We start from the raw sequence: 57,671 nt of genomic DNA on the forward strand, positions 1-57,671 counted from the left end.
GAACCCCTCCACTGGCGAGAAGTCCCGTAAAATAATCACTCCACGATATCGCAACGGTTATATTTCCAACGGAGTATTCCATGATCAAAGCCCAGCCAATTACCCAGGCTATAATTTCACCAAATGCCACATAAGAATAGGTATAAGCACTTCCTGAAACAGGTACCATTGAGGCAAATTCTGCATAGGCAAAAGCGGCAAAACTACAAGCTACCGCTGTAAATAAAAACAAAAATATAACGGCTGGTCCGCCATCTGCACTGGCTTTTCCGATCGTACTAAAAATTCCGGCACCCACTATAGCAGCAATTCCGAAGGCAGTTAAATCTCTGGCAGTTAAGTGTTTTCCTAATGCATTATGACCGTCTGCATCGTTTTTTGCAACCTGCTTCAGAATATCTTGTACCGTTTTTTTTCGGAATAAACCTGATAATGCCATATGTAATTATGCTTTTAAAATTAATTTAATTCGGTCTTTGTGGTTTTATTTTGCAAATAATGCAAAAATTATCCTGATTTCAAATATATAAAACGATTTTGTTTTGCATCGCTTTTTGTGATGAATTATTTTCACCCACGGATTATTGCGGATTCACGCCGATTTTTTTTTCCGCCACAACCCGAGCGATAGCGAACAGGCGAAGCAATTGCACGAATTAGCACAAATTTTGCAAAATCTGCGGGAAAACTTTTTAGCATTTCAAATACTTGACTATTTTTTCTCTCGCAGATTCTGCAGATTTAGCAGATTAACGCCAATTTCTTTTATTCTAAATCATTTTAATCCTCATAATCTGTGGCAAAAAGAATAGAATCTATTTTTTTTTACAAAGATTAGAAACAAAAAAATTTGCGTCAATTCGTGAAATTCGTGGCTAACAACATTCTACTTCAAACAGTTTCTCAAAATACTCACCGGATGCTCTGCTTCCCTGCTCGTTCCGTCATAAATTTGATGACGGCAACTAGTTCCTGCTGCGGCGATTTTTACGTCCTGAGCGGTCGCTCTTACTTTCGGAAACAATGTATCTTCCCCCATTTGCATGCTTACCTGGTAATGCTCTTTTTCGTAACCGAATGATCCCGCCATTCCACAACAACCTGAATTGTAAATGGTAACCACATTATTCGTTGGTAAATTCAGCATAGCAAATGTCGCCTCAACAGAACTCAGGGATTTCTGATGACAGTGTCCGTGAATTTTAATTTCTTTCTTTTCTGCCGAAAAAGAATCGGCCGTGATCTTACCATCGACAATTTCTCTTTTAAAAAATTCTTCTATCGTAAAAGCATTTTTAGCTACTTTTTCAGCTGCTTCTTTGTTCGTTGCCAAACGTAAATATTCGTCCCTGAACGTTAAAATTGCCGAAGGTTCTATTCCGATTAAAGGTGCTTTTGCTGAAACTAAATCCTTAAAAATAGTCACATTGATATCTGCAATTTTCTTCGCTTCTTCCAAAAATCCTTTCGACAAATACGTTCTTCCGCTTTCTTCATGATTGACGATTAAAACTTCGTAACCTAATTTTGTCAATAGTTCAAAAGCATCTATACCGATATTAACATCGTAATAATTGGTAAATTCATCATTAAACAAATACACTTGTCCGTTGGGGAAATTATTTTGCTGTGGCCTATTATTTTCGTACCATTTTCTGAACGTTTTTTTCGCCAATAACGGAACCTGTCTTTCCGGAGCAATTCCCATGCTTTTTTTCACGAGAGACTGATTGGAAATAAAATTCGTAATCGACGGAAACAAACTTCCCATTTTATTCAGTTTGGCATTGTGTGCAAAGATTTTGTTTCGGGTCGAAAAGCCGTTTGCTTTTTGATATTGGTATAAAAATTCTGCTTTCAGCGTGGCTACGTCTACATTACTCGGACATTCGCTGGCACAGGCTTTACAGCTCACACACAATTCAAAAACTTCGTAAAGTTCTTTCTGGTCGAATTTATTTTCTTTCTCTGAATAGGTCAAATATTCTCGTAAGGCATTCGCCCTGGCACGCGTGGTTTCTTTTTCATTTTTCGTCGCGCGGTAACTTGGACACATGGCTCCTCCTGCCGACGGTAACTTTCTGCAATCACCGGAACCGTTACATTTTTCGGCAGCACGCAAAATCCCCAAACTATCCGAGAAATCCTGAAACGTCTTAATATCCGGTTCAACTCTGCCCGAAACCACACGATGGTTTTCGTCCATTTTTAAGGCATTCACAATCTTACCAATATTCAAAGCCGAGTTGGGATCAAACGCCAGCTTAATTCTTTTTAGCAATTCATAATTGGATTCGCCAATCATATATGGGATAAATTCACCACGCACGATTCCGTCACCATGTTCTCCACTCAGAGATCCTCTGTACTTTTTAACCAAAACAGCCACATCGGTTGCAATGGTTCTGAAAAGTTTTAAATCGGATGTTTTTTTCAAATTCAACACCGGACGCAAATGCAGCTCACCCGCTCCGGCATGTGCATAATAAATTGCCTCTTGTCCGTGACGCTTCATCATGGCTGAAAATTCAGCAATATAAGCCGGCAAATCGCTCAATTCAACCGCAGTATCTTCTATTGAATCGGCTGCTTTATCATCACCAACAATACTTCCTAAAAGTCCCAGACCGGCTTTTCTCAGTTCATTCGCTTTGTCAATATCCTTCCCATAAATCTTTACTCGTGCATAACCAAAATTGTTTTTTTCCAAATCAGCAATCAAAGTATCCGCTTGTTTTTCAGCATCTTCTAAAGTATTCGACGCGACTTCAAACAACATAATAGCTTTGGGCTCCCCCACCAAAAAGAAACGATTTTTAATATGTTCCCGATTCGTTTTGGTACAATCTAAAATGGTATCATCAATCATTTCTGCCGTGTACAAATGATGCTTCATTGCTACAACAACAGATTCTAATGATTCCTGAATCGTGTGATAATGTCCCACAACCATAATGCTGTGAGGCGGAGGCAGGTCGTCTACTTTCAGCGTCACTTCAGTTGTAAAAGCCAGTGTTCCTTCGCTCCCGCAAAGCAGTTTGCCTAAATTGACAGTGGGTTCAGTTCCGCCAAACAAATCCGATTTCAGCAAAATATCAACAGCATAACCTGTATTTCTTCGGTGAATCTCGGGTTTCGGAAACTCTTTTACAATTTCTTCCTGAGTGGCAACAACAGAAAGCTCGTCGTAAATGGTTTTGTATATTTTATTTTCTAAGTTATCCCCTTTGGTTTTTTCGATAAATTCAGCAGAAGTCAGATCCTTAAAAACCACTTCCGAACCGTCGCTTAAAAGAGCTTTTACCTCAGCAATTTTATCACGTGTCACTCCATATCGAATCGAAGTGGTTCCTGAAGAGTTATTCCCCACCATACCGCCAATCATTGCGCGATTTGAAGTTGATGTAATTGGGGCAAAAAATACGCCGTGCGGTTTTAAAAACAAATTGAGCTCGTCGCGAATTACACCAGGCTCAACTGTTACGGTTTTCTTTTCGGCATTGTACGAAATAATTTTAGTAAAATGCTTCGACACATCAACAACCAATCCGTCTCCTACTGCCTGTCCTGCCAACGAAGTTCCGGCCGTTCTTGGCGTAATCGACATCTGATGCTGTCCTGCAAATTTTATCAGCTTGGCAATATCTTCAATTGTTTTGGGAATCGCTACCGCATTGGGTTTAATTCGATACACAGAAGCATCGGTCGAATAAAGCGTTTTATGAAGATCATCATATAAAAGGGTTCCTTCTAATGATGCTGATAATTGTTCTAACTCTTTAATTATTGACATTATAACTTGGTTTATAAACTAAAACGGATTCCGTGAATTACAAAAATAGTTTTTTTTGAGGTTCTGAGGTGCAAAGGCGCTAAGGTTCTGAGATTTTCTTTTGATTGTGTTTTACAAGCTTTCTTTAATTTCACAACTTTTTTAACCTCTATCTATTCTCTAAAAGGCATCTAAAACAAATACTGCACAATCATGCAATTCCATTAAACCATCCGTACTCCTGCTTCTATAAAACCTTTGATTTTGGGACTTTTAGAATTGAGCTCAGTAACGATAGCATCTACTTTATCGAGACCACAAACCTGATGTGGCATTTTGCCATTAATTTTATCGGAAGTTGCAAGGACAATTACCTTATCAGAAGCTTTAATCATTTCTTTTTTGATGATCGAAACTTCGTAACCCATTTCGGTAAGTCCCTGATTAACATCTAAACTACTCACTCCCAGAAAACAAACATCGGCTTTGATTTTAGACAGTACCTGTACCACATCGATACCCACGGTTACCATGGCTTTTTTCTGCAGTTTTCCACCAATAAAAATCAGTTCTATATTAGGATGCTGCGACAATTGCATGGCTATAGGAAGACTATACGTATATATGGTAGCCGAAAAATCAATTGGAATGAGTTTGCAAAAAGACAAATTGGTAGTTCCTCCGGTCATGATAATCACCTGACCTTCATTCAGAAACGATAAGGCTTTCTGCCCTACTATTCTCTTTTTATCTTCATTGATTATATATATATCAAAAACGTTACTGGATTTCTCCTTTACGGGAAAAGCCGCACCGTATACCTTATTGATCAGGCCTTTGTTGTGCAATTCGTTAAAATCTCTGCGTATGGTATCCTCAGAGATACTGAGCTCTGTGGCAAGATCGATCGTGTTTATCTTTTCGACACTCTTGAATTTATCCATGATAAACTGATGTCTCTCTTTCTTAAGCATTTTAACTTTTTTGAACAAATATAAAAATATATTGCATGATCATGCATGATTATTAAACAATTATTTCAAAAACACCCCATAAAAACCTCACAGCATTTACAAAATCATAATTATATGCGTTTTTATGCGTTTTTTAATATTTTAATTAAATATGTTGCAAAAATTTGCATTTATAAAAAATAATTCTCTACATTTAAAATCTCTAACCAAACAAATATTTTAAAAATGAAAAAACTATTCTTTTTATTTGGAATTATTTTGTTTGCGCAGCCCATTTTTGCGCAGTCAAAAACCGTAACCGGTACGATTATCAGTACTACCGACGGACTTTCTCTTCCAGGAGTATCCGTTTTGATCGAAGGTACTTCTAAAAGCACTACAACTGATCTGGACGGAAAATTCAGCATCACTGCAAATGAAAACGAAACGCTCGTTTTTAGTTTTGTAGGATTTGCTTCGGAGAAAATCAAGGTCACAGCAAACATGACTACAATCAACCTTAAAATGACCGAAGAAACGAACGCTCTCTCTGAAGTTGTTGTACTGGGTTCCACCGTACGCGCTACCCGTAAAGAACTCGGAAATGCAGTAACCAGTTTAAAAGGAGAAGATTTAGTTAAAGCACAGCCCGGAGGTCTCTCTACGGCGCTGCAGGGAAAAATTGCTGGTGCTCAGGTTTCTCAAAACTCGGGTGATCCAGCCGGGGGTTTCAGTATCAAGCTTAGAGGAACTTCTTCTATATTAGGTTCTTCAGATCCTTTATATGTTATTGATGGTGTGGTTTTAAACAACGCCACTACCAACGTAACCAACCTAAACGTGACTACTGGAAACTCTAACATGCAAATTGGTCAGAACAGATCTGCGGACATTAATCCTAACGATATTCAAAGCGTTGAAGTCTTAAACGGAGGTGCTGCCGCAGCCATTTACGGATCAAGAGCGGCCAATGGTGTGGTTTTAATTACAACTAAAAAAGGAGTCGCAGGAGAAACCAGATATACCTTTTCAACCAGCGTGACTTCTAACCAAATTCGCAAAAAACTGGACATGAATATGTCTGACAAGCAGTTTGTAAGTACTTCACCAGCCCTGTTCCCAATTCAGGGAAATCCTGCGAGTCCAACTACAGTAACGGTTTTAGGCAGAAACCTTGAAACCAGAACAACTAATGTACAGCGACATGACTATCAGGATGATATTTTTACTACGGGTGTCGGAACTGATACCTATTTCTCCCTACAAGGCGGAGACGAGAAAACCAAATATTTTGCTTCTCTTGGTTATCTGGTAAACGAAGGAATTATAAAAAATACCGATTTTAAAAGAGCGGGTGCCAAAGTGAGATTGAAACATGACTTCAACTCAAAACTATCCGCTACAGTGGGATTAAATTATGTAAACTCCAGTTCGAATGAAAAACCGGACGGAAACGTCTTCTGGAGTCCGATTAACGCGATCAACATCACCAATAATATCTACGACATCAATCAAAGAGACGTAAATGGCAATCTTTTAGCTGTTGATCCAAACAGGGTGAATCCACTTTCGATTATCGAAACTTTCAAAATCAAACAAAATACGGATCGTATTATTTCGGATTTGCAATTGAACTACACACCGTTTAAAAATTTCAATGCCGATTTGATTTTTGGTATCGACAACTACAATCAGAGAGGAAATGTATTCATCCCTAGATATCCATATGTTGTGAATCCTGCTTACTACAATGACGGGTATGTTTCTGAGGCTACTAACAGAGTAGTACAATTCAATAACGATTTGAATTTAAGATATCTTTGGAATATTAACGACAAATGGAAAGCTACTACTTACGGAGGTTACAATGTGCAGACGTATCGCGATAATTTTGCAGCAGTTGAAGGACGTAACTTAAAACCTTTTATCGAAACTATCAATGCTTTTAATACTTTGATTCCGGGTTCACCAAGTTCCAGTCAGTCCAAATATAATTTATGGGGATATTACCTTCAGGAAACTGTTGGTTACAAAGACAAATTATACCTTACAGTTGCAGGAAGACAGGATGCTTCGACTATTTTTTCGAGTGCTAACCGCTCTCAGTTTTATCCAAAAGCAAGTGTGAGTTATGTATTTTCAGACGAACCTTTTATGCAAAATATTCACGATGCTGTAAGTTCTGTACGTTTTAGAGCTTCATGGGGAAAATCAGGAAGTTTAACCGCGATTAAACCTTATGCCCGTTTTACCAATTATTCTACGGGAACGCTTTTAGGAAACAGTGCTTTTACGATCGAAGGATTCAAACAAGGAAATCTGGATTTAAGACCGGAACAAAGTGTTACGTATGAAATTGGAGGTGATTTTGGTTTCATCAAAGACCGTCTTAATTTATCTTTCAGCTATTACAATGCCGATATTGATGACTTGTTATTGCCGGTTCAGTTGGCAGCTTCTGAAGGCGCAACAAATACGATTAAAAACATCGGACAAATGAACAACAAAGGGTTCGAAATCAATTTGAAATACGATCTGATCAAAAAAGAAAACCTGCACCTTGATGTTTTTGTAAACTACAGCAGCAACCGAAACAAAGTGACAGGATTACCACAAACTCGTTTCAAACTGGACAGTAACTTAGCAGGAGCTCCAGTTTTTGTAGAGATGGACAAACCTATCGGAATTTTCTACGGAACTTATTTTGCCCGAAATCCTGATGGCAGTTTGTTGTTAACTCCAAGCGGATATCCACAAACCGAAAAAGGAGATGTCAATACCGGAGCACCACAAAGAGATGCTTCAGGACAGCCAACCGGAACTATTCTGAACAAACAAATTGGGAATCCAAACCCGGATTATATTATAGCTTTCGGAGCCAATCTGAATTACAAAAAATTCGGTCTTTCTGTATTGTTTGACGGTGTTCAGGGCGTAGACGTTTTTGATGCCGATTACAGAACCCGACAAGGTGTAGGATCAGGAAAAATTGTGACTCAGGAACTTAACGGTGAATTACCACGTGGGTACATCTGGTCGGTTTATAATGTGGAAGAATTTAGAGTGGTAGACGGAAGTTATCTGAAATTAAGAGAAGTTTCACTGAATTATTCTTTCGGAAAATTAAACAAATTCTTTGACGATCTGACGGTTACAGCCAGTGGAAGAAACCTGATTTCGTGGGATCACTTTACCAGTTTCGATCCGGAAACCAACTCAGGCGGACAGTCTTCGGTTGCGAGATACAATTTTGGAACCGTGCCAATTCCAAGTTCTTATTCCTTGGCGGTAAAAGTTCAATTCTAACCAAATTAAAACATCATGAAAAAAATATTCATCCCTATAGTAGCCCTTACAATGCTTTTAACAAGCTGTAACGAAGATTATCTAGACCCTACCAAGCCCTCTCAGGAATTAGTTTTTGGAACCCGAGAGGGAGTTATTGGTGCTGCCAACGGACTACAGCTTCTTTGGAGCGTTGACCGAACAAGCCCCGTTTACAACACCATTACCGGAAACGGATTTACCACAAAAGAACTGCGATTGCTAAACGCCGGAAATGTTGACGAAGGTGAACTTTCTGTGGGCGGCGGCGTACTTTCGACCAAAAATCAGGTCGTAAACAATCTGTGGTCACAATGTTTAGTAATTAAATCTGAATCGCAAAAAGTGATCGATAATGTCAACGTATTAACTTCAGATACCGAAAAAGCCAGTGTTATGGTTCATGCTTCTATTTTTAAGGCAATGGCAATTACCACTCTGGTACAGTATTTTCAAAGCGTACCGCTAAAAACAGGTAAAAACGCCACATTTGATTCCAGAGCAGATGTATTAACCGAAGCCATCAAAATTTTAAAAGTAGCAGAACCACTGCTGGACAAAGCGACCGGAGCAACAGGATTGGTTACTAGCATTAATTACAAAAATACCGTTTATGCCTTATTAGCCAGAACGTATCTGATGGCAGGAGATTACGACAACGCCATTACCTATGCCGGTATGGTTGACCTGTCTGTAAAATCGGTTTTTGCTTTTGATCAGATTAGCGCCAACCCTATTGCTTATATCTCGATTACGACCAACAATGTTTTTCAGCCTGTTGATCTGACTTTGGGATTACCTCCTGCTTTAGCTCCTTCAAACTCAGACGGAAGACTGAATTTTTACATCAAACCGGGTTCAAATCCAACTGTTGCCACAGGGTTCTTTGATTCGAATACCAAATCGATTCCACTGTATTTACCAGGCGAAATGATACTAATTAAAGCCGAAAGTTATGCCCGAAAAGACAATTTACCGCAAGCACTTATCGAACTCAATAAGGTTTTAACCAAAACAGCCGGAGCAGATACTTATGGCATTGGTGCCAATCTTCCTCCATATGCAGGAGCCGCAACCAAACCGGCTATCTTAACCGAAATTTACCGCAACCGCTGTATCGAAATGTACATGTCGAGCCTAAAACTGGAAGACAGCAGAAGATTTGACCGTCCGGGAGCAGGAACAGCCAGTGCCGAAAGAAATCGCAACTGGTATCCTTATCCGGATTCTGAACGAAACAACAATACAAATACTCCTGCTGATCCGGCTATTTAAAAATTGTCGGTCTTCGACTTCGCTCAGACTGACAATTTTAATTTCGCTCAGACTAACATTCTCTGATTATTATTTTTTGATTTATAAATCGAGTCTGTCAGTCTGAGCGAAGTCGAAGCATTGTCCGGCCGAGCGAAGTCGAGGCATTGTCAGTCTGAGCGAAGTCGAAGACTGACATTCTGTGATTATTGTTTTTTGATTTCCAAACAATAAACAATAAACAATAAACCATAAACAGCTTAACGGTTAAACAAATAAACGATTAAACAATACTACAGCTATGTATTATGAAAAATAAAAACCCCGAAACCGAACAAGAGTCCCTTTATAAAAATCTGGATCAGATGAGCACCAAAGAACTGCTGATCAACATGAATACAGAAGATCAAAAGGTACCTCATATTGTTGAAAAGCAAATTCCGAAAATTGAAAAACTGGTCAAAGCCATCGTGAAAAAAATGCAGTTGGGCGGACGATTATTTTATATTGGTGCCGGAACTTCAGGGCGTATTGGAATTTTAGATGCTTCTGAATGCCCTCCTACTTTTGGAGTATCCCATGATATGATTATCGGAATTATTGCCGGAGGCGATACCGCCATTCGAAAAGCCGTAGAAAATGCCGAAGACGATACCGAGCAGGCCTGGAAAGATTTATCGAAACATCAGATCTCGAGTCTGGATTTTGTTATCGGAATAGCTGCTTCCGGGAACACTCCGTATGTATTGGGCGGACTTAAAAAAGCCAAAGAAAACAATATTAAAACCGGAAGCATTTCCTGTATCAGTAAAGGACTGATTGCCGAAGTTGCCGATTATCCGATTGAAGTTGTGGTTGGCCCCGAATTCCTGACCGGAAGTACCCGCATGAAAGCAGGAACAGCACAAAAACTAACTTTAAATATGATTTCAACTTCGGTTATGATCAAATTGGGAAGAATCAAAGGCAACAAAATGGTCGACATGCAATTGTCTAACGAAAAATTAGTTAAAAGAGCTATTAAAATGATCGTGGAAGAACTTCAAATTGAACACGATCTGGCAGCTGAACTGTTAGAGAAACACAAAAGTGTGAGGGCTGTTTTACAGGCAAACAACGCTAAGAAATAAACTCTTTACTACTATGGTGAATAAATTTCCTGCAAAGTTTACGTCATTTCGACCAAAGGGAGAAATCACACTAGTAATTCGACAAAGATTGGCGACTTTCTATGCGGAGTTTCGCGTGTGATTTCTCCTACGTAGAAATAACAATGTTGTGTTTAACAGATCTTTTATCAAGCTCATGAACAACTTAAAAAAATAATCTCATCACTAATTCAAAACCAAAATGTCTTCAAGCACCATCTTAATCTTCATCATCGTATATTTTGGCATACTATTACTGATTTCTCAAATCATCAGCAAAAAAGGACAGGACAACGATTCGTTTTTCAAAGCCAATAAAAACTCCAAATGGTATTTAGTAGCTTTTGGAATGATTGGCACTTCGCTGTCCGGACTAACGTTTATCTCCGTTCCGGGCGAGGTAGGATCTCCAAACGGAGAGCAGTTCAAATATTTTCAGTTTATATTGGGACAGGCCGTAGGGCTTATTGTAATTGCAAAAGTATTACTCCCTTTGTATTACAGAATGAATCTTACCTCGATATACAGCTATATCGAAAAAAGAATGGGAACAAACAGTTACAAAACGGCTGCCTCTATTTTTCTGGTAAGCCGTACCATAGGTTCTGCCTTGCGCTTTTATTTGGTTGTACTTGTACTGCAGCGTTATGTTTTTGACTACTATCACATTCCGTTTCCGCTCACCGTATTTTTAGGTCTAACCTTTGTTTTTTTATATACTTACCGAAGCGGCTTAAAAGCCATTATTATCACAGATACTTTACAGACTTTCTTTTTGGTGTCCTCCGTTTTTATCACCATCTATTTCGTGTTAAACAGTTTAGACTTAACCATTTTCGAATCGGTTTCAGCAATTCGAAACAGTAAGTACTCTAAAACTTTTTTCTTTGATGATTTCCTGACCAATAAATACCATTTTGCCAAGCAATTTTTAGGAGGGTTACTAATCATGATTGCGATGGTAGGACTGGATCAGGATTTAATGCAAAAAAACATCAGTTGCAAAAACATTAAAGAAGCACAAAAAAACATGTACACTTTTACCGTTATTTTTGTCACAATCAGTCTTCTTTTTTTAAGTCTTGGAGCTTTACTGTATATGTATGCTGCAAAAAACAACATTTCCGTACCGCTGGATTTGGTAACCAACAAACCCAGAACGGATCTTCTTTTTCCGGAGATTGCACTGAATCATTTGGCTACTGTTCCCGCTCTGGTATTTTTGTTAGGAATCATTGCAGCCACTTTTGCTACAACCGACTCTGCTTTAACAGCTCTGACCACTTCTTTTTGTGTTGATTTTCTGGGAATGGATAAAACCGAAAACATTTCAAATCCTAAAAATGTAAAACGAAGACATGTAGTGCACCTCGCCTTTTCGTTTCTGTTCTTTTTGGTCATTATAGTTCTTAATTCTTTTAATGACAGTTCTGTTGTGGCACTGGTTTTCAAGGCCGCTTCGTATACTTATGGGCCGCTGCTGGGCTTGTATGCTTTTGGATTACTTCAGAAAAACAGAATTGTAACCGACAAACTGGTACCTTGGTTTTGTATCGTAGCCCCTATTTTAACTTATGTACTAAGCGAAAATTCGAAAGCTCTTTTCGGTTATGTCTTTGACAATGAATTGATCCTTATAAATGCACTAATTACCTATACAGGCCTTTATTTTACCAGCAAAAAAACCGACGAAAAAATATACTTTTAAGCCGATTAATGCCAAAATACTCTAATTTTAACCCATTGGATGTAAAGAAAAAAATATTTCAACACACTGGACTATAACTCTAATTTAAATCTGCTAAATCTGCTAAATTTGCGGGCTAACTTTTTTCACGCTGATTTAGCAGATCAGGCAGATAAAATGAGAATAAAAAGATTTACGCACATTATTTTACTTAAATATCAATGAGTCTAAATGTTTTTTTTAACATTCAGTTATGTGTACTGATGCAAGTGAAACGCCTTTTACACAACAAGTAATACTATGTTTCTATGTGTTAAAAACAATTATACCCAAAGAGTTCATTTTCTCACTTTTATTATTCAAATCGTCTTTATAAAATTCAATTTTCATGAATAAAAATATAAACGCACTGTACCAAATTGCTCAAAAAGAAACCCGCAGCATTATTGGGTTAATGTCCGGCACTTCGCTTGACGGGCTCGATATTGCCTTATGCGAAATTTCAGGTTCTGGGCAAAATAGCACTGTCAGAATAGCTCAATTTGAAACCATTGATTATTCGGAAGACATTAAATTTGAAATCCGTAAAGTTTTCGCGAAGAAAGAAATTGATTTTCAACATTTGGTGATGCTCAACGAATGGATTGGTTTACTGCATGCCGAAATGATCAATAATTTTCTCAAAAAACGAAATATTCCCTCCGCCGAAATCGATTTGATTGCTTCACATGGACAAACGGTTTTGCACGCTCCTAAGTTTTTACACCAACAGGAAAAATTTCCAAACGCCACTTTACAAATTGGCGATGGCGATCATATTGCCGTAAAAACAGGTATCATTACCCTTTCCGATTTCAGACAAAAACACATTGCAGCAGGTGGTGAAGGCGCTCCGTTAGCTGTTTACGGAGATTATTTTTTATTTGGAAAAAAGGGCGAAAATCGCATCATGCTCAATATGGGTGGTATTGCTAATTTTACCTTCTTACCTGCTTCATTAAATCCCGAAGAAACTTTCGTAACCGATACCGGAACCGGAAATACCCTGATCGATCTTTTTACAAAACAGTATTACCCTGAAAAAAGTTACGACAAAGATGCCGAAATAGCCCGAAAAGGAACTGTAAATCAGTTATTGCTCGATCATTTAAAAGACGATGCTTTTTTCCGTCAGGAATTTCCAAAAACAATAGGTCCGGAGCTTTTTAGTGCCGAATACGTAAAAACAGCCTTGACCAGAAGTTCCTCTGAAACCATTTCTGCTCCCGATTTACTGGCCACTTTAACCCGTTTTAGCGCCGAAACGATTGCCGAAGCCATTCATTATGCCGTAAACAACTCCACCGACAAACTCGAAGATTTCAAAATTTACCTGTCCGGCGGAGGCATGCACAATCCCTTACTAGTGCAATGGCTTAAAGAATTGTTGCCTTGCGATTTTCACAAAACAGATGAACTGGGTATTTCAGGCGATGCCAAAGAAGCCGTTTTGTTTGCTATTTTGGCTAATGAAACTATAGCTGGCGAAGATTTTAATTTTGGCTCACACAAAGGAATTCCATCCGTAACCATGGGGAAAATTTCGTTACCTGATTAAATAATACACCAAAAAATGAAAGACCGTATCATTTCAGTTGATGTTTTAAGAGGCCTTACCGTCTTATTAATGACCGTTGTAAACAATCCGGGAAGCTGGGATTATGTTTACCCCATTCTAGATCACGCAAAGTGGAACGGCTGTACCTTAGCCGATCTCGTTTTTCCGTTTTTTATTCTGGTTGTCGGAATTGCAATTCCTTTGGCCATGCCCATTAAACAGGACAAGCCCGAAAACATCTTAAAAATAATCACCCGTTCTCTGCGCATCATTTGCCTGGGATTTTTTCTGTATTTTTTCAACAGCATTTATTTTCTGGGACTTGACGGATTCCCTCTTCTTCTTGTCCGTTTAGTGCTCACCGCTTTAGTTGGATATGCTTTAATTGGAAACTTCAACCTTAAAATTAAAACTATTTTAGCGGTTGGTCTTTTCATTATTTTTCTCGTTTTAGCTTATGGCGGACACGAAAATTTCAGCGATGTCAGACTTCCCGGTGTACTACAGCGCATCGGAATTGTTTATCTCCTGGTTTCACTCGTCTATTTAAAAACAAACGTAAAAACCCAAATCATTCTGAGTGCTCTTATTTTATTGGGCTATTGGGTGATCATGACACTGGTTCCGGTTCCCGGAATTGGTCCCGCAAACCTGGAACCGGGTACCAATTTAGCGTCATGGCTCGATAGTATTTTACTCAAAGATCACATGTACATCGCTACCAAAACCTGGGATCCGGAAGGAATTTTGAGCACCGTACCCACTATAGCAAACGGATTGATCGGACTATTAATAGGACAATTGCTTCTAAAACCCATACCCAAAACCGAAATTGCAAAAAAAATGGGAATCCTTAGTGTTGCGCTGATTATCTCAGGATCATTGTGGTCTCTATTTTTCCCTATAAATAAAGCACTTTGGAGCAGCTCATATGTTTTATTTACTGCCGGGATTGGTTTGTTTATCCTCACCTTGATCTATTATGTAGTAGATATCCTCAATCACAAAAAATGGACAACTTTTTTACTCAGCTGGGGCGTAAATCCAATGATTGTATTTTTTGTTTCCGGCATACTGCCTCGTGCACTTGCGATGATTAAAATTCAGAATCCTCAAAATATTTCCGAGACTATAAACGTTAGAGACTATGCGTACCAGTACTGGATCAGTCCTCTTTTTGAAAATCAATTGTTATCGTCTCTTACTTATTCTGTACTTTATGTACTATTATGGAGTTGTATTTTAGGGTATTTTTATAAGAAGAAGCTCATTTTTAAGGTATAAATCCTTTTGATTTTAGGATTTATGATAAACGATTATTGATTTACAAAACTAAAACTAATGTCCGGCTGAGCGAAATCGAAGCCCCCACGTTCTCGTTGACCTGTCTTCGACTCCGCTCAGACGGACAGTTTCGATTTACAAACTATAAACAACATATTATAAACCCTTTAGATTTAAAAATTCTGATAAACGATTATTGATTTACAAAACTAAAACTAATGTCCGGCTGAGCGAAGTCGAAGCCCTTCTCGTTCTCGTTGACCTGTCTTCGACTCCGCTCAGACAGACAACTTTAATTTACAAACTATAAACAATAAACCATAAACAATAAACCATAAACAACAAACTAAAAACCATAAACAGTAAACAATTTCATTCCGTTTATCAACCCTCAATTAAACGAATAAACGATGAAACAATTAAACATTCCCCTTAAATTACTATTCTAAAATTATAATTTCTTATACTCATCTAAAAAAACTATTTTTGGTTTCTGTTAAAAAAGATTGAAATGCATAAAAATCAGCAACTATTATTCTCTATTCTATTTTTATTTTTATTCGGATGGAAATCCGATGCACAGGAAAAAACACTTTACCCTAAAAACGAATTTAGAGGGGTCTGGATTGCAACTGTGGTCAACATCGACTGGCCTAAAACGGCTAAAGACAGCGTAGAAAAAGAAAAAGCGGACTATCTTGAGATTTTAGAAGCTTATAAAAAATTAAACTACAACGCCGTAATAGTTCAAATTCGAAGCGTTGGAGATGCTTTATATCCAACAGAACTCGCACCATGGTCCCGTTTCCTGACAGGGAAAGAAGGACAGGCACCCAATCCATATTACGATACCTTGGCCTGGATGATCGAAGAAGCCCATAAAAGAGGGTTTGAATTTCACGCATGGCTGAATCCTTATCGCGCTACTTTCGACCTGAACAAACAGCAGTTAAGTCCCGATCACGACATTTTTAAACATCCGGAATGGATGGTTGAATACGCCGGAAAAATATATTACGATCCCGCATTACCTGAGGTTCAGGAACATCTAACCAAGGTGGTAAAAGAAGTAGTTGACAAATACGATATCGATGCCATTCATTTTGACGATTATTTTTATCCGTACACTGTTCCGGGAAAAACCTTTAACGATACCGCTTCCTACAAAAAATACGGAGCCGGGTTAAGTCTTGGTGATTGGCGTCGTGCAAATGTGAGCAACTTTGTACACACCATTTCAACCATGATCAAAACCAGTAAACCATGGGTACAATTCGGAATCAGTCCGTTTGGGGTGTGGCGCAATAAATCTCAGGATCCAAAGGGTTCCGAAACCCAATCGACTTCCAATTATGACGATTTGTACGCAGATCCTGTTTTATGGATGGACCAAAAATGGATCGATTACATCCTGCCTCAATTGTATTGGAGTATGAACAACCCAAGAGCTTCTTATTCAAAATTGGTCAAATGGTGGTCAGAGAACTCTAATAATACTGCGCTTTATATCGGACATGCCTCTTATAAAATCAGAGGAGACAATGACAAAAGCTGGAATTTTGCCAGCGAGATTCCAAATCAGATTGATTATGCAAGAAGCTTCAAAAAAGTAAGTGGAAGTGCTTATTTCAGTTCCAAATGGTTCATGAACAAAAACTTTGACATCGTTCGTCTTTTAGAAGAAAATCAATATAAATATCCGGCACTTCCGGCTGCAGTTCCTAATTTAAAGCACATTATAATCGATACACCGGTTTTCAATGAGTATTCAAAAGACAGCAGTAAATACACGTTCACGATCAAAAGTCCGTTGAATACAAAGGTGCGCTACATCGTAATTTATGGCGGAGATCATATTTCGAAAGTCGACATTAATGACGCTACAAAAATTATCGATAAAATTACCGTGTACGAAGTAAACGGAGTAATTTCATTCAGCATTCCTGCCGAAAAAATAAATCAGTACAAAGCCTGCGCCGTAACCTTTATTGATTATTATGCCAATGAAAGTACGCCCGCAGCTATCGATCTAAAAAAACCATTTAAACCTTATACCCCTGCCCAGCCAAATGAAAATAGATAATAAACCATGGTTCTGGATTCCGTTTCTAAATTTCGCATCTGGATTACCCTATGCTATAATTATCTCCGTTTCGGTAATTATGTACAAAAATCTGGGAATATCAAACGAAGATATTGGCATCTACACCAGTTTATTATACCTGCCTTGGGTGATAAAACCACTTTGGAGCCCTTTTATTGAGTTGACAGGAACTAAGAGAAAATGGTTTTTATCGATGCAATTGCTCATCTCCATTGCTTTTTTAATCGTTGGATTCACCATTCCAACAAGTGGTTTTTTCATGATGACTTTAGCCATTTTCTGGGTTGCTGCTTTTGCATCAGCCTCCAATGATATTGCCAGTGATGGTTTTTATCTATTGGTTTTACCCAAAGAGCAGCAATCTTTTTTCTTAGGAATCAGAAGTACCTTTTACAGACTTTCGATGCTTGCCGGAAATGGATTAATTGTTTTACTTGCCGGTTATTTAGAACATAAATATGGCGACAATACCAAAGCCTGGTCCTATACCATGATTATTGTTGGTTTATTAATGACATTTATTACCCTTTATAATTTCATTTTTACGCCAAAAGAAGAAATAAACACCTTAGAAAGTACTGATAAAACACATCATCAAAACTTTGCAACCATATTTACCAGTTTCTTTCAAAAAAAACAAATTGGAATAATTCTCGCTTTTATCCTTGTTTTCAGACTTGGTGAATCTCAATTACTTAAAATGTTGAGCCCTTTTTTATTGGACGGAAAGGAATTAGGCGGAATGGGATTAGATACGGAAGCTGTAGGAATAATCTATGGAACTCTGGGGATTTTTGCTTTAACCGTTGGAGGAATTTTAGGCGGAATCGCACTTTCTAAACATGGTCTTACCAAATGGATGCTTCCTATGTTTTTGACCATGCATCTCCCTATTCTTGGTTTTATCGGATTGGCCCATTTTCAACCACAGGATATTTTCCATCTTCATATCAATTTATATTTTTTTGAAATTAACTCTCCTTTAAATCTCTATACCTGTATTACTGTTATTCTGGAACAATTTGGATACGGTTTTGGTTTCACAGGTTTTATGATGTATTTAATTCATGTTGCAGAAGGAGAATCAAAAACCGCACATTATGCACTTGCGACCGGTTTTATGGCATTAGGAATGATGCTTCCGGGAATGCTTAGTGGCTTTATACAAAAATATTTAGGTTATGAAAACTTCTTTATCTGGGTCGTAATCGCCACAATCCCGGGTCTTATTTTATCTCGTTTTTTAATATTCCCAAAAGATTTTGGAAAAAAGTCTGAAGAAGTTTAACCCCAAATCGAACATCTTACCTATGGAGATCAATGAAAATTTACAGGCCGAACGAAACCTGAAAGCAATTGAATTGGAAAAAGCAGGAGAAACGGAAAAAGCAATTGTCTTATACGAACAAAATATTAGCGAAGGTTTTAAAGGAAATCATCCTTACGACCGATTGGCAACCTTCTACAAAAACCAAATCGATCTCGATAATGAGATTCGGGTTTTAGAAAAAGCCATTGTTGTTTTTGAAAAAATTACACTCGAAGACCGACTCGAAGGTTTACCGAAACTCTTCCGTTTCAAAAACCGACTCGAGAAAGCAATTGAAACTAAGAAGCAATTGGCAAAACAAAAGAAGGCAAAACTGAAATAAACAAATATTTTAAAATTAAGCGTAATTTTCTTTTCACCATTAAGAGATTAAGATAATAAAGCTCAGCTTGGCTTAATTTACTTAATATCTTAATGGTAAAAAATAAAAGCAACTTGGTTTTATTTTACTCAACTTTTTGAATCATGATCAAACTAAAACGAACAAACTCTGACGACACTGATTTTAGAAACCTCGTAGTTTTACTGGATCAGGATTTAAAAATCAGAGATGGAGACGACCATGCCTTTTACAATCAGTTTAACAAGACCGATCTCATCAAACATGTTGTCGTTTTTTATGAAAATGATATAGCAGTTGGTTGTGGTGCTTTCAGAGAAAAAGAAAAAGATACGGTCGAAATCAAACGCATGTTTGTACATCCGGATTTCCGCAAAAGAGGAATTGCTTCTCAGGTTTTGGCAGAACTGGAACAATGGGCTAAGGAAATTGAATACCGTTATACGATTTTAGAAACCGGTAAAAATCAACCGGAAGCCATCAGCTTATACCAAAAATTAGGCTACACTATCATTCCAAACTATCCTCCTTACGAGAAAATGGACAATAGTGTTTGTATGAAAATGACTTTATAACAATGAAAATGACAGCACAAGCATTAAGACAAAAAGTGGGACAATTCTTTTTTCCTGCAGTTTTTATAAACGATACCGAAGAAAACATTCAGGAAACTGAACGTTTAATAAAAGAACACAACATTGGCGGACTTACCTTTTTCCACAGCCGTGCCAGTGCTGCAACAAACTACGAGAGCAAGAAAAAAGTTGTTTTTAACGACGACAGCTATCAAAAAATAAAAGCCCTGATTGTCCGTTATCAAAACGCTGCCACTAACCCTCTCCTAATTAGCATTGATGCCGAATGGGGCCTGGCCATGCGCATTGAAAAAACACCGCAGTACCCGTATGCCATTACGTTAGGCGCCTTACCGGAAGATAAATCGAATCTGGTTTATGAAGTGGGTAAACAAATTGGTTTAGATTTAAAAGCTGCCGGGATTCACTACAATCTTTCTCCTTTAGCCGACATCAACAATAACCCGAACAACCCCGTAATTGGCTATCGTTCTTTTGGTGAAAACAAAGGAAAAGTAGCCCATTTTGCTGTGGAATATCTTAAAGGAATGTCTGAAGTCGGAATTTTAGGCTGCCTGAAACACTTCCCCGGACATGGTAATACCAATGTCGATTCGCATTTGGGGTTACCGGTTTTAAACGAGACTTTAGAAGAATTACTTGAAAACGAGCTGTACCCTTTTATTAAAGGAATTGAACACAATGTCGATTCGATTATGATCGGACATTTAGCTGTTCCAAGTTTAAATGAAGGAAAAAATACTTCAGCAACTTTATCAAAACCTATTATTGAAACACTTTTACGAGAAAAACTAGGTTACGATGGTCTGGTCATTTCTGACGCGCTGAACATGCATAGTGTTTCTAAATTATACGAAACCAAAGGAGAATTGGAATGGGAAGCCTTTAATGCGGGGAATGATGTTTTATGTTTCGCCGAAAATGTACCCGAAGGAATCGAAGCCATTCTTAAAAATGCTTCTCCGGAACGTATTGAAGAAAGTTTCAACCGAATCATCAAAGCCAAGCAAAAAGTTGGAATTCTAGCCGAAAATCACTTTACTTCAGGTGAACTAAATTTCGAAAGAGCATCAGCTTTAAACCTTGAAATTGCTCAAAATTCCATCACAAAAATCATTGATAATTTCAGTATCGAACAGGTTTTTGAAGCACAAAAAAACAACCAGTTAGCCAAATTAAGTTTATACAAAAACACTAAAAATCCATTTTTTCAGACTTTAAATACCGTACTAAATTCAGCAGAATTTGCTTTTGAGAATGCCGAAGATTCATCCATTTCAGAAATCAAAAAAGGTCTGGAACCATTCGGAACAGTTATTATTTCTTTGTTTGTTCCTAAAGCAAAACCAATGAATAATTTCGAAATCGATGATGAAGTTTTAGAATTGCTTTCTGACCTTCTTGAAACCAGAAAGTGCCTGCTTTACGTTTTCGGAAATCCTTATGTTTTGCCAATAATTCCGAATCTTTCTAAAGCTTCCCGAATTATTCAGGTGTATCAGGATTTCGAAGAATTTCAAAAAAAATGCAGGAATTCAATTTCTTGAAAATAATATTTGTAGAGGAAGCTTACCCGTAAATATTGACATCCAATAACTTACACAAACCAAACAACAACACATAATCAAAAACTATCAGCTAATAAATATTAATAATTACTTCTTATTGTAAGAATACGCACTTATGCCCTACTTTTGCACCAGAAATAAATTTTTAACTTTAAAACGAAAAATATGTCTTTAGTAGGAAAAAAATTCCCAAGTATTGCAGTTGATGCTATCTCTGAAATGGGTGATAATTTAAAAATCAACATTTTTGAAGAAGCAGTAAACAACAACAAAAAAGTATTATTGTTTTGGTATCCAAAAGATTTCACTTTTGTTTGCCCAACTGAATTACACGCCTTCCAAGCTGCTTTACCAGAATTTGAAAAAAGAAATACTATCGTAATCGGAGCTTCATGTGATACAAACGAAGTACACTTTGCATGGTTAAACACACCAAAAAACAACGGTGGAATCGAAGGTGTTACTTACCCAATCTTAGCAGATACAAACCGTAACTTAGCTAACATTTTAGGTATTCTTGACATCGAAGCTACAAGCTACAGCGAAGAAACTGATTCAGTTATCATCGAAGGTTCAAACGTACCATACAGAGCTACTTACTTAATTGACGAAACTGGAAAAATCTTCCACGAAAGTGTTAACGATATGCCATTAGGACGTAACGTAAACGAATATTTAAGAATGGTGGATGCTTACACTCACATTCAAACTAAAGGTGAAGTTTGTCCTGCAAACTGGGAAGCCGGAAAAGAAGCAATGTCTGCTGACAGAATCAGTACTGCTGAGTATTTGAGCGCAAACTAATTTTTTTTTATAAAGGTACAAAGGTTCATAGGTACAGAGTAGCAAAGGTTTCGCTACTTTATAAAATTTAAATTTTTATCCCTTTGAACCTTTGTTTCTTTAATACTCCTCTTAAAAAACACAAAGAATCTTATTGATCTCAAACAACAAATCTAATTTGTTGTATTCTTCTATACATTTAAAAAGAACTTTGAGCCTTTGAACCTTAAAAATATAAACAGATGTTAATCGACTTAAACGAAGATACGTTAGCAGATTTAGTTGCTAAAAACGAAAAAGTAGTAGTGCAATATTCAGCTTCATGGTGTGGAAATTGCCGTATTATGAAACCAAAATTCAAAAAATTAGCCACAGAAAACGAAGCTATCACTTTTGTTTTGGTTGATGCTGAAAATTCACCGGAATCAAGAAAGTTAGCCAATGTAAGCAACCTGCCTACATTCGCAACCTTTGTAAACGGACAATTGGTTGGGGAAACTCAAACCAACAAACAAGAAGTTTTAATCGACTTGGTAAACGCGATCGCATAATAATAGATTGTTAGATTGTTAGATTTTTGGAAAGTTAGATTGTTATACCTTATCTAAAAATCCAATAATCCAATAATCCAATAATCGAGTAATCTAAAAATCTAAAAAAATGAAATTACCCGTAATAAAGCAGTTAACCCAATTTATCGAAGAAAACGATCAGGATTATATCATTGAAACTATCGAAGTTTTAGAAGCGATGACTGAAATTCCGTCTTTAAAAGATGAAGAATTAGATGTAATTGGCGAATTAATTTCGAATATGTATGGTGCGCTTGAAGTACACAAAATGGTAGTTCAGGGCACTGATAAAAAAGAAGCTCTAAATGCGTTTATGAAACGTGTTTTAGGTTCCATCGATAAATAATCGAGCATACAAATAAAAAAAACATGACAAGGGAAAGCGTTTCAATTTTGAGGCGCTTTTTTTAGTTTTCAGTTTTTGATCGTAGTCTCGGTTTGCAGTCCCGGTTTGCAGTCTCACTTTACAGTCACACTCTCAATTTAATCCACGAGTGTCCTCCTGAGCGAAGTCGAAGGAGACCCAAGCGATAGCGAATAGGCGAAGCAGATCACACAAGAAACTCCACAATTAAAATCGCCACTCTTTATCGATTCCCTAGTGCGATTTATCCTTCGTCGAAATGATATACTTTGTGATACATCCAAAATAATTCGTGAATTCGTGGCTATTAGCCCCACCTTAATCTCTCCTTAAACCCATCAACAAATACTTTTAGATTCGAATATTAATCCTTACTTTTGAACCTCATTAATTTAAATAAAAATCATGGCTTCAATAACATTGGGAGGAAATCCTATTCATACTTCAGGCGAATTACCAACAGTTGGATCACAACTAGCTGATTTCAAATTAGTACAAAACGATTTATCAGTTGTTTCTTTAAGCAATTTTGCAGGAAAAAAACTGGTTTTAAATATTTTTCCAAGTATCGATACCGGAACTTGTGCTACATCTGTTAGAAAATTCAACGAAAGTGCCAGCAACTTAGAAAACACAACTGTATTGTGCATTTCAAGAGATTTACCATTTGCACAAAAACGTTTTTGTGGTGCTGAAGGATTAGAAAATGTAGTTAACTTATCCGATTTTCAGGCGGGAGATTTTGGAAAAACAAACGGTTTAGAAATTGTTGACGGACCTTTGGCTGGTTTACATTCAAGAGTAATCATTGTAGTTGATGCTAATGGAAAAGTAACACACACTGAACAAGTAGCTGAAATTGCAAACGAACCAAATTACGAAGCAGCTTTAGCAGCATTATAATATCTTTAAATGGAATTTCAAAAAGACAATACCTTTGTTACCGGCCGTCTAAAAAGTATGACCTATGCTTTTAACGGAGCGGTAAAATTAATCAAAACAGAACACAGCATTATGGTTCAATTCTCTCTGGGAATTATCATGACCATTGCCGGGTTTTACTTTCATATTTCACAAACCGAATGGTTGTGTCAAACATTAGCCATAGGCCTCGTTTTAAGCGTTGAGGGTTTGAATACGGCAGTAGAAAAAATTGCCGATTTTATTCACCCTGATTACAGCAAACGAATCGGTTTTATTAAAGATATTGCAGCCGGAGCGGTATTTTTTGCCGCGATGACAGCAATCGCAATAGGCTTAATCATTTACATCCCAAAATTTATATAGGCAACAGGAAACGCAAGAATGGCAAAAACAACCAAAAAGGAAACTTTAGACAAAAAAAACGAATCAAAGACTGAAAAGATAAAGTACGGAAACCTATCCAAACAACAAAAATTTGTTTTGGGATGTCTTCTGATACTCTTTTCTGTGGCACTATTAGTTGCCTTTATTTCTTTTTATGTCAACGGACAATGGCAATCTGACCAAAGTGCGGTAAGCCAGCTTGGCGATCGTACCGAAATTGTAGAAAACTGGCTCGGAAAATTCGGGGCATTCCTCGCCGATCTAATTGTATACAGAGGTTTTGGTATTGCCTCTTTTATATTCGTCCGTTTATTTTTCCTTACCGGAATGTTTCTCGCTTTGGAACTTTCTACCAAAAAATTAAAAAACACTTGGTTTTGGGATCTTTTTGCCCTTATTATTGTCTCTGTACTGTTTGGATTTTTCGCCACTTCAGCACCTGAATTGGGCGGAACGATTGGATATGAACTTAATCTGTTTTTACAAGATTACATCGGAAAAACCGGAACTTTACTTACACTACTTTTCGGATTAATCGTATACCTTATTTTTAAAATCAAACTATCTCCTGAAAAAATTCAGTCCTATTTTGATTCTACTAAAAAAGAATTCAATTCTGAATTGGCTTCTATAAAAAAACCTCAGGAAGCCGAAAGTGCTTATAACTTAGAAGAATTTGCCATCGAGGAAGAAGATCCGGAATTAGACAACATTCATCTAAAATCTAATATCAGCCAGTTCGAAATCAACAAAGAAGCTTTAAAACCAACTATTTCAAACGCCTCAGAAATTGATTTGAATCCGATTTTAAAACCAGTTCAAATGGATATCAATCCGGTAACTGTAAAAACACCTGTTCATACGGAAGAATTTGTAATCGAAAAAGCGGAAGAAGAAGATATTATCGAAGAGAATCTGGCTTCCCGTCTGGTAGCCGATTTTGGTTTATTCGACCCTACTTTAGACCTATCCAATTATAAATTCCCTACGCTTGATATATTGAAAGAATACTCAACTGGGGGAATTACAATCAATCAGGAAGAATTAGAAGAAAATAAAAATAAAATTGTTGATACACTTCGCAATTATAAAATTGAAATTGCGCAGATCAAAGCAACCGTTGGTCCATCGGTAACCTTATACGAAATTGTACCGGAAGCGGGGATCAGAATTTCTAAAATTAAAAGTTTAGAGGATGATATCGCATTATCACTTTCGGCATTAGGAATCCGTATTATAGCTCCTATTCCGGGAAAAGGAACTATTGGTATCGAGGTTCCGAACAAAAACCCTACAATGGTTTCGATGAAAAGCGTTATTGGATCTGCTAAATTTCAGGAAGCTGAAATGGAACTGCCAATTGCTTTAGGAAAAACAATCTCAAACGAAACTTTCGTGGTCGATCTGGCCAAAATGCCTCACTTACTGATGGCTGGGGCAACCGGGCAAGGAAAATCGGTAGGTTTGAATGCTGTTTTAACCTCTCTTTTATACAAGAAACATCCGGCCGAAGTTAAATTTGTACTGGTAGATCCGAAAAAAGTAGAGCTTACGCTTTTTAATAAAATTGAAAGACATTACTTAGCCAAACTTCCTGATACAGAAGATGCTATCATCACTGACAATGCAAAAGTAGTGAATACACTGAACTCACTTTGTGTTGAAATGGACAATCGCTACTCTTTACTAAAAGACGCGATGGTACGTAACATTAAAGAATATAACGAAAAATTCAGAGCACGAAAACTAAATCCTGAAGCAGGCCACCGATTTTTACCTTACATTGTTCTGGTAGTCGACGAGTTTGCTGATTTAATTATGACTGCCGGTAAAGAAGTTGAAGTTCCTATTGCCCGTTTGGCTCAATTGGCCCGTGCTATTGGTATTCACCTGATTATTGCCACACAAAGACCATCGGTGAATGTTATTACGGGTTTAATTAAAGCCAATTTCCCTGCGAGAATTGCTTTCAGAGTAACTTCTAAAATTGATTCCCGAACCATTCTGGACACACAGGGAGCCGATCAGTTGATTGGACGAGGAGACTTATTATACACCAACGGAAATGATGTGATACGTGTACAATGCGCCTTCATAGACACTCCTGAGGTGGAAAAAATTACGGATTTTATCGGTTCGCAAAAAGCTTATGCCACAGCTTATTTGCTTCCGGAGTTTGTTGGAGAAGAAAATGGCATCAATCTTGATGTGGATATTTCCGAAAGAGATACTTTATTCAGAGAAGCTGCAGAGATTATTGTCAATGCGCAACAAGGTTCGGCTTCATTACTGCAAAGAAAATTAAAATTAGGGTACAACAGAGCCGGTCGCCTGATCGATCAGCTGGAAGCAGCAGGTATTGTTGGTCCGTTTGAAGGCAGTAAAGCAAGAACCGTAAACATCACTGACTTAAGTGCTCTTGACCAATTTTTTAATAATGAACAAAATTAATCCCATCATGAAAACAAAAATTCAGGAAATCCAAAACAATTCTATTACTAAGATGACTAAAAAGTGCATTCAAATGGCAGTTTTATTGCTTTTGAGCTTCACTTCTATTCAGGCTCAGGATAAAAAAGCCAAAGATTTATTGAATGAAGTAACTTCAAAAATAAAAAGCTACAACAATATTGTTATTGACTTTAAGTACACCCTGAATAACGCTAAAGAGAACATCAATCAGGACAGTAAAGGAAATGTTACCATGAAAGGCAATCAATATGTATTGAACTTTATGGGAGTAACAAAAATATTTGACGGTCAAAAAACCTACACCATCGTTCCGGAAGACGAAGAAGTTACAATTTCTAAAGTAAATGAGAAGGACGATACAGCTATTACACCTTCAAAAATGCTGACTTTCTTCAATTCCGGCTACAAATACAACATGGATATTGTTCAAAATGTTAAAGGAAGAAAAATACAATATATCAAATTAGCTCCTACAAGCTCTAAAGACCAAAGAAAAGAGATCCTATTAGGCATTGATGTTCAGACCAAACACATTTATAATTTGATCGAAACCGGAAAAAATGGAACAAAAACCACTTTAACCGTTAATTCTTTTAAAACCAATCAGCCTTTATCAAAAAATCAATTTACATTTGTAGCGAGCAAATATCCAAAATACTACATCAATAAATTAGATTAATTACAAGGTTGAAAATTTTAGACAAATACTTACTAAAAACATTCCTGATTACATTTACTACGGTATTTGTAATCCTTTTTTTTATCTTCATACTTCAAACCGTATGGCTCTTTATCTCTGAACTTGCAGGTAAAGATCTCGATTTGATTTTGGTTGTGAAATTCCTTTTATTCTCCATGCCGCGAATCATCCCGCTGGTTTTACCTCTATCGGTTTTACTGGCCTCTATTATGACTTTCGGAAATCTGGCTGAGAATTATGAATTTGCAGCGATGAAATCATCAGGAATATCACTTCAGAGAGCGATGCGAGGTTTAATCGTATTTATCTTTGTTTTAAGTATTGTCGCTTTCTGGTTCGCCAATAATGTGATTCCGTATGCGGAATATAAATTTATTAATTTCCGAAAAAACATTGCGCAAGCTAAGCCCGCCATGGCAATTGCCGAAGGGCAGTTTAATGATGTTGGGTTTTACAACATTAAAGTCAACAAAAAATCTGGTGAAAATGGAAACATTTTAACCGGTGTTACGATTCACGAAAAACCAACTAATACCGGCGAAAACAAAACCGTTATCAAAGCCAAAGATGGTGAATTAATGAGTAATGAAAAATCCAGTATTTTAAAATTAGTTTTAAATGACGGATATTACTACCAGGATGTTACTCCTAAAAAATACGAAGATCGCGCTAAGCTGCCTTTCATAAAAAGTGCTTTCAAAAAACAGATCATTAATATTGATTTATCCGAATTAAACAAAACCGATGACGATAAAGAAAATATAAGCAACACAAACGGAATGTTGAACATTAACGAACTTCGTTATACACTGGATTCCCTGAACAAAAATCTGGATAATGAAATCATCTCTTTTTCAGAAAATATCAATCAGCGTGTGGGGATTACCAAATCAGTCGTTCCTGTAAAAACAACCATCAAGAAAAAAAATCTGCCCAATGATCTTTTATCACGCTACACCAATAAAGAGAAAGCTGATGTAATAAGAATGGCTAGCAGCAATGTGACGAGCAATATTTATTCTATTGAATCAACACAAAACGATTTAAAAGAAAAACAAAGAGATATTAATCAACATTTAACGGCCTTATACGAAAAGTTTGTAATCGCTTTTGCCTGTTTCTTAATGTTTTTTATTGGCGCACCATTAGGAGCTATCATCCGTAAAGGAGGACTTGGTTTACCTATTGTATTTGCCGTTTTAATTTTTATTACCTTCCATTTCATCAATACTTTTGGAAAAAGACTTTCACAGGAAGGCGCAATGAATCCGTTTTTAGGAGCATGGATGTCCTCTTTTATACTATTGCCTTTAGCTGTATTATTAACGTATCGTGCTACTAACGACAACGGATTAATCAACTTTGATGCAATTACTACTCCAATCTCACAACTATTTCAAAAAATTTCCGAGCGGTTCTTTCCAGCTCAAAACAAAAAATAACTATGTCAACAACAAAAATACAACTAAACACCATTGAGGAAGCTATTGAAGACATTCGTCAGGGTAAAGTAATCATTGTAGTGGATGATGAAGATCGTGAAAATGAAGGTGATTTTTTGGCTGCAGCCGAAAAAGTGACTCCGGAAATGATCAATTTCATGGCTACTCACGGACGTGGATTAATTTGTGCTCCATTGACTGAAAGCCGTTGTAAAGAATTAGACTTAAGACCAATGGTAACTAACAATACCGATCATATGGAAACTGCTTTTACGGTTTCTGTAGATTTAAAAGGTCATGGCGTAACGACAGGAATTTCGGCAGCTGACCGCTCTAAAACGGTAATAGCACTGACCGATTCAAATGTTAAACCACATGAATTGGCACGTCCCGGACATATTTTCCCTTTAGTAGCCAAACAAGGCGGAGTTTTAAGAAGAACCGGACATACAGAAGCCGCTATAGATTTTGCCCGATTAGCAGGATTTAAACCGGCTGGTGTTATTTGCGAAATTTTGAATGAAGACGGTACCATGTCTCGTTTGCCTGAATTGGCAAAAGTGGCTAAAAAATTCAATTTAAAATTAGTTTCGATTGAAGATCTGGTAGCTTACAGAATGCAGCACGACAGTCTGATTGTAAAAAAAGAGGATTTTGATATCGAAACCCGTTTTGGAACTTTCAGATTAAGAGCATACGAGCAAACCACCAACAAACAAATTCATATTGCCTTAACAAAAGGAACCTGGAATCTGGGAGAAGCTATTTTAACAAGAATCAATTCATCGCAGGTAAACAACGATTTACTAGGTACCTTAACTAATAATGCAGAACAGCAATTAGACGATATGTTTAAAGTGATTAATGAAAATGGTAAAGGAGCCGTGTTATTCATTAATCAGGATATGACGGCAGTAAATCTGTTGAACAGAATTTCCGAACTTAAAACTTTACAGGCAGGAGGAACAATGAAAGCTCCAAAAGTAATCATTGACAGTAAAGATTATGGAATTGGTGCGCAAATTTTACACGATATCGACATTTCAAAAATCAGATTGGTTTCTAACACGGAACAAACAAAACGTGTGGGAATGATTGGATATGGACTTGAAATTACCGAATACGTAAGTTATTAATATATGGGAACAGTAGAAGAAAGAATTATAAAATCGGAAACACGAATATTTAAAGCGGTTTTCCCGAGTACAACAAACCATTACGACACTTTATTTGGAGGAACAGCTCTTCATGTTATGGATGAAGTTGCTTTTATTTGTGCTACACGATTCAGCAGAAAAAAAGTAGTAACGATTTCAACCGGTCAAATCGATTTTAAAAAAGCCATTCCGGCGGGAACTTTAATCGAATTAGTAGCCAAAGTGATCAGTGTTGGAAGAACGAGTTGTAAAATTCACGTCGATATTTTTATGGAGCAAATGTATTCCGAGCTTCGTGAAACCGTAGTTTCAGGAACTTTTTCGTTTGTTGCGGTGGATGAAAACAAAAAACCGGTGCCAATTTTGGACGACCTGAACTAATTTTTCAAAAATCCATTTTTCGTAAATACTGATAACTAGATACTTGAAAATTATTTCAAAAAAGCTTAAAAAAAAGGCCTGAAAAAGTTTTGAGAACCGAAAAAGCATCTTATATTTGCACTCGCAATCAGCAAATGATCGCGACATACTGGAGAAATGGCAGAGCGGTCGAATGCGGCAGTCTTGAAAACTGTTGACTGTAACAGGTCCGGGGGTTCGAATCCCTCTTTCTCCGCGGAAGACGAAACCCTCAACATTGTTGGGGGTTTTTGTTGTTTTACAACAATAGTGTTTCTTCTATACTTTTAAAAAAGTACCTAATCCCCTGAATGCGTTTATGTTTGCCTAAACATTAAAATAAATTAAATAAAAGGTTATCATTTATTTTTAATAATCAAAAAAGCATCTTATATTTGCACTCGCAATCAGCAAATGGTCGCAACATACTGGAGAAATGGCAGAGCGGTCGAATGCGGCAGTCTTGAAAACTGTTGACTGTAACAGGTCCGGGGGTTCGAATCCCTCTTTCTCCGCGGAAGACAAAACCCTCAACAATGTTGAGGGTTTTTCATTTTATATGCAAAATGTTTGATCATATTTTTTGATACTATAATCATAACACAATCTCCTTTACTATACAATTGTTCTATTCTGTTTTGGATCGTAAAGCATCGCTGTACATAAACAATTTTTCTTGTCCTTGTTTATCAGTATTGGGCAGTTTACACAGGATTTACAATTTTCCCAAAACATTTCGTCGGTAGTCAATTCTGAATAAGTAACCGGTTCAAAACCGAGTTCATGGTTCATTTTCATGACCGCAAGACCTGTACTCAGACTGAATATACGGGCATTGGGGTATTTCTCGCGGCTGAGTTCGAAAATTTTTGTTTTAATTCTTTTAGCAAGTCCGGAGTGCCTGAATTCAGGAGCGACGATTAATCCGGAATTAGAAACATACTTTCCATTTTCCCAAGAGGAGATAAAAGAAAATCCTGCCCACCTTCCGTCTGAGGTGAAGGCTATGACTGCCTCTCCTTTTTTCATTTTGGTTTCAAGAAACTCGGGAGAACGACCGGAAATTCCGGTTCCGCGGGCTATGGCTGATGCAAGTGTGACTTCGCAAATTTCTTTTATCCAAAAGGTATGTACAGGTCTGGCTTTTTCAATACTAAAATCCAGAATTTCTAGAGCTTCCTTAAGTGGTAAAGAAGCTTGTTGTTTTTTTAACAGGGTTGAAAACGTAAAATGTCTTTCAATAGGTTCTATTTTATAGGTTAAGGTTCTCATAGTCGTTTAGTGTAGATCTTATTTGTTATTGTTTTTATTCCTCAAAAAGAATAGAAATACAAAACACTACATCCAACTTGTATACCAATAATTCTTTATAATTTTTCAATTGCCATTAAAACCCTGTAAATCTTAGATATTATATCTTGAACAGTACTTTTTAAGCACAAAAAAACGTCTCAAAATGATATGTTTTTATCATTTTGAGACCGCTTTAAAAGGAACTTATTTTTCAGATATCTCTTCATTCTCCCTAAAGATCACTTTTGCTTATTACTAAATAGCTTCAATATAAGATTGAATGCAATCAAAAAACAAAGTGCTCCTAAAATAGCCATCCAAAAATTTGCCTTCTCGGTAGTATGTGTAACGATATCGCTTTTCTTCTTGATCGCAGCCATATTCAATTTTATAATGTGAAAAATATCCTGACGAATTTTACTTTTTAAATTTTCATCGTTCCAATTACTTTTTAGAGCATCAAAATTAACCTGAAGATCATATGTCACTTTTTGTTCGCCCACTTCAGTAATATTTTCCATCTGGCGGGCGAGATTATTCTGAAATACTAGTATTGCATTTTCTTTATCAGAATTCATTTTATCCAATGAAAGAAGCATATTTCCGGAGTAATCAAGCGTGTTGTAATTCGCCTTCAGAATATCCTTAGTATCGTTTTCAATAGAAAAATTATAATAGGCACTAACCAATGAAAGAATAACGATCATTACTAGAAGCAGAGCTGCTCTGAGATTTAAAAGTATTTTCATTTTTAAGATTATTTAGGTTACACAAGAAACTTCGCTTACTAAATCATAAAAAACTAAATATCAAATATTTACAATTTACAAATTTTCATTTTCAAATCCTAATAAAAAACCTCAGACCTGCTCACTAGAATAATTCAGAACATCTCCATGCCTGCGTTTAATTTATACTGCTCTTGTTCATCCACATATACAAGGGAGGTATTAATATTGGTGCAAAAATTAATGTACTGGTTAATCCGCCAATAATAACTGTTGCTAATGGTCTTTGTACATCTGAACCTATACCGCTGGAAATAGCCGCTGGAATGAGTCCAAGAATGGCTAAAACAAGAATACTGAGAATCGCCCGTAGTTGTTCCTTCGCTGTCTGCTGAATGAGCGATTGTGAAATTGGACTCTTAAATGTTGCTCTGTGAAGTGCTGAAACCAATAACACACCAGCCATTACCGAAATTCCAAAAATAGAAACAAAACCAACTCCGGCAGAAACATTGAAATAATATCCTCTGACTAACAAGGCCATAATACCTCCGCTCAAAGCAAATAAAACACAGCTCGTTGTTATTATTGTATGCTTGAAATTTTTATAGAGCATAAAAAGAAACACAAAAACCATAATTAGTGTAAGCGGAATTGTCAAAGCCAATTGTTTTCCGGCTCTTTCCAGATTTTCATACTGACCTCCATAAACTAGTTCATACCCTTTTGGAATATTCACATCGGTTTTTATTCTCTTTTGCAATTCTTTTACAAAACCGCCCTGGTCTCTGCCTCTAATATTGGTTCTCACGGTCACCATTCGTTTATTATTGTAACGGTAAATGTTTGTCTGTCCCTCAGTAAAATTGATCTCTGCCAATTGTTCCATAGGAATAAGGGCTCCGTTTGCTGATGGAACGAGCAGTTTCTTAATCTCATCAATATTGTCTCTGAATTGTGGCAGGTAGCGGATAACAATATCATAACGTTTGGTACCGTCATACACTGTAGAAATATTTTTACCCCCAATTGCAGCCTCAATCATATTTTGAATTTCGGAAACATTAATGCCATATCGGGCAGCATATTCACGGTTTATCTTTATGGCAAGCTGTTCTTGTGTTCCCTCCTGCTCAATGTTTACTCCTTCGCTTCCCGGCATCGATTTCATAATCGCAACAATACTATCTGCTTTTTTCCTCATCATTCCCAAATCTTCTCCTACAATAGAAACGGCTAAATCTGCTGCACTTCCGGTAACAATTTCCATTACCTGATCAATAATAGGCTGTCCTGATGTAAATTTCACACTAGGGAGCTCTCTTTCGAGCTCTAAACGGATATCTTTGACAAGTTCTTTTTTTGAAATGGTATCACTCCATAAATGATACTCTTTTAGTCCTACCAAAATCTCATTTCTATTCGCCGGGAAAGGATCGGTTCCGTCATCATTTCGGCCCGTTTGTGTAATTACAAAATCGATTTGCGGATATTTTGAAATGATACTTCTTATTTTAGGTGCATTTTTAGCATTTTCCTGTATGGTGATTCCCGCCGGAAAATTTCCTCTAAGAAAAATAGAACCTTCATCTAATTCCGGTAAAAACTCTGTTCCTAATTTTAAACCAAATCCAATTAAAAGCAATACCAATCCAAATCCGATTACAACAGACTTTTTATAGTTCGTCAAAATTTTATGCAGGACTTTAGCGTACAGCCGTTCAACAAACTCAAGCACCTTATTATTATGTTCCTTGAAAGATTCGTCTTTAGCTGAAACTGCTTTATTGTAAACGAAAGAAATCAGGACCGGAATAAAAGTCAGTGCAGCTAACATCGAACCAACCACAGCGAAAGCTAATGTTAATGCCATTGGAGAGAACAATTTACCTTCAACTCTTGTCATTAGCAAAATTGGCATGTAGGCCAATATAATGATGGTAACGGAAAAGAAAATCTCGCGTCCAACTTCCTGAGCTGACAGTAAAGTGATGTGCACAATGCCATTTTCTTTTTCTTCAGGTGTTGCAGTTCGGTATTTCCGGATTAGATGTTCTGCCATGACTACCGCGCCGTCTACAATGATTCCAAAATCGATTGCTCCCAACGATAATAAATTGGCCGGAATGCCTGTAAACCGCATGATGATAAATGCAAAAAGCAATGAAAACGGGATGGTCAAAGCTACCACTAAGGCACTCCTCATACTGCCCAAAAAGAAAATCAAAATAATGATGACAATACTTACACCTTCAAAAAGCGTTTTACCAACGGTATGAAGGGAATGGTCAATTAAAAAACTGCGATCATAAAGCGTTCTGATTTTTACTCCTTCCGGCAGTTCTTGTCCTTGTAAGTCTTCGATTTTCTGTTTCAGCTCTTTGAGTACTTCACTCGGATTTTCGTATCTGCGCAGCAAAACAATTCCTTCAACCCCGCTATTCACATTCACTTTCTCATTGGCAATTGTGTATCCCAAAACCCCGCTTGGCGGAGGAGGGGCTATTTCGACACTTACAACATCACGAACAAATACCGGTACTCCATTGACTGACTTCAATACAATGTTTTCAATGTCTTTCTCGTTTTTGATTGCTCCTAAACCGCGCACGGCAAATCCTTGCCCACCTCGTTCGATGACATTTCCTCCCGTATTCTGATTATTGGCTCTAATGGCATTTTCAACGTCAGCAATCGTTAGTTTATACTTTTGCAATTTATCCGGATATGCCAGAATATGAAATTGTTTTAGAGGTCCGCCAAAAGTTACAATGTCCGCTACACCAGCGGTCTGCAACAGATAAGGTTTTATAACCCAGTCCTGCAAATCTCTTACCTGCATTGGTGAGAGTGTTGGCGGGGCTTCTACAACATATCGGAAAATTTCACCTACAGCCGTCGAAAGAGGAGCCAATTCAGAAGAAACTCCTTCAGGAAGTTCGGCTGTTGCCAGTCGTTCCATTACCTGTTGTCTTGCAAAATAATCATCGGTACCGTCTTTAAATGTAAGCTGTACCACTGACAAACCAAAAATAGTCCTGCTTCTTCTGTCCAAGACATTTGGGGTGTTCTGCAACGCTCTTTCAATAGGAACTGTAACCTGTTGTTCTACTTCTTCGGCAGCGCGCCCCTGATACTGCGCCACTACTATAACATTTGTATCTGCGATATCCGGATATGCTTCAATTTTTAGCTGGGTAAAACAGATGTAACCAACAGCCATTAACGCGATGCTGATACCTACGACCAGCCAGCGATTTTTCAGAGAGAATATGAGTAAATTTTTAATCATGATTACCAGAGTTCAACAGAGTGGGTTATAATAAACCCGCCTCGGTATTGCTTTCTTAATTCAGTTAATACTTCTTTTATCTTTTTGTCCTCGTCGATAAATGTGAGGAGCATTGGTGTTTCATCAAATGAGAATTGTTGTCCCGGCTGCTTCAATCTGTTGTGTCTTCCAAAACCGGAATGACCTGTGAAAGAAGTTGCTCCCACAATACCATTTTCCAACAGTAAATGCATTATGAATTGATGTAGAGGCTTTCCTCCTTTCAATTCATCTTTGTCGATATAGATTTGTGCTTGTGTCATTTTTACTTTTTTAATAGCCAAACGATAATCCTTTTAGCTGCATTGCGCCTTCAACGACAACTAATTCATTGCTATTCAATCCTTTAAAAATAATTATTCTGTCTCCTACTTGCTGACCGGTCTGAATTTCTCTTCTTTTAAAGTTATTTTCAGATTCTTTTACAAATACATAATTTTTTCCATTGACTATAACTAATGATGTTTTGCTTATGCTGATGAAATTCCCTTCCTTCAAACCAAAAGATACACTGGCAAACATTCCGGCTTTCAATTTGTTTGATGGATTATGCACTGAAATTCTAATTTTTATCATTCGTGTTTCAAGATCAACCCTATCTACAATCGCATCTATTCTGCCTTTGAATGTTTCGTTAGGAAATGAATTAAAAGAAATGTCCCCTGAACTGCCTGGTTTTACTTTGCTTATTTGATTCTCGGGAATATCACAAATCAGATAGGCTGTTCCAACTTTTGCATTTCTCAGCATATCCGGAGTGAAACCTGCCGAAATTAATCTCGATTCATGTTCTATCAGGGCTGCTTTTTCATTGGCCAAACTGGTTTGTTCTATGGATAAAGCGGTCTCTGCATTTAGTAAATCCTGACCTGTGGCTGCTCCGTGCCGATTTAAATCTTTAGTGCGCTCTAATTCTGATCGTTTTTGTTTAATATTAATGTTTTGAATTTGACTGATACTAATCCGGCTCCGCATAAGCTGTGTGTAACTGGCTGCCAGCTCAGAATTATCAAACAGCACAACAGGCTGCAAAGCTCCTTCTCCAGATAGTAACACGGTCGCCGCGATTTTTGCCGGTGCCGAAAACTGTGCTGTTATAGTGTTGGTACTGATGGTTTCTGTTTTAAAAAAATCAATCCCTTTTTTATCGGGAAAAAGAATAGACATTCCCTTATCTTTTATAATTGGTGCTGTTTCTTTTTCCGTTAGTTTATTCTCTTTTTTTCCGCAGGAAGTAAATACGATTACTACTGAAAATGCGCAAACTATTTTTTGTATCATAATGCTAATTGATTGATTAAACCCGTTGTATAAAGTAATTGAATGTAGCTTTGCTTGTAAGACTGCATCGTATCGTAATATTGCTGCTGTGTTTCTAACCAACTGCGCTGTGCTTCTAAAAAGTCAACAATGGTGGTTCCTCCTTTTAGATAAGAATACTTGACATTATCTAAAATGGTTTTCGACTGTTTCAATAGTGACTCAAAATTTGCAATATTTTGTTTCTGCCTCTCATAGTTTTCATAAGCGATCTTAATTTCGGTTCTGACTTTTACTTCGAGAGCGGATAATTGATTTTCAACCTGATTTTTTACCAAAACCGATTTTTTAATTTCTCCCTGATTTCGATTAAAAATGGGCAAATCAATATTGGCATAAACACCAAAGTACTGAACTGCATTTTGCGGATTCCAGATAACTCCTAATTCGGGCTGTGGAAAAGAAAGCGATTTCTGCAGTTTAATATTACTGTCAGAAACGTCTATTAATGATTTTACGGACTGTAAATCGCTTCTGTTTTGAAATGCCTTAGCAAGCAGATCATCAATAGTATTGGGCATTGCAAATAAAAAATCATCTGACATGTCGGCACTAACATTCTCCTGCGTACCAAGCAATAATTTCAATTCGCTTTGATGGTTATTTACCTCCTGAAATGCCGTTTTAAGCTGAATGTCGTATTGTTTTGACAGTAGTTCGGTTCTGTATAAATCGGTTTGGGTAATTACTAAGTTTTTATACCGGTTTTGGTTTGTAAAAAGCAGACTGTCGATATTACTTTTAGCGATACTGATAATCTCTAATCTTCTTTTAGCGGTCCAGACTTCCAGCCATTTATTAGCCACATCAAAAAAAAGATTGCGTTCCGTTTCACTATAGTTTTTTTCTGCAAACAAAACATTTTTGCCGGCCAGCTCAATTTTATTTTTACGCTGTCCTGCTATTTGGAAGGGTTTAGTCAATTGCCACCAGACCTGACGATTTTGCTTGTCGTGCCATTGTGTGTTTTCATGAAATCCAGAGGATTGCATCAATTGCAGGGCCTGATTGTTCAGGCTTGGATTGGGACGAAGTTTAGCCGTGACTATATCCGATTCTGCAATCTTTACATTTAATTGCTCTGTTTTAAGAAACGGATTATTGCTTCGTGCGGTTTGAAGTGCTTTTTGCAGCGTACAATTCTCCTGTGCCTGCGTATGAAAACAAAGCCCCAGGGAAAAGAGTAAAAAAATAAACTGTTGTTTTTGAATTTGCATCGCTAAAAATATTTGATGCAAAATTCGTCTGACTATTTATAAAACGCCGTTAGAAAACAAATAGAAAAAAATTAGAATTCCATTAGAGGCCCTCACAAACTCTCTAATATTATAGTAAAAGTTGTTCCTTTTGAAGATGCTGAAACTGCGGTAATAGTACCGTTATGCAGCTGAATAATCTTGTGGGTCAGAGACAATCCAATACCGTTGCCATCTGCGTATTTTTTGTTGTCTCCTCTGTAAAAAGGTGTGAAGATGTTTTTTATATCGTTTAGTGGAATACCAATTCCTTTATCTGAAAATTTCAATATGATCTTTTTTCTGTCAAAGGAAACTGAAACCATGCTTTGGCGGTTCTCTGAAAACTTACATCCATTTTCGAAAAGATTGACAAAAGCAGTTTTTAATAAATATTCGTTCCCTTTTACTGAAATTTCACTGTCATCTTCAAATTCCTGTTCAAAATGAATGTCTACTTTATACTCTAAATTTGCCCTCTGTAATTGTTGTCTGGCATCCAAAAGAACCTCATCTATACGCACCTGCTTGAATGCTATTTCAGAAGGGTCATAACTTGCTTTGGCAAAATCCAGCAAACTATTTGATAATCGGGCTAATTTTCGAGCATCGCTTAAAGCGCTTTGTATGGCTAATTGATATTCGCTTATTTCTCTGTTTTTAGTAATCGAAAGTTCTAATTCGGTAATAATCGCAGCAAGCGGTGTACGCAATTCATGGGATATATTGGAAACAAATTGTTTTTGGGCATCAAAAGAGTTTTCTAAACGATTAAGCATTTCATTAAACGTATTGGCCAATTCTGAAAGTTCATCTTTATTTTCATTATCATTTAAACGTAAATCAAGATTAGTAGCTGTAATATTCTTCATCTGATCTGTCATTTCCTTAACGGGTTCAAATGCTTTCCTTGAGAAATATCTTCCTGCCGCGTAAATGAATAAAATAGAAAGTGTAAAGACAAAAATGATATTATGAAGCAGGTTGTTTAATTTACTGTAACCGTATTGATCATAAGAAGTAGCGGTAATAATGTAGCTCTTTTTTTCATAAGTATACCTCAACCCTATCACCTGCCAATCCTGCTGATAAAAACGTTTTTCGCCCTTTTGGTAAATTTCCTTAACCATTTCGGGGGTTTCTTTTACAAAATCAAGATCAACAGCATCATGGTAAAGAAGATTGAAATTAACATCATAAATCGCAACTTCAACTTCATTAAGCACTTTACGGTTGTTTCGATAAATACTTTGCAGGGTTTTCACCTCTACTTTGGCATTAAAAAACAAATTGGCCTTGGTAATTGCTTCTTTTTTCAGAACGGCATAAAACTCTTTTTCCCGGTCTTCTTTGGCTGAAAAATAAATAATTGCTGCAAATACAAGCAAAATTGCAGCTGTCATGATACTGAATAATATGGTTAAGTGCGTTCTAATCCTCATTATTTAATTTCAAGATAAATCCCATCCCTGATTTGGTATGGATAAGTTTCTGGTCAAAATCTTTGTCAATCTTTTTTCTTAGATAATTGATGTAGACATCAATAAAATTAGTTCCGGTGTCAAAATGAGTATCCCAGACCTTTTCTGCGATTTCTACTCTTGACAAAACTCTTTCAGGATTCAGAAGCATAAACTCCAAAAGATTGAATTCTTTAGGTGTAAGATTAATTTCTTTTCCATTTCTTTTGACTGTTTTTTCATTGAGATTCATTTCAAGAGTCGCATATTTTAAAACATTTCCTGAATTATTCCCTATGTTTATATGTCTTTTGAGTAGGGCTCTTATGCGAACCAATAATTCTCGCATTTCAAAAGGTTTCACAAGGTAATCATCGGCTCCGGCATCAAAGCCTTCCACCTTATCGTCTGTGGTACCCAAAGCGGTCAGCATAATAATAGGCAAATTGGGCTGGTTTTCACGAATGACTTTGCACAAATCTAATCCGTCCATTTTTGGTAAAATGATATCGGTAATCATTAGATCAAACTCATTTTGCAAGGCCATTTTCTTTCCTGAAATTCCATCATAAACTAAAGTACAGATAAACCCCTGTTCTTCCAATCCTCTTCGGATAAGCTCAGCAACTCTTAAATCGTCTTCTACAATTAAAATTTTCATACTTACAAATTTAGATTTTATTTCACTTGCCACTCCTTTTTACAAAATTTTTCTAATAATCCTCTTAGAAAAGTTCTGTAAATGTGCTTAAATAAACTTGATCGAATAAAGAAGCCGTCACAAAACAAATTCTGTGACGGCTTCTCTATTTTAAAACTTCCTGATGATACAAATTCGTGAAATTTTAAAAGATGTAATGTGATGTCTTTATTCAACAGTGTCTATACTATTTGTGAAATCATTAAAAGTGCAATAAAAAAAATCGTAGTAAATACCATTAAATTGATAACTCTGTCTTTTTGACGAACCGCTTTATTTGATATGCCTAATTTCTTTATTTTTTTCTTTCTTGTTTTATCTTCATTCATGGTTGCTCTAATTTATATTGTTTTACACCTGTTAGTATCGGTATTCCGATTAACATTTTAGAGACAATTGATATGCCAAAATATTTTTAACTAAACAAAACACTGACTAACAAACAACTAAAATAAAAAGCATATTTCTCCACTTACCAATACCTATCAAAATGATACGATCACCCATCCAAAATGGAAGGATTAAATTACTTTTCTAAAAAAAAATCTCAACCTGAGTAAAATAAATCCCTAAACGGTAAAAACATCAAAGTTATGGAGAGGCAATACTTGCAATATTGTTTACCACTTCGTTTATTCCATTTAATTTGTCGGTGGGTATAAACATTCCGTTTGCCAGAAGAATTATGGTCAGTTTTTTGTTGGTGAATTTCCTAAAAGCTGTGGACACGCCTCCGGAAAAACCATACGATACTTCTCCTTTAACTTTTATGAAGTCGAGTCCATAAGTAAAATCCCTTTTGACTTCGTAATCAAAGGGTTTTAACAATTGAACTTTTGTTTGCTCTGAGATAAATTCGTTGCTGTCCAGTTTTCTATTCCATTCTACAAATGCATCAAGCGTTAAATTCAGGGCAGCGGCTCCGTATTCGTATTCCGGAAAGTTCCAGTTTCTTTTTAAAATCTGTCCACTATTTGCTGTATTGACATAGCCATAGGTTAAATTTTCAACGACTTTTAAATTATTACCTTCAAAGACGGCTTCTTTTTGTGATAAAGGAAACTGAGTATCCAGGATATATTCACTTAACTTTTTTCGTGTTACTTTTTGAACTATGCGATTTAAAAGCCAAAAATTGGTTTGATTGTAATCAAATTGTTTTCCCGGGCTGAACTTTATGGTATCGCTATATACTTTTTGTTTTGCATCTTCTTCTTTACTGTCTGTGTACTCGACGATATCCGGTAATCCTGATGAATGTGTTAAGAGATTTTTAATTTTTACCTTCTTCCAGCTATCGGGTAAATCTTCTACAAAATCTGAAATAGTACTCTCCAACGACAGCTTGTTTTGTTCAATCAGTTGATAAACGGCTACAACTGACATTACTTTTGTGGTCGAGAATAAGGGAAATAGCGTTTTATTGGTTACCGGGACACTCATTTCGATATTTGCCAATCCGTAATTTTTTTTGTGAATCAGTACTCCATTCTTTATTACAGCCAAAGCTAAGCCCGGAATATTGTACTGCTTTTTGATTTCTAAAATATATGCGTCAATTTTTTTGTTGCTTTTAACTTGTGCCTCTATATTTATTGCCCAAAATGAACCTACAATTAGGGTCAATAAAAATCTGTTTATCATAGGATCTGATTGTTTTTAGTTAGTTTTTGAACTATTTTCGGAGACCTCGTCTCTGTTATTATATAATACTTCCCACTGGTTGCAGTTTGCCCAAATAACGGTTTTCAGGATATTCAACTTTTTAATTTACCCCAATATATTTAATCGAAAAAAATCCTGTTTTTTTGATTACCTTATTTGATCAAACTGCGGTTAGCGGATGTTTTTTATGGTTTATTCTTTTTTAGGAATAGCTCTCCAACTATAGCTTTTATGTACTATTCTCCAGTTTCCTTCGTATTTAAGAATTAGAAAGTAATCTGTAAAAGTGCGCCAATTGGGTACTTTAATTTCTACTTTCGCAATTGCGGCATCTTTCTCCATATCAATCGCAAGAATGCGTCCGATTCGGTTTAATTTTTCCCCTGTTTTTATGTTAGCGATGTATTGTTTACCGGAACGTGTCCACAGCGTATCATTGGTTACTGTGTACAAATTAAAATTGGGATGGAAGACTTTTCTAAGTCTTTCGGGCTGTCCTTCTGCCGTACCTTCAATGTAGTCAAAAAGGACATCGGTGATTTGATCAAAGTCGCTTTTTACCGTATTATTTCCTGCCTCTTTATCATTTTCCCTGATTAATCTGAGTACCTCATTGGCCACTTTCGTTCCTGAAGTAGGATCCTGCCCCGTTACAAACCTGCCATCTGTTACATAAAAAGCGTCTCTTCCTTTTTCTGAATAAACAAAGTTTCCTTTATTTGCTACAATTGCTTTATTCATCGAAAAGGGAAATGTTTTGTAATAGGCCATCTCTTTGCTTTCAAATTCATCCGGAAAACCAGTGATTTTTCGTCCCGCATAGAGTGAAACTCCCTTCTCGTCTTTCAAATAAGCAATTCCCGCCGTTCCGTGGCAAATCGTGGAGATAATTCCATTTTTTTTATAAATTGCTCCTGCTAATTTCTGAATGGCCTGGTTTTCGGCTACACCAAACATTGCGGCACCTCCACCCGTATAGAATATAGCGGAATAATCATTAGCCGTAACTTCTTCAGGTTTCCTAGTCTGTTTCAATTTACTCATAAACCAGCTGTCGTATAAGTATGTTTTTTGAATACTGTCGGAAGCGTTAATGTATCCAATAGGAATTGCTCCACCTTTCGGACTTATAAAATCAACCTTGTAGCCTGCCTTTGTGAATATGTCGTACGGAATTACTATTTCTTCAAAGTGATTGGATGTACTTATTTTCGTATTGCCATAAAAATCCTGATTTGAGGTGACAAACAATATATTTTTTTGCGCGTGAGTACTTTGCGGATACAGTCCCGTAAAAACTAGTGATAAAACGATTATTTTGAACATTTTTCTGGAGATTATCGGTTTTAGTTTGAACAAAAAGCACTGGATTATCCTTTTGGTTTTACTTCCGCTTCAACCATTTTGTGAGGAGTACGGGTTGAAATTTTATCTACAATAAACCAGCCCTGATCTGTTTTCAGAAGATTGAAATAGTCTACAAACAATAGTTTTGCAGTACTTATTTCTACTTTGGCACTGGCAGCATTATTGGTAAAATCAATAGAAACGATGCGGCCTGACCAATTATCAGGTTTAACATCACGCTTTTTATATCCTACCAGATACTTCGATTTGGGAACAACTATGAATTCTTTTTCTCTGAAGCCTTTCAGCTGCCAGGAACTGTGAAATGCCTGACCTACCTTAACCGAGTCGCCAGTGGCCTGACCGTCTATGTAGAGATTTAGTGTTTTTTGAATCAAACTCCAGTCATCAGTAGTATTTTGACTTTGGGCATTTGATTTAAAAAACAACAGACTTAATCCGATAAACAAAAACACTTTTTTCATTTTTAATTTTTTTAGGTTATTAATAATGAATGCAAATGTCCGGTATCGTCTTAGTTTACAGGGTTTAGATTATAAAACTGAAGTCTCATTCTATAAATTAGAACTTATTTGGAGTAGCGTTTTTGATATTCGGTGGGGGTTAATCCGGTTTGTTTTTTAAAGGCGGTGAAAAAAGTTGATTTAGAATTGAAGCCGCTATCATAACCCAAACTTTCAATGGTATAGTTTTTTTCGGTTTCTAATAACTCTTTTGCTTTCTCGATTCTGTATTCTTTAATGAGACTGGAGAAGGATTTGCCTACTACTTCATTTACATATTGTGATAAAATATGTTTGGTTACTTTTAGTTCTTTTGCCGCTTCTTCCAAAGTGAAATTGGAATTTAAAAAAAGTTCTTTTTCTACTATAACAGAAAATTTTTGACTAATCAGATCTAGTGTCTCTTTATCGATGCTTTTGTTTTTGTATCTCTCTTTTTCCTGAAAGAAAGTAGTTTCCTGGCTATTTCCGTAAATTAATAGTAAAATGATCAGGTATAAAATAAAGGTAAAGGATAATGCTCCGACGATATAAGAAGTGTAAGCAGCGAAAGTATAGGCTGCCCAAACCAAAGCTACTCCAAAATAGATGCTAAGGAACCATACTTCTAACTTTTTTAAATTCTCCTTCTCTTTGATTTTCTTCAGAATTGGCTGAATATATTTAAAAGAAAAACCGATATAAACCAACCATTGAAGATATATGGCTTTTACAATCCACATACGCCAGATCTGAGGGTGCTCGACATAAGAATAAAGACTTCCCAAAATTGCCATGATCACCAAATAAGGTATTGTATGTGTAATCCAGACTGATTTGGAATAGGGACTGTAAGATCGGAGATATAAAAATAGAAAAGGGCCAATAAGAATGCAGGCCGAAAGTCCGATTTGAATAAAAGTATTCGATAAGTGAGGATTAAAATAAAAGAAAACCGATTTTATAATTCTGATACTTAATACCAGTAACAGTAAGGATAAATAATAGTTTGCAAAAATTTTCTTTTTGGCATTTATCGCAAAATATAAGGAAAGCAGGAAACCATTAAAAGCTCCTAAGGCACTAAAAAAGAATAACAATTCATGTGATGATAACATTCTTATCTGTTTTTTGGTACGGTTTATTGTTTTATAATCTCTGATTTCAATGAATACCTTCAGGCTCTGTTATCAGCCGGATTTACAGAAGAAACAGACTCTATTTTCTCTGCCAAGATAAAATTTTTTTGTGAAGAAAAAATGCAATCGCAGTAAAAACCGACAATTTAAAAGAGGTCCTATTTTTTGAATATTACGTCTTTTGAATGGTATTGAAAACTCTTTTTCTGTTCTAAACAATTACTGTTGCTGTAATCGCTTCCGAATAAAACAGATCACATCCAAAAATCGTTACCGGGCATAAAAAAACCTCCAGAATCATACGATTTTGGAGGTTTCGATTTATTTTTGTTTTAGATGTTTGTTTTGGTATAAAAATAACTTTGTGCTGTTTTATTACGAAGCAAGATTAATGACAATGTTTCCATATTCAACACTATTATCAAGCATTTTTTGATGTGCTAAAGGCAGTTCGTCCCAGGTAAACACATCAGATATAACGGGATGGAATTTTTTCTGTAAAATCAGTTGATTGGCATGATACAATTCAGACAGGGATGCAAAATGAGAGCCTTGTATTCTTTTTTGTCTCATCCAGACGAATGAGGCATCAAAAGACATATTAAATCCTGATGTAGCACCGCAGAAAACGACCATACCTCCTGATTTTACAACATAGGTACTTACGGGAAGGGTTTGTGAGCCAATGTGATCAATAACAATATCAGGATTCACTTTTTTGCCTAATATGTCCCAAATGGCGCTTCCAAATTTCCTGACTTCTTTTAAGTATTCTTTGTATTCTTCTTTATTACCAATGTCCGGTAAAGCTCCCCAACAATTGAACTTTTTTCGATTGATATAACCGACAGCTCCAAGCTCCAGACATTTCTCTCCGCGCTCATCACTTGACGTAACGGCGACCGCATTGGCTCCTGCCAATTTAATTAACTGAATGGCGGAAGCTCCCAAACCTCCACTTCCACCCCACACCAGTACATTGGTACCGGGCTTCAAATCGTTTGGAGCAAATCCGTAGAGCATTCTCCAAACTGTGGCATAAGTCAGCATATAACCTCCTGCTTCTGCCCAGGTTAAGTGTTTGGGTTTTTGAAGTAATTGTTGTGCACGAACTTTGGTATACTGTGCAAAGGAACCGTAAGGGGTTTCGTAGCCCCATATTTTCTGAGATTCACAAAGCATCGGATTACCACCGTTACATTCCTGACATATGCCACAGGTTTGTCCGCAGTGTACGATGACTTCATCTCCAACTTTAAATTTAAATTCCGGATTATTCTTTAGTCCTTCTCCAATTTCCCATACTATTCCGGATGCATCACTTCCTGCAATGTGAAAATCCTTGCCGTGAAATGCAGTAGGCGAAGCTGGTTCCCCCAATCCGGCCCAAAGACCATTGTAATTTACTCCGGCAGCCATCACTTTAACGAGAACTTCATTAAATCCCAATTTAGGGGTTTTAATCACTTCCTGTTGAAACGCCTGATAAGGAGTTCCATGATTTTCCGGTCGAATGACATAGGCATGCATTAAAGCGGGAGTATGTCCTAATGGCGGACATTCATCCATTTCATATAAGTCTTTTAAAAGTATTTCTCTTTCAAGTTCAAGTAATAATTTTTCCATAATTAGGTTCGTTTTTTATTTTTAATTATTTTCTTGCTGTAGTAGTTGTGCAACCTTAAATTCCTTCTGCGATGACTACCATCAATTCGCAGAAGGTCAATTCTCTTTCAAGGCTGCTAAAAAAGGATATGGGTTTGTCTGGATTTTATTTGATCGTACTTTGTGGTAATCGAACAAAACTTGTTATCAATTTTAAAGCTCTTTGTATACCAGGTATCTTCACCGTAGGTTACATAGCCTTTATTGATTTCAATCTCCGTAAGCGGAATAGACATTCCTTTTCCTATTGCCTTAATTACTGATTCTTTTCTGGTCCAGAATTCATAAAACTTATCCAATCCATCACGATTGATTTCTGCAAATTCCTGAGTGGAAAATACATTTTCGAATAAGGAATAATTGATTTCATTGATTTCTTCAATATCAACTCCTATTTCCTGTTTGCTAAAAACACATACAACTGTATTGCCGCTATGTGAAATATTAAAGTTAAAACTGCTGTCTAACATATAAGGTTTCCCATAAATGTCTTTAACAATTTTATCGAATTCAAATGTGTTGTTTCCCAATATGTGAGATCCCATGCAAACCATTAGTTTTCCAAACAAACAGTTGTATCTGTCATCCCATCTTCTGTATTTAAGTACTTCCTGTCTAAACTTTTGAGGTAAAAATTCCAGATAGTATTTTAAAATACCCTGATCAAGATTACTATCACTTGAATACTGAAATAAGTAATATTCATCTTCTTTTAAATCTATTTTAGGAATGGATTCAAAATCATTAAAGGCTAAGTAATGTGTCGAATTTTGCATCATACTATTAATGTATATAAAAATTTACAATGAGGTTTCTCACTGCATATTTTGCATTAGACTTTACCAATATTTTATATTTTTTTAATTTCAATGATACCTACGTATAATTGAATATTGCTCTCAGTACTGGTTACAATGCCATTAGTTGTTACTTCTAACAATGACACTATTTTTTTACTGTTTCATATTCTCATGGAATATCTACGGATCTGATTAAATCAAACTATTTTTAAACCTCTAAAAGGCTTTTTATAAACAATTTATTCCATTTTAATTGCCCTCTCCAAGGTCATATGGCGGTTTAAGAAGCAGAACTGAATATTGCTGCTTTTAAAGGACAAACTGCTTTACTTTTTGCCGTAGTGTCAGCTACTGATGCGCCTTGTTTGATTAAACTCATCTTAAGTGCGCACATTACTCCATTTTTAGCACAGTTACATTTTGGCTTACTATCTTTCATCTTTTTGGTGTTTTTGGTTGTTAATAGTGTGTTTTTTAGTAAAAGAGTTTGACTTTAGGGTTTGGGTGAATTCTGCCAGCTTTTAAAACTCGTACTCCAATAGATAGCCGTCTCTTTTAGAAAGAGACGGTCTGTATCTATCAGGATTGTAATCCTAAATAAAAACTGTCTGACATTGCGGTGCTCTTCAGCTCCTATCCGGCTTGTCTAAATTTTTGAAACTTCATTGAAAGCTTACGCCTGAAGGGCTCTTTTAAGTTTTCTTTCTAAAACCAGTGTACCAATTTTATAACCAAAAAAGAAAAGAATTGCGGTGTTTAAAGCATTAAACAGCGGGAAAAGAACGTAGATAAAAAGACTGGATAATCCGATATTTACGAGAAGTTCTTTTACATATTCTACTCTTGATTCATAGATAAGGAATACAGTAGTAGCTACCACGAGTCCGATTAGAAAGCACTTTAGAAAGACTCTTTTGTTTTCAATTTTAAAAGCTGCAATAAACCCCGTTACAATGGTAAGGATCAATATTACGGTATAGTTGTTTATTAAAAATTGTGCTAGTAATACAACTACATAAGGCAAGTAATTCAGTATATTTTTCATTAGTTAAATTTTATAGTGGTTATAATTTTTTCCAGTTTAGCAGGATTCGCAACAAATTGGCTTTTTTTGTACTCGCCTTTTCTCCAGGATTCGATTTGATCTTTGTAATGTGTAGAATTTATCAAACCGCTCTGACCTCCGGCCAAAATTGTATGTGCCTGTATGTTTCCGTTTTTTACTTCATATACTGCACGGAAGACCGGATGAAACTTTTCTGTATTGATATTAATGGTATTGACATTACCTCCGATATTATCAATTTTTTCTCCCAATCCCGGGATAAACATCATATTGTTGATATCAAACTTAGATATCTTTTTGTAGGTAACTTTTTTCCATTGATCGCCATAACTTTGCGTTAGCGTGTCGAGTGTTCTCTTGAAAATAGCATCTACAATTTTTTGTTTGTCATCACCTCCCGGAAGGGTGTATTTTTTATCGTTTAAATATTTTAAGAAGTTCTGTAAAGAAGGTTCTTGTTTTACCTGCAGTCTGTTTTTTGCAAATTGCTTAGCTTCTTTTATGGAAACTTTTCGCAGCATTTCAAAAACTAATCCCTGATTTCCGTCGCCTTTCATATTTCCATCCCAGTTTTTTAACTCTTTCACAATGCTATTGTATTTCTCTTTTTGCGGATAGTTGTTCATTAATGTTTTAAAATCATTAAGGGAAATATCAACGACATCACTTTGCATTTTCTGAATTTCAGGAACGGACCAGTTTTTCTTTTCTTCTAACACCGAGTAAATACGTTTGGCTCTGTAATCGTCTTTTGAACCATGTGCTCCAAAATAAACATTGTTTTGAATTGGCTGCTGGTTTGCTGAAAACAAAAATCCGTTATCGGGATTGTAAGCCGACCAGAAAGCATCTAAAGCTTTCACCGGAATATACTTTTTGCTACCGTCTAATACCTGACCGATATAATCGCTGCTTCTTGCCGGTAATTCGCCCGCACATACAATTCCAATATTATTGTCAACATCGCTGTAAGCAAAGTTTTGTGGAGGATAACTGTAGTCTTTTAAAGCTGTTGAGAAGCCATCCCAATTTTTACTTTTCATGACTTCATACATTGCTTTTACAGAGTTACTTTTTTCTGCAGCGTACCAATGCTGTGCATAGTACTGTCCATTTTCTTCTTTTATAACTTTTCCATGTACCGTACTTCTGTACTTTTCTATAAAATCAGGTTTTCCTTTTACTTTGATCGTATAATTTTTAATCTGGAAAGGAATCCATTTCCCTTCATATAAATACAGACTGTCATTTTTTACCTGAAGTTTGTATCTGTCTACCAGATCCCATTCACCATTGGTAATTCCCCACGAAATTTTATCATTGTGACCGCTCGCTATAACCGGAACACCAGGAATTGTGAAACCATATGCTTTAAAACTTCCGGTTACAATGTGAGCTTCATAAAAAGCTTCCGGAAGCGTCAAATACAGGTGAGGGTCATTTGCCAGAATATTATTTTTACTTTTTGTTTTGGTGTTGTTTACCACCCAGTTGTTACTTCCTACACCCTGATAGAACTTATGATTGGTCATCAATTTTGCTCCCAGATCAAATAACGACGGTTCTTTTTGAGCGTTCTCTACTGAGGCTGTCTCCAAAGAATGAGCTCCTAAATGAGGCAGATTAGTAGTAGAAGGTAGTAAACCGGAAGGCAAAATGGTGTTTATACCTTTTGGCTGTAAAGGATAAAAATAAGTGATCTCCTGACCCGGTAGTTTCTCCAAAATTTCCTGCTGATCAATATGGTGATCAAAATAAGTCAGTGTATAACTCATATACCAAGTGAAAAGCAATGAATACTCGGTTTTCCATTTTCTTGGTGCTGTGCCTAACGCTTTATACAAAGGATCTGTATTCTCGTTATTGTTTAAGTAAGCATTTACCCCATCAGAATAAGCTTGTAAATAAGCATAAAATTCCGGGTTCTCTTTTTTGTAGGTTGCCAGTATTTCTTCTGATTTTCTTTCAAACTCATATGGCTTCCAGAATTTGTCTGATTTTAAGGTTCCGGACCATAAAAATTCTGATAATCTTCCCTGTACGATTCTTGAGATCATCTCCATCTGAAAGTACCTGTCTTTTGCATGCATGTACCCCAGTCCGTAAGCCGCTGCTGTTTTTGTAGCTCCATAAATATGCGGAATTCCAACATTGTCTACATAAATGTCTAATTTTTGATCACTTTTTATCTTTTGAATTCCATCACTTTGTAAAGGCACAGATAACAGACCTGTTTTATAGGTTGTTAATTTTCCCAGGGAGCCAAATGGACCCAAATTAAAGGTTGTGATAAATATCCAAACTAGGGACAATAACACAAAAAGCACTACTTTGATTGTTTTGTTTCTTTTCATTTTTTTCAAGATTATATCTTTAGATAATAGATTTTATACGTTTAGTGGGTCTGTTCCTAATTTTTTCATTTTGTAAAGCATATAAGGCCCCTCTCTCTTTACCGGAAAATAAAAAGAGAGCTGTACGGGGCCAAAAAGGAAATTATTAGGTTATTTTAAACTGTTCTAAAAGATTTCGGCAAGTTCAGAAATGTTTGTTTTTTCTAATTTACCATACTCCATTTTAAGTAAAGTATCTGCAGTATTGTAATATTTGTCATCGTGTGTGATGGCTATGATTGTTTTATCCTCATCGCGAACCAGTGTGGCAATAATTTCGGTATAAAATTTATGTCTGAAATGCGGATCCTGATCTGCAGCCCACTCGTCCAGTACAATTATAGGTCTGTCTTCTAAAAGTGTATTGATTAAAGCGATTCGTTTACGTTGTCCGGTAGACAAGTGAGTGGTCGAAAAATAACCGTCTTTTATGTGCACTTTTCCTTCTAACTCAAATAATTTCAAATATTTATTTATTTTATCATAATCCACATTTGTTATTCCGTAGAATTCATCAAACAAATAAAAATCACTAAAAACGGGAGCAAAAAGGTTTTTTATTTTCTCTAATTCTTTTAGCGGAACTAATTCTCCATCGATATAAGCTTCCCCATTATCTAAATCGTAGAGATTTAAGACGGTATTAATAAAAGTTGTTTTTCCTTCTCCGTTACCTCCGTATACAAAGACAATCTCGTTTCTTTTAATGTCAAAGTTAATTGGCCCGACTGAGAATTGATTTTCTCCAAAAGAAAAGGCATAGTTTCGTATTTTTAAATTTGAAAAGTCTTTGTATTCTTCTTTATCATCAACCTCTTTCAATTTTTCAAGTTCGGTAAGTTCTTTTTTTAGTTTTTCCATTTTTTTCAGGGATACTAAGGCTCTGTTCATTACCGGAATAATAGACATTACACTTACAATTGGTCCCATTAAATACAATAAAACAAAGATGAAACTTATTTTGATTGCTATAGGCGTTTGAAATACTGGTCCTGCAAACACCAGAATAAATGTAATAAGGCTATAAAATAATAACTGACTTATTATTTCGCTATTTAGATATTTTAAAAGTGCCGTAACATATTTATCTTCTCCGGTTGTGGCAATTTTTATTACTTTCTGATCGTAAATCTGAGTTCCTTTATCGCTGTTGATATTAATTTCTTTAGCTCCGTTGAGAATGCTGTTAAAAATTCCGATAAATACTTTTTCCAATTCTCGCACTTCTTTTATTTGTCGATTACTGGTTTTTGCCCTTAGTGTATATATGCATACTCCTATCGCAATAACAGCAAGACTGACTGCGAATAGTTTTAAAGACAAAAAGGCCATATAAACCAAACAAGCAAGTATTAGAATAATCGAAGAAAAAAAGGTAATAATCATTAAGGAAGCATTTGAAATATGATTTACGTCTGTCGCCAATGTTGTATATACTTCCTCTTTGTATTCCTGAAGTTTTCTGTAAGGTGCTTTAAGAATCAATTTTATTACATCTTTTCTAATGTCCCAGTATATTTTTTGTGACAATCGAATAATCCCTTCCGACAACCATCTGCGCGAAACAAAAAATACAACAATGGTTCCTGCAAAAAGGTACAGATAATTTTGCATGGATACTGTTTCGGTTGAGGTTATAGAATTGCTTATAATTTTATTAATTATGGTGATAAATGCAAATCCCGACAATCCTGAAACTATAGCCAGTAAAGAGTATCCTATCAAGGGTCTTAAAGGTATGAGTTTAAAGTCGCTAATTTCTGATATATTGTTTTTCATAGCTGTTTTTTAATAAAATTGTAAATAGTCCCCGGCCCCACTACGCAGGAGTTTCTATTTTACTGATTTAGTTTCCGGTGGGATGATTTTGCTTTCGCGAAAACAGAGCAATAAGTGTATATTTTAAAACTGCAAATACACACTTATCAGATGGCTTTTATCTTTTTTCTGTTAGGTACACACTGCTGAATAAGCAGCACATTCACTAATAATTTTTGCCAATGTTTTTACCTGATTGTGAATAAAGAAATGATTTCCGGGCAGTACCTGATAGTCAAATTTTCCACTGGTATATAGTTCCCAATTCTGAATGTCTTTGGATGTTTCTTCCTGATCTCCCATCACGGCATAAATTGGAGTGTTAATTACAAGACCTACTTCAGAAAGTTTATTTTTTTCTAAAATTTCAAAATCGGCTCTCATGATAGGACTGAAATAATTGTAAAGATCTTCATCTTCGAGTATCTCTTCCGGAACTCCTCCCAGGGATCTCAGTTCTTCTTTAAATTCAGAATCAGCTAAGGAGTGCCTCACTTTATCATTATAAGAAGCACCTGGCCCCGGATTACCTGAAACAATTAATATATGGGGCGAATCCAGCTGTTCTTCCATTTTTTTTGTAACCGACAATCCTAAAGTTGCCCCCATACTATGACCATAGATAATATAGGGTTGGTTACTATTTCTCAATCTTTTAATTTGAGATACATAATCATCTACGGCATCTGTCTTTTTATGAAGATGTCTTTCGAGATTTCTTTTTCCTCTACCCGGAAGTTCTAAGGCATGATATTCAAAACTATTCTGAATATAGTTCTTTAGAAAATCAAAAGAGTAGCAACTTCCTCCTGCAAAATGCAGTAAAAATATCTGTATTTTTTGATTTGAATACATAGTTTGTTTTTTTTAAGATGTAGCAATGGTAAGGGCGTTATTCTCTGTTACTTTTATGCTCTTTTCTACTTTTAGCTTTATTAAATCTATAGTTGAAATTAAGGTTCCATCTCGCTGCATTAAAATTGGTCATCTGGTTTACAACAAAATCACTTCCAACGGTTGTTTCTCTTGTTTTTCGGGTATTAAAAATATTACTTACTCCCAGTGTTAATGTTGCATTATTATTAAACAGCGACTTTCCTAAAGCCATATTCAGATAGTAAAATGACTTGGTTCTTGTCTGAGCATCACTTACAGGTGCCTGATATTCGAATTTACTTTGTAATGTGAAGTTTTTAGGAAACTTAACCTGACCTAATAAAGTTGCAGTCCAGGTTTCATTAGAATAATCCAGATTCGTGGTTCCCACACTTCCTTTCTGGTCAAAACTATAGGCATTAATTACTGCATTTAAAGACAGCCATTTTGCCGGAGCATACTGTGCTGAAAGCTCTACTCCAAATCGCGATTCTTCATCAAGATTGATTAAAACGGTTTCAAAAACATCGTCTGAATTTTGCGATGTAAAATATTGAAAGTTGTTTTGGGTTTTAGAGTAATACACAGACGGATTAAGTACCCATTTTTTTGTTTTGCTTAAAAGACCTAATTCAATACCATCTGTTATAGAAGGTACAAGTCTGATGTTTCCAAAAATACGGGAGTTAAAATCCTGAAGTTCCGGAAAAGGGTTTAACTGAAATAAATTAGGCCTGTTGATACGCTGGCTGTAATTTAACTGAGCTGTTGTTTTGTCGGAAAGGGCATAGCTTAAATTTACAGATGGAAATAGTCTTGTATAGGTACTATCGATAAGAATATTTCTTGTGTTTTGATCTTTAATTTCGATACTGGTATACTCTGTTCTTAAGCCTAACTGGTAACTGAATTTGTTTATCTTATTTCCATACTGGACATATGCCCCAAGAATTTGTTCTTTGTAGTCTAATCCATTATTAAAACCATCTATTGGTTTTAAAGTTCCGTTAACCTCTTCATCAGCGGCAAAGTCTGTAGTAATTAATCTGTGTTCGACTTTTACTCCTGCTTCAAGATTTGCAGTTTCGCTTAAAGGGGTTACAAAATCAGATTGGATTACAATATCATCATTTCCTCTGTTGGATTTTGTATCGATAAGAGAACGGTCTCCGTTGTTAGGTGTAATCGTTCTTCTCTCAATGTTAAAGTCTTTTGTACTATTCCAAAAATCATACTGAGCGTCTATTGTAAATTTCCTGCCCGGTTTTTTGAACGTTTTGGTATAGTTAAATTCCAACTGATTGTAACTTCTCTTTTCCTGTGAATCAGCGATGGTTTGAATGTGTGAATTACCAACTCCGTCTCCTGAAAGATAATAGTTAAAAGTATTGGTATCTTTATCTTTGGTCTGATTTCGGTAAAATGCTGCTGTAATCGAATTGTCGTCATTTATAGCATAATCAAGTCCCAAATATACCAATCCACCATCATCATGTCTGTCCTGATCTTCGCGCTGGCTTAAGAAAAGATTCTTTCCGTCTGCAGTAGTCACCTGATCTCTGGTGTTAAGTCCAACGTAATCGGAATAACGAACTCCAAAATTAGAAAACAAATTAAATTTTCCTTTTTTGTAATTAAGGCTTCCCAATATTCTGTGATCTGCTGGTACTCCGGTTGAAAGGGTCATACTCCCGCTCAGGTCTTGCTTATTGTTCTTTTTTAGAATAATATTGATAATTCCGGCTGATCCGGCTGCATCATAACGTGACGAAGGATTGGTAATAAGCTCGATCGATTTTATAGATTCTGCCGGAATTTGTTCCAATCCCTGAATCGATGTTAGTCCCGATTTTCTTCCGTTAATAAGAATAAGCACATTATTATTGCCTCTCAGACTGACAGAACCCGAAGGGTCTACTCTAACTGAGGGTACATTGTCGAGTACCTGTGTTGCAGATCCTCCTTTTGAAATCAGATCTTTACCTACATCAAATACTTTTTTATCCAGTTTTAATGCCAACTGAGAAGTCTCAGCGGTAACAACAACTTCGTTTAGAGAGGTTACATTTGACTTCAATTTAATCGTTCCAAGATTAATATGGGATTTAGAACCGTCTACATCTAGTGCCATTGTAGTAGTTTCAAAGCTAAGAAATTGAAATTCAACGGTGTACTTCCCTATTTTCATCCCTTCAACTTTAAAATCTCCTTTATCATTGGTAATCACCGTTTCGACAATTGATGCATCCTTTTTTATGATAACTGAAGCATAAGCCAACTTTTCATTTGGGTCTTCTCCTGTTATTGTTCCTGATACTTGGGTCAAAGATTGGGCAGATACAGAACACATACATAACAATACTAGTGCATATATGAATATTGATTTTATCATGATATTAATTATTATTTGGTTTGTTGATTTAAGAGCTTTTATTAAGCTTTCCTGATTTTTAACTCAGGACAAGATCATTTTTGTATTCGATAATTTTCTCTCCATAAAGTCTTTCCGGATCTATATCATTGGCAAGACAATATTCTAACAGTTTGTTTGACTCTACAATTGGAATAGATTCATCGGTGTATTTTATTGAACTGATGTATTTAAGCCAAGGTTCCATTCCCATTGCATATACAAATACTTCACTAGGTTTAAAAACATCTACCATTGCTTTAGCCTGTTCAAAATTACAGCCGGCCAATCGTCTGGATTCGTCTTTATCTCGTGCTAAAGTTTCCGGCATCAGAGGGCCATATAACCAGGACAATGGTGCTCCTTCGCATTCCATTCCTAAGAAAATAACATTGATGTCTCCCATTACCTTGTGAATACGCTCGTATAGTTTTGGGGATACGTTGCAGGAATCTGCCGCAAACAATATTTTTAATCCGTCTTTATAGGCAACATGGTGACATAATTTACTTCTTACATCCAAATCACAATGTTCTCCCACAAATGGTAATCCTGTAATAGAACAATCGTCAAAATGAATGGTTTCCATTTCTCCCAGCTCTATAATGTTTTTGAATCCTATTCTTTCAAACATTAATTTCAGGTTTGGATCCTGAAGGAAACCTCCGTTGCTTTTTGGAACTATGATGTTTTTGATCTTACGTCGAAGTCTCAACAAGGTTTCGAAAAGAATATGATCCTGGTGATTGTGTGTTACCAATACATAATCGATAGATTCCGGCAAATCATCATAAGAATAACGTGATATATCCGATTCGTAACCGTAACTAACCAGAGGATCCGCAAGGATTGTTGTACTTTTGGTTTCGGTAAGAATACAGGCATGTCCAAAATATCTTGTTAGAACACCGTCTCCACTGTAACGCTCGTATTTTTTAGATTTTTCTTTTGTGAAAAACGATTTAAACAAAGGAAGGTCTTCTGCCTCAATTTCAAATATTCTGGCAATTTCTCCAAACGTTTTCGGATGGTCTTCCATTTCGAAAAGCTGATCTATTTTCTCGCTTTTCAAAGGCAAGTTTACTCTTAAAATATCTTCTCCCGGCAATTTTGGTGTGCTTAGTACAAATGATCTTGAATCATCGTCATGTACTAAAAATAAATTGAAACTTTGAAGCGACTCATTGTAAAACTCTGTTTCATACAATAAGGATTCAAAAAAGCGAAATGACGGATTGTTATTGATATCATATACCAATTCTACAAGACCTTGTAAACTCTCCGGTACTTTGTTATATAATTCTATAAGTGCATATCCTTTTGCCTCTTTTTTAAGCATGTCGTTAAGAGCGAATACATCTTCTCTTAATTTCAGAAGAGCTGCACATTGTTCTTTGGTGTTATCAATAAGTCCTTTGATTTCATCTACTCTTTTTCCATCATAATCGATGAAAGGTCCGCCTAACATTTTAGGGGTTTTAACTGCTGCCGCGTGAATCATCGGATTCTGAACATAAGAAGTCATAATTTTCAAATGTCTGTCCTTAATGTTCATTGCTGCCGTAGCCGGTGATATTAAGTGAGGCCATGCATACCAGTTGTCTACTAAAGGTTCAATAGCCAAATTCCTTTTAATGTATACTAAATCTTCATTTTGAATTTCCATTTTTTTTCCGGTTTTATTTAATTAATTATTGTTGTTATTTGATTAAAAATGTGCATAAAGCAGCCGGGAATAGTATAAAGACTTACCCTAATTTCAGAGGTA

General features: G+C 36.3%; 46 protein-coding genes and 2 tRNA genes (1 of these 48 cut by a window edge). 23 read left to right on the top strand and 25 right to left on the bottom strand.

All coding sequences use genetic code 11. The features are described from left to right. The 3 genes from C245_RS0105030 to C245_RS0105045 all read right to left on the bottom strand — a co-directional run. On the bottom strand, positions 1-439 hold the beginning of the coding sequence (locus C245_RS0105030; RefSeq protein ID WP_017495494.1) for an amino acid permease. Its footprint begins 1,502 nt before the window's first position; only the first 439 of its 1,941 coding nucleotides appear in the window; it begins with the start codon at positions 437-439; its stop codon lies off the left edge, out of view. Between the two features lie 447 nt (positions 440-886). Then, positions 887-3,793, bottom strand: coding sequence for an FAD-binding and (Fe-S)-binding domain-containing protein (locus C245_RS0105040; RefSeq protein WP_017495496.1), 2,907 nt, complete (start codon positions 3,791-3,793; stop codon positions 887-889). 203 nt (positions 3,794-3,996) lie between these two features. Beyond that, complete coding sequence (locus C245_RS0105045; RefSeq protein WP_017495497.1) at positions 3,997-4,746, bottom strand: DeoR/GlpR family DNA-binding transcription regulator; 750 nt, start codon at positions 4,744-4,746, stop codon at positions 3,997-3,999. 225 nt (positions 4,747-4,971) lie between these two features. Here C245_RS0105045 and C245_RS0105055 point away from each other — a divergent pair, with 225 nt between their 5' ends. From C245_RS0105055 to C245_RS0105170, 23 genes are all read left to right on the top strand, one after another. After that, positions 4,972-8,031: a SusC/RagA family TonB-linked outer membrane protein gene (locus C245_RS0105055; RefSeq protein ID WP_017495499.1), complete on the top strand. Its 3,060-nt coding sequence runs from the start codon at positions 4,972-4,974 to the stop codon at positions 8,029-8,031. Positions 8,032-8,046: 15 nt separating this feature from the next. Then, entirely contained in the window at positions 8,047-9,324 is a 1,278-nt protein-coding gene (locus C245_RS0105060; protein ID WP_026109878.1) for a RagB/SusD family nutrient uptake outer membrane protein, read from the top strand. 287 nt (positions 9,325-9,611) lie between these two features. Continuing rightward, entirely contained in the window at positions 9,612-10,433 is an 822-nt protein-coding gene (murQ, locus tag C245_RS0105065) for an N-acetylmuramic acid 6-phosphate etherase (protein WP_017495501.1), read from the top strand. A gap of 220 nt (positions 10,434-10,653) precedes the next feature. After that, positions 10,654-12,159 (top strand): sodium:solute symporter, encoded by a 1,506-nt coding sequence (locus tag C245_RS0105070; RefSeq protein WP_017495502.1) that lies wholly within the window; start codon positions 10,654-10,656, stop codon positions 12,157-12,159. A 367-nt stretch (positions 12,160-12,526) separates the two neighbouring features. Next, positions 12,527-13,735: an anhydro-N-acetylmuramic acid kinase gene (locus C245_RS0105080; protein WP_017495503.1), complete on the top strand. Its 1,209-nt coding sequence runs from the start codon at positions 12,527-12,529 to the stop codon at positions 13,733-13,735. Positions 13,736-13,750: 15 nt separating this feature from the next. Beyond that, the gene (locus C245_RS0105085; protein ID WP_017495504.1) at positions 13,751-15,019 is read left to right on the top strand and encodes an acyltransferase family protein; all 1,269 of its coding nucleotides are present in this window, start codon (positions 13,751-13,753) and stop codon (positions 15,017-15,019) included. A 511-nt stretch (positions 15,020-15,530) separates the two neighbouring features. Continuing rightward, a complete protein-coding gene (locus C245_RS0105090) occupies positions 15,531-17,102 on the top strand; it encodes a glycoside hydrolase family 10 protein (protein WP_017495505.1) in 1,572 nt (523 codons plus the stop codon). Further along, positions 17,089-18,411, top strand: a complete 1,323-nt coding sequence (locus C245_RS0105095; protein WP_017495506.1) for an MFS transporter — start codon at positions 17,089-17,091, stop codon at positions 18,409-18,411. Before C245_RS0105090 ends, C245_RS0105095 begins: the two co-directional genes overlap by 14 nt. Before the next feature lie 22 nt (positions 18,412-18,433). Continuing rightward, positions 18,434-18,775: a hypothetical protein gene (locus tag C245_RS0105100; protein ID WP_026109879.1), complete on the top strand. Its 342-nt coding sequence runs from the start codon at positions 18,434-18,436 to the stop codon at positions 18,773-18,775. Positions 18,776-18,918: 143 nt separating this feature from the next. Continuing rightward, complete coding sequence (locus tag C245_RS0105105; RefSeq protein ID WP_017495508.1) at positions 18,919-19,368, top strand: GNAT family N-acetyltransferase; 450 nt, start codon at positions 18,919-18,921, stop codon at positions 19,366-19,368. Between the two features lie 8 nt (positions 19,369-19,376). Further along, complete coding sequence (locus C245_RS22700; RefSeq protein ID WP_232424326.1) at positions 19,377-20,936, top strand: glycoside hydrolase family 3 protein; 1,560 nt, start codon at positions 19,377-19,379, stop codon at positions 20,934-20,936. Between the two features lie 186 nt (positions 20,937-21,122). Next, positions 21,123-21,761 (top strand): peroxiredoxin, encoded by a 639-nt coding sequence (locus tag C245_RS0105115; protein WP_017495509.1) that lies wholly within the window; start codon positions 21,123-21,125, stop codon positions 21,759-21,761. 221 nt (positions 21,762-21,982) lie between these two features. After that, positions 21,983-22,291: a co-chaperone YbbN gene (locus C245_RS0105120; protein WP_007805605.1), complete on the top strand. Its 309-nt coding sequence runs from the start codon at positions 21,983-21,985 to the stop codon at positions 22,289-22,291. Between the two features lie 109 nt (positions 22,292-22,400). Continuing rightward, a complete protein-coding gene (locus C245_RS0105125; protein ID WP_017495510.1) occupies positions 22,401-22,658 on the top strand; it encodes a hypothetical protein in 258 nt (85 codons plus the stop codon). Between the two features lie 423 nt (positions 22,659-23,081). Further along, positions 23,082-23,579, top strand: a complete 498-nt coding sequence (gene tpx, locus C245_RS0105130; protein WP_017495511.1) for a thiol peroxidase — start codon at positions 23,082-23,084, stop codon at positions 23,577-23,579. A 9-nt stretch (positions 23,580-23,588) separates the two neighbouring features. Beyond that, complete coding sequence (locus tag C245_RS0105135) at positions 23,589-23,963, top strand: diacylglycerol kinase (protein ID WP_017495512.1); 375 nt, start codon at positions 23,589-23,591, stop codon at positions 23,961-23,963. 18 nt (positions 23,964-23,981) lie between these two features. Further along, positions 23,982-26,435 (top strand): DNA translocase FtsK, encoded by a 2,454-nt coding sequence (locus tag C245_RS0105140; protein WP_017495513.1) that lies wholly within the window; start codon positions 23,982-23,984, stop codon positions 26,433-26,435. A 7-nt stretch (positions 26,436-26,442) separates the two neighbouring features. Then, positions 26,443-27,135: an outer membrane lipoprotein carrier protein LolA gene (locus C245_RS0105145; protein ID WP_051041434.1), complete on the top strand. Its 693-nt coding sequence runs from the start codon at positions 26,443-26,445 to the stop codon at positions 27,133-27,135. A gap of 8 nt (positions 27,136-27,143) precedes the next feature. Then, positions 27,144-28,598, top strand: a complete 1,455-nt coding sequence (locus tag C245_RS0105150; RefSeq protein WP_017495515.1) for an LptF/LptG family permease — start codon at positions 27,144-27,146, stop codon at positions 28,596-28,598. 2 nt (positions 28,599-28,600) lie between these two features. Further along, the gene (gene ribB / locus C245_RS0105155) at positions 28,601-29,734 is read left to right on the top strand and encodes a 3,4-dihydroxy-2-butanone-4-phosphate synthase (protein WP_017495516.1); all 1,134 of its coding nucleotides are present in this window, start codon (positions 28,601-28,603) and stop codon (positions 29,732-29,734) included. 3 nt (positions 29,735-29,737) lie between these two features. After that, entirely contained in the window at positions 29,738-30,136 is a 399-nt protein-coding gene (locus C245_RS0105160; protein ID WP_017495517.1) for an acyl-CoA thioesterase, read from the top strand. A gap of 150 nt (positions 30,137-30,286) precedes the next feature. Then, positions 30,287-30,371, top strand: a tRNA-Ser gene (locus C245_RS0105165). A gap of 213 nt (positions 30,372-30,584) precedes the next feature. After that, positions 30,585-30,669: transfer RNA gene (locus tag C245_RS0105170), tRNA-Ser, on the top strand. 100 nt (positions 30,670-30,769) lie between these two features. On the opposite strand, the gene C245_RS22705 is transcribed toward C245_RS0105170, so the two are convergent. The 22 genes from C245_RS22705 to C245_RS0105290 all read right to left on the bottom strand — a co-directional run bounded on the left by C245_RS22705 (position 30,770) and on the right by C245_RS0105290 (position 57,569). Then, positions 30,770-31,426, bottom strand: a complete 657-nt coding sequence (locus C245_RS22705; protein ID WP_017495518.1) for an N-acetyltransferase — start codon at positions 31,424-31,426, stop codon at positions 30,770-30,772. Positions 31,427-31,686: 260 nt separating this feature from the next. Beyond that, entirely contained in the window at positions 31,687-32,196 is a 510-nt protein-coding gene (locus tag C245_RS0105180) for a hypothetical protein (RefSeq protein WP_017495519.1), read from the bottom strand. A gap of 157 nt (positions 32,197-32,353) precedes the next feature. Next, positions 32,354-35,467: an efflux RND transporter permease subunit gene (locus C245_RS0105185; protein ID WP_017495520.1), complete on the bottom strand. Its 3,114-nt coding sequence runs from the start codon at positions 35,465-35,467 to the stop codon at positions 32,354-32,356. 2 nt (positions 35,468-35,469) lie between these two features. Further along, entirely contained in the window at positions 35,470-35,769 is a 300-nt protein-coding gene (locus tag C245_RS0105190; RefSeq protein WP_026109881.1) for a DUF190 domain-containing protein, read from the bottom strand. A 10-nt stretch (positions 35,770-35,779) separates the two neighbouring features. Further along, the gene (locus C245_RS0105195) at positions 35,780-36,787 is read right to left on the bottom strand and encodes an efflux RND transporter periplasmic adaptor subunit (protein ID WP_017495522.1); all 1,008 of its coding nucleotides are present in this window, start codon (positions 36,785-36,787) and stop codon (positions 35,780-35,782) included. Then, entirely contained in the window at positions 36,784-38,043 is a 1,260-nt protein-coding gene (locus C245_RS0105200; RefSeq protein ID WP_017495523.1) for a TolC family protein, read from the bottom strand. The genes C245_RS0105195 and C245_RS0105200 overlap by 4 nt, the downstream gene beginning before the upstream one ends. A gap of 92 nt (positions 38,044-38,135) precedes the next feature. Then, on the bottom strand, positions 38,136-39,503 hold the full coding sequence (locus tag C245_RS0105205; protein WP_026109882.1) for a HAMP domain-containing sensor histidine kinase: 1,368 nt from the start codon (positions 39,501-39,503) through the stop codon (positions 38,136-38,138). Continuing rightward, complete coding sequence (locus tag C245_RS0105210; protein WP_017495525.1) at positions 39,493-40,182, bottom strand: response regulator transcription factor; 690 nt, start codon at positions 40,180-40,182, stop codon at positions 39,493-39,495. The genes C245_RS0105205 and C245_RS0105210 overlap by 11 nt, the downstream gene beginning before the upstream one ends. Before the next feature lie 221 nt (positions 40,183-40,403). Beyond that, complete coding sequence (locus tag C245_RS24200) at positions 40,404-40,550, bottom strand: hypothetical protein (RefSeq protein WP_017495526.1); 147 nt, start codon at positions 40,548-40,550, stop codon at positions 40,404-40,406. A 262-nt stretch (positions 40,551-40,812) separates the two neighbouring features. Next, on the bottom strand, positions 40,813-41,865 hold the full coding sequence (locus C245_RS0105220; RefSeq protein WP_017495527.1) for a serine hydrolase: 1,053 nt from the start codon (positions 41,863-41,865) through the stop codon (positions 40,813-40,815). Positions 41,866-42,078: 213 nt separating this feature from the next. Further along, a complete protein-coding gene (locus tag C245_RS23915; RefSeq protein ID WP_017495528.1) occupies positions 42,079-43,212 on the bottom strand; it encodes a nuclear transport factor 2 family protein in 1,134 nt (377 codons plus the stop codon). Between the two features lie 44 nt (positions 43,213-43,256). Beyond that, positions 43,257-43,718 (bottom strand): nuclear transport factor 2 family protein, encoded by a 462-nt coding sequence (locus C245_RS0105235; protein WP_017495529.1) that lies wholly within the window; start codon positions 43,716-43,718, stop codon positions 43,257-43,259. Between the two features lie 104 nt (positions 43,719-43,822). Beyond that, the gene (locus C245_RS0105240) at positions 43,823-44,854 is read right to left on the bottom strand and encodes an AraC family transcriptional regulator (RefSeq protein ID WP_017495530.1); all 1,032 of its coding nucleotides are present in this window, start codon (positions 44,852-44,854) and stop codon (positions 43,823-43,825) included. Between the two features lie 396 nt (positions 44,855-45,250). Then, on the bottom strand, positions 45,251-46,501 hold the full coding sequence (gene ccrA, locus C245_RS0105245; protein ID WP_017495531.1) for a crotonyl-CoA carboxylase/reductase: 1,251 nt from the start codon (positions 46,499-46,501) through the stop codon (positions 45,251-45,253). Between the two features lie 116 nt (positions 46,502-46,617). Beyond that, the gene (locus tag C245_RS0105250) at positions 46,618-47,319 is read right to left on the bottom strand and encodes a 4'-phosphopantetheinyl transferase superfamily protein (RefSeq protein ID WP_081603509.1); all 702 of its coding nucleotides are present in this window, start codon (positions 47,317-47,319) and stop codon (positions 46,618-46,620) included. A 301-nt stretch (positions 47,320-47,620) separates the two neighbouring features. After that, a complete protein-coding gene (locus tag C245_RS24205; protein WP_157495779.1) occupies positions 47,621-47,779 on the bottom strand; it encodes a hypothetical protein in 159 nt (52 codons plus the stop codon). Between the two features lie 234 nt (positions 47,780-48,013). Then, positions 48,014-48,385 carry a hypothetical protein gene (locus tag C245_RS0105260; RefSeq protein WP_017495533.1) on the bottom strand — a complete coding sequence of 124 codons (372 nt, stop codon included), beginning with the start codon at positions 48,383-48,385 and terminating at the stop codon, positions 48,014-48,016. Further along, positions 48,385-50,760, bottom strand: coding sequence for a penicillin acylase family protein (locus C245_RS0105265; protein ID WP_017495534.1), 2,376 nt, complete (start codon positions 50,758-50,760; stop codon positions 48,385-48,387). Before C245_RS0105265 ends, C245_RS0105260 begins: the two co-directional genes overlap by 1 nt. Before the next feature lie 165 nt (positions 50,761-50,925). Then, positions 50,926-52,578, bottom strand: a complete 1,653-nt coding sequence (locus C245_RS0105270; RefSeq protein WP_081603510.1) for a cyclic peptide export ABC transporter — start codon at positions 52,576-52,578, stop codon at positions 50,926-50,928. A gap of 171 nt (positions 52,579-52,749) precedes the next feature. Beyond that, positions 52,750-53,472, bottom strand: a complete 723-nt coding sequence (locus tag C245_RS0105280; protein ID WP_017495537.1) for a thioesterase II family protein — start codon at positions 53,470-53,472, stop codon at positions 52,750-52,752. Between the two features lie 37 nt (positions 53,473-53,509). Next, positions 53,510-55,885 (bottom strand): outer membrane beta-barrel family protein, encoded by a 2,376-nt coding sequence (locus C245_RS0105285; RefSeq protein ID WP_081603511.1) that lies wholly within the window; start codon positions 55,883-55,885, stop codon positions 53,510-53,512. Between the two features lie 58 nt (positions 55,886-55,943). Beyond that, positions 55,944-57,569 carry an MBL fold metallo-hydrolase gene (locus C245_RS0105290; RefSeq protein ID WP_017495539.1) on the bottom strand — a complete coding sequence of 542 codons (1,626 nt, stop codon included), beginning with the start codon at positions 57,567-57,569 and terminating at the stop codon, positions 55,944-55,946. Positions 57,570-57,671: the final 102 nt, after the last annotated feature.

The organism is Flavobacterium sp. WG21, from assembly GCF_000335775.1.
GTDB lineage: Bacteria > Bacteroidota > Bacteroidia > Flavobacteriales > Flavobacteriaceae > Flavobacterium > Flavobacterium tructae.

Bases quoted from the DNA above. Each gene is read 5' to 3' on its own strand.
- C245_RS0105040 (WP_017495496.1), bottom strand. From the start codon at position 3,793: ATGTCAATAATTAAAGAGTTAGAACAATTATCAGCATCATTAGAAGGA.
- C245_RS0105045 (WP_017495497.1), bottom strand. From the start codon at position 4,746: ATGCTTAAGAAAGAGAGACATCAGTTTATCATGGATAAATTCAAGAGT.
- C245_RS0105055 (WP_017495499.1), top strand. From the start codon at position 4,972: ATGAAAAAACTATTCTTTTTATTTGGAATTATTTTGTTTGCGCAGCCC.
- C245_RS0105060 (WP_026109878.1), top strand. From the start codon at position 8,047: ATGAAAAAAATATTCATCCCTATAGTAGCCCTTACAATGCTTTTAACA.
- murQ (WP_017495501.1), top strand. From the start codon at position 9,612: ATGAAAAATAAAAACCCCGAAACCGAACAAGAGTCCCTTTATAAAAAT.
- C245_RS0105070 (WP_017495502.1), top strand. From the start codon at position 10,654: ATGTCTTCAAGCACCATCTTAATCTTCATCATCGTATATTTTGGCATA.
- C245_RS0105080 (WP_017495503.1), top strand. From the start codon at position 12,527: ATGAATAAAAATATAAACGCACTGTACCAAATTGCTCAAAAAGAAACC.
- C245_RS0105085 (WP_017495504.1), top strand. From the start codon at position 13,751: ATGAAAGACCGTATCATTTCAGTTGATGTTTTAAGAGGCCTTACCGTC.
- C245_RS0105090 (WP_017495505.1), top strand. From the start codon at position 15,531: ATGCATAAAAATCAGCAACTATTATTCTCTATTCTATTTTTATTTTTA.
- C245_RS0105095 (WP_017495506.1), top strand. From the start codon at position 17,089: ATGAAAATAGATAATAAACCATGGTTCTGGATTCCGTTTCTAAATTTC.
- C245_RS0105100 (WP_026109879.1), top strand. From the start codon at position 18,434: ATGGAGATCAATGAAAATTTACAGGCCGAACGAAACCTGAAAGCAATT.
- C245_RS0105105 (WP_017495508.1), top strand. From the start codon at position 18,919: ATGATCAAACTAAAACGAACAAACTCTGACGACACTGATTTTAGAAAC.
- C245_RS22700 (WP_232424326.1), top strand. From the start codon at position 19,377: ATGACAGCACAAGCATTAAGACAAAAAGTGGGACAATTCTTTTTTCCT.
- C245_RS0105115 (WP_017495509.1), top strand. From the start codon at position 21,123: ATGTCTTTAGTAGGAAAAAAATTCCCAAGTATTGCAGTTGATGCTATC.
- C245_RS0105120 (WP_007805605.1), top strand. From the start codon at position 21,983: ATGTTAATCGACTTAAACGAAGATACGTTAGCAGATTTAGTTGCTAAA.
- C245_RS0105125 (WP_017495510.1), top strand. From the start codon at position 22,401: ATGAAATTACCCGTAATAAAGCAGTTAACCCAATTTATCGAAGAAAAC.
- tpx (WP_017495511.1), top strand. From the start codon at position 23,082: ATGGCTTCAATAACATTGGGAGGAAATCCTATTCATACTTCAGGCGAA.
- C245_RS0105135 (WP_017495512.1), top strand. From the start codon at position 23,589: ATGGAATTTCAAAAAGACAATACCTTTGTTACCGGCCGTCTAAAAAGT.
- C245_RS0105140 (WP_017495513.1), top strand. From the start codon at position 23,982: ATGGCAAAAACAACCAAAAAGGAAACTTTAGACAAAAAAAACGAATCA.
- C245_RS0105145 (WP_051041434.1), top strand. From the start codon at position 26,443: ATGAAAACAAAAATTCAGGAAATCCAAAACAATTCTATTACTAAGATG.
- ribB (WP_017495516.1), top strand. From the start codon at position 28,601: ATGTCAACAACAAAAATACAACTAAACACCATTGAGGAAGCTATTGAA.
- C245_RS0105160 (WP_017495517.1), top strand. From the start codon at position 29,738: ATGGGAACAGTAGAAGAAAGAATTATAAAATCGGAAACACGAATATTT.
- C245_RS22705 (WP_017495518.1), bottom strand. From the start codon at position 31,426: ATGAGAACCTTAACCTATAAAATAGAACCTATTGAAAGACATTTTACG.
- C245_RS0105180 (WP_017495519.1), bottom strand. From the start codon at position 32,196: ATGAAAATACTTTTAAATCTCAGAGCAGCTCTGCTTCTAGTAATGATC.
- C245_RS0105185 (WP_017495520.1), bottom strand. From the start codon at position 35,467: ATGATTAAAAATTTACTCATATTCTCTCTGAAAAATCGCTGGCTGGTC.
- C245_RS0105190 (WP_026109881.1), bottom strand. From the start codon at position 35,769: ATGACACAAGCACAAATCTATATCGACAAAGATGAATTGAAAGGAGGA.
- C245_RS0105195 (WP_017495522.1), bottom strand. From the start codon at position 36,787: ATGATACAAAAAATAGTTTGCGCATTTTCAGTAGTAATCGTATTTACT.
- C245_RS0105200 (WP_017495523.1), bottom strand. From the start codon at position 38,043: ATGCAAATTCAAAAACAACAGTTTATTTTTTTACTCTTTTCCCTGGGG.
- C245_RS0105205 (WP_026109882.1), bottom strand. From the start codon at position 39,503: ATGAGGATTAGAACGCACTTAACCATATTATTCAGTATCATGACAGCT.
- C245_RS0105210 (WP_017495525.1), bottom strand. From the start codon at position 40,182: ATGAAAATTTTAATTGTAGAAGACGATTTAAGAGTTGCTGAGCTTATC.
- C245_RS24200 (WP_017495526.1), bottom strand. From the start codon at position 40,550: ATGAATGAAGATAAAACAAGAAAGAAAAAAATAAAGAAATTAGGCATA.
- C245_RS0105220 (WP_017495527.1), bottom strand. From the start codon at position 41,865: ATGATAAACAGATTTTTATTGACCCTAATTGTAGGTTCATTTTGGGCA.
- C245_RS23915 (WP_017495528.1), bottom strand. From the start codon at position 43,212: ATGTTCAAAATAATCGTTTTATCACTAGTTTTTACGGGACTGTATCCG.
- C245_RS0105235 (WP_017495529.1), bottom strand. From the start codon at position 43,718: ATGAAAAAAGTGTTTTTGTTTATCGGATTAAGTCTGTTGTTTTTTAAA.
- C245_RS0105240 (WP_017495530.1), bottom strand. From the start codon at position 44,854: ATGTTATCATCACATGAATTGTTATTCTTTTTTAGTGCCTTAGGAGCT.
- ccrA (WP_017495531.1), bottom strand. From the start codon at position 46,501: ATGGAAAAATTATTACTTGAACTTGAAAGAGAAATACTTTTAAAAGAC.
- C245_RS0105250 (WP_081603509.1), bottom strand. From the start codon at position 47,319: ATGATGCAAAATTCGACACATTACTTAGCCTTTAATGATTTTGAATCC.
- C245_RS24205 (WP_157495779.1), bottom strand. From the start codon at position 47,779: ATGAAAGATAGTAAGCCAAAATGTAACTGTGCTAAAAATGGAGTAATG.
- C245_RS0105260 (WP_017495533.1), bottom strand. From the start codon at position 48,385: ATGAAAAATATACTGAATTACTTGCCTTATGTAGTTGTATTACTAGCA.
- C245_RS0105265 (WP_017495534.1), bottom strand. From the start codon at position 50,760: ATGAAAAGAAACAAAACAATCAAAGTAGTGCTTTTTGTGTTATTGTCC.
- C245_RS0105270 (WP_081603510.1), bottom strand. From the start codon at position 52,578: ATGAAAAACAATATATCAGAAATTAGCGACTTTAAACTCATACCTTTA.
- C245_RS0105280 (WP_017495537.1), bottom strand. From the start codon at position 53,472: ATGTATTCAAATCAAAAAATACAGATATTTTTACTGCATTTTGCAGGA.
- C245_RS0105285 (WP_081603511.1), bottom strand. From the start codon at position 55,885: ATGATAAAATCAATATTCATATATGCACTAGTATTGTTATGTATGTGT.
- C245_RS0105290 (WP_017495539.1), bottom strand. From the start codon at position 57,569: ATGGAAATTCAAAATGAAGATTTAGTATACATTAAAAGGAATTTGGCT.